Source organism: Prauserella flavalba, assembly GCF_003202235.1.
GTDB classification, from domain to species: domain Bacteria; phylum Actinomycetota; class Actinomycetes; order Mycobacteriales; family Pseudonocardiaceae; genus Prauserella_A; species Prauserella_A flavalba.
Genome location: NZ_MASU01000008.1, coordinates 113,227 through 170,570, shown reverse-complemented (window position 1 = coordinate 170,570; position 57,344 = coordinate 113,227). Strand labels below are relative to the sequence as shown.

Annotated in this window: 52 protein-coding genes and 1 pseudogene (2 of these 53 only partly in view); 14 read left to right on the top strand and 39 right to left on the bottom strand. The window is 72.6% G+C overall.

Annotated features, from left to right (window positions below; genetic code table 11):
- Both BA062_RS21180 and BA062_RS21175 read left to right on the top strand, forming a co-directional pair.
- A protein-coding gene (locus BA062_RS21180) for a COX15/CtaA family protein (RefSeq protein ID WP_110339392.1) crosses the window boundary here: on the top strand, positions 1-210 show its 3' portion. The gene continues 765 nt to the left of window position 1, outside the view; the window shows 210 of its 975 coding nt (coding positions 766-975); the start codon falls outside the window, past its left edge; it ends in the stop codon at positions 208-210.
- 155 nt (positions 211-365) lie between these two features.
- Positions 366-1,307 (top strand): acyl-CoA desaturase, encoded by a 942-nt coding sequence (locus BA062_RS21175; RefSeq protein WP_110339390.1) that lies wholly within the window; start codon positions 366-368, stop codon positions 1,305-1,307.
- A 64-nt stretch (positions 1,308-1,371) separates the two neighbouring features.
- Here BA062_RS21175 and BA062_RS21170 read toward each other — a convergent pair whose 3' ends face one another.
- The 6 genes from BA062_RS21170 to BA062_RS21145 all read right to left on the bottom strand — a co-directional run bounded on the left by BA062_RS21170 (position 1,372) and on the right by BA062_RS21145 (position 6,882).
- A complete protein-coding gene (locus BA062_RS21170; RefSeq protein WP_110339388.1) occupies positions 1,372-2,331 on the bottom strand; it encodes a DUF6528 family protein in 960 nt (319 codons plus the stop codon).
- Positions 2,332-2,396: 65 nt separating this feature from the next.
- Positions 2,397-3,272 (bottom strand): ATP-grasp domain-containing protein, encoded by an 876-nt coding sequence (locus BA062_RS21165; protein WP_110339386.1) that lies wholly within the window; start codon positions 3,270-3,272, stop codon positions 2,397-2,399.
- On the bottom strand, positions 3,269-3,589 hold the full coding sequence (locus tag BA062_RS21160; protein ID WP_110339384.1) for a hypothetical protein: 321 nt from the start codon (positions 3,587-3,589) through the stop codon (positions 3,269-3,271). The genes BA062_RS21165 and BA062_RS21160 overlap by 4 nt, the downstream gene beginning before the upstream one ends.
- Positions 3,582-5,132: a bifunctional phosphatase PAP2/O-acyltransferase family protein gene (locus BA062_RS39540; protein ID WP_245959927.1), complete on the bottom strand. Its 1,551-nt coding sequence runs from the start codon at positions 5,130-5,132 to the stop codon at positions 3,582-3,584. The genes BA062_RS21160 and BA062_RS39540 overlap by 8 nt, the downstream gene beginning before the upstream one ends.
- Before the next feature lie 45 nt (positions 5,133-5,177).
- Entirely contained in the window at positions 5,178-5,858 is a 681-nt protein-coding gene (locus BA062_RS21150) for a DUF3159 domain-containing protein (RefSeq protein ID WP_110339382.1), read from the bottom strand.
- Between the two features lie 40 nt (positions 5,859-5,898).
- Complete coding sequence (locus BA062_RS21145; RefSeq protein WP_110339380.1) at positions 5,899-6,882, bottom strand: DMT family transporter; 984 nt, start codon at positions 6,880-6,882, stop codon at positions 5,899-5,901.
- Between the two features lie 166 nt (positions 6,883-7,048).
- Here BA062_RS21145 and BA062_RS21140 point away from each other — a divergent pair, with 166 nt between their 5' ends.
- Entirely contained in the window at positions 7,049-8,020 is a 972-nt protein-coding gene (locus tag BA062_RS21140; RefSeq protein WP_110339378.1) for a quinone oxidoreductase family protein, read from the top strand.
- Between the two features lie 96 nt (positions 8,021-8,116).
- Here the strand turns inward: BA062_RS21140 and BA062_RS21135 are convergent, their stop codons facing one another.
- The 3 genes from BA062_RS21135 to BA062_RS21125 all read right to left on the bottom strand — a co-directional run bounded on the left by BA062_RS21135 (position 8,117) and on the right by BA062_RS21125 (position 12,156).
- Positions 8,117-8,713: an FKBP-type peptidyl-prolyl cis-trans isomerase gene (locus tag BA062_RS21135; RefSeq protein ID WP_110339376.1), complete on the bottom strand. Its 597-nt coding sequence runs from the start codon at positions 8,711-8,713 to the stop codon at positions 8,117-8,119.
- A gap of 21 nt (positions 8,714-8,734) precedes the next feature.
- Positions 8,735-11,083 (bottom strand): ATP-binding domain-containing protein, encoded by a 2,349-nt coding sequence (locus BA062_RS21130; protein WP_110339374.1) that lies wholly within the window; start codon positions 11,081-11,083, stop codon positions 8,735-8,737.
- Positions 11,084-11,175: 92 nt separating this feature from the next.
- Entirely contained in the window at positions 11,176-12,156 is a 981-nt protein-coding gene (locus BA062_RS21125; RefSeq protein WP_110339372.1) for a heme o synthase, read from the bottom strand.
- Between the two features lie 320 nt (positions 12,157-12,476).
- Here BA062_RS21125 and tkt point away from each other — a divergent pair, with 320 nt between their 5' ends.
- The 7 genes from tkt (at position 12,477) to BA062_RS21090 (ending at position 22,013) form a co-directional block, all read left to right on the top strand.
- Positions 12,477-14,576, top strand: a complete 2,100-nt coding sequence (tkt, locus tag BA062_RS21120; protein WP_110339370.1) for a transketolase — start codon at positions 12,477-12,479, stop codon at positions 14,574-14,576.
- Positions 14,577-14,610: 34 nt separating this feature from the next.
- Positions 14,611-15,726 carry a transaldolase gene (gene tal, locus BA062_RS21115; RefSeq protein ID WP_110339368.1) on the top strand — a complete coding sequence of 372 codons (1,116 nt, stop codon included), beginning with the start codon at positions 14,611-14,613 and terminating at the stop codon, positions 15,724-15,726.
- Positions 15,727-15,733: 7 nt separating this feature from the next.
- Complete coding sequence (locus BA062_RS21110) at positions 15,734-17,353, top strand: glucose-6-phosphate isomerase (RefSeq protein WP_110339366.1); 1,620 nt, start codon at positions 15,734-15,736, stop codon at positions 17,351-17,353.
- A complete protein-coding gene (gene zwf / locus BA062_RS21105) occupies positions 17,350-18,879 on the top strand; it encodes a glucose-6-phosphate dehydrogenase (RefSeq protein ID WP_110339364.1) in 1,530 nt (509 codons plus the stop codon). Before BA062_RS21110 ends, zwf begins: the two co-directional genes overlap by 4 nt.
- On the top strand, positions 18,876-19,850 hold the full coding sequence (gene opcA, locus BA062_RS21100) for a glucose-6-phosphate dehydrogenase assembly protein OpcA (protein WP_110339362.1): 975 nt from the start codon (positions 18,876-18,878) through the stop codon (positions 19,848-19,850). The genes zwf and opcA overlap by 4 nt, the downstream gene beginning before the upstream one ends.
- A complete protein-coding gene (gene pgl, locus BA062_RS21095) occupies positions 19,847-20,629 on the top strand; it encodes a 6-phosphogluconolactonase (protein WP_110339360.1) in 783 nt (260 codons plus the stop codon). The genes opcA and pgl overlap by 4 nt, the downstream gene beginning before the upstream one ends.
- Before the next feature lie 166 nt (positions 20,630-20,795).
- Positions 20,796-22,013 carry a sensor histidine kinase gene (locus BA062_RS21090; protein WP_110339358.1) on the top strand — a complete coding sequence of 406 codons (1,218 nt, stop codon included), beginning with the start codon at positions 20,796-20,798 and terminating at the stop codon, positions 22,011-22,013.
- Between the two features lie 58 nt (positions 22,014-22,071).
- Here the strand turns inward: BA062_RS21090 and BA062_RS21085 are convergent, their stop codons facing one another.
- From BA062_RS21085 to BA062_RS21060, 6 genes are all read right to left on the bottom strand, one after another.
- Positions 22,072-22,413, bottom strand: a complete 342-nt coding sequence (locus tag BA062_RS21085) for an RNA polymerase-binding protein RbpA (RefSeq protein WP_110339356.1) — start codon at positions 22,411-22,413, stop codon at positions 22,072-22,074.
- A 56-nt stretch (positions 22,414-22,469) separates the two neighbouring features.
- A complete protein-coding gene (secG, locus tag BA062_RS21080; protein WP_110339354.1) occupies positions 22,470-22,700 on the bottom strand; it encodes a preprotein translocase subunit SecG in 231 nt (76 codons plus the stop codon).
- A 59-nt stretch (positions 22,701-22,759) separates the two neighbouring features.
- Entirely contained in the window at positions 22,760-23,545 is a 786-nt protein-coding gene (tpiA, locus tag BA062_RS21075; protein WP_110339352.1) for a triose-phosphate isomerase, read from the bottom strand.
- A gap of 100 nt (positions 23,546-23,645) precedes the next feature.
- The gene (locus BA062_RS21070; RefSeq protein WP_110339350.1) at positions 23,646-24,851 is read right to left on the bottom strand and encodes a phosphoglycerate kinase; all 1,206 of its coding nucleotides are present in this window, start codon (positions 24,849-24,851) and stop codon (positions 23,646-23,648) included.
- 3 nt (positions 24,852-24,854) lie between these two features.
- Positions 24,855-25,859 (bottom strand): type I glyceraldehyde-3-phosphate dehydrogenase, encoded by a 1,005-nt coding sequence (gene gap, locus BA062_RS21065; RefSeq protein WP_110339348.1) that lies wholly within the window; start codon positions 25,857-25,859, stop codon positions 24,855-24,857.
- A gap of 144 nt (positions 25,860-26,003) precedes the next feature.
- Positions 26,004-27,179 (bottom strand): winged helix DNA-binding domain-containing protein, encoded by a 1,176-nt coding sequence (locus BA062_RS21060; protein WP_110339346.1) that lies wholly within the window; start codon positions 27,177-27,179, stop codon positions 26,004-26,006.
- A gap of 49 nt (positions 27,180-27,228) precedes the next feature.
- Here BA062_RS21060 and BA062_RS21055 point away from each other — a divergent pair, with 49 nt between their 5' ends.
- A complete protein-coding gene (locus BA062_RS21055; RefSeq protein WP_110339344.1) occupies positions 27,229-27,873 on the top strand; it encodes a LysE family translocator in 645 nt (214 codons plus the stop codon).
- 82 nt (positions 27,874-27,955) lie between these two features.
- On the opposite strand, the gene BA062_RS21050 is transcribed toward BA062_RS21055, so the two are convergent.
- The 3 genes from BA062_RS21050 to BA062_RS21040 form a co-directional block, all read right to left on the bottom strand.
- The gene (locus BA062_RS21050) at positions 27,956-32,401 is read right to left on the bottom strand and encodes a coiled-coil domain-containing protein (RefSeq protein WP_110339342.1); all 4,446 of its coding nucleotides are present in this window, start codon (positions 32,399-32,401) and stop codon (positions 27,956-27,958) included.
- Between the two features lie 182 nt (positions 32,402-32,583).
- Complete coding sequence (locus BA062_RS21045; protein ID WP_110339340.1) at positions 32,584-33,375, bottom strand: hypothetical protein; 792 nt, start codon at positions 33,373-33,375, stop codon at positions 32,584-32,586.
- Entirely contained in the window at positions 33,372-34,838 is a 1,467-nt protein-coding gene (locus tag BA062_RS21040; RefSeq protein WP_245959944.1) for a hypothetical protein, read from the bottom strand. The genes BA062_RS21045 and BA062_RS21040 overlap by 4 nt, the downstream gene beginning before the upstream one ends.
- Before the next feature lie 110 nt (positions 34,839-34,948).
- On the opposite strand from BA062_RS21040, the gene BA062_RS21035 reads away from it, so the two are divergent.
- Positions 34,949-35,386 carry a PPOX class F420-dependent oxidoreductase gene (locus BA062_RS21035; protein ID WP_110339338.1) on the top strand — a complete coding sequence of 146 codons (438 nt, stop codon included), beginning with the start codon at positions 34,949-34,951 and terminating at the stop codon, positions 35,384-35,386.
- 63 nt (positions 35,387-35,449) lie between these two features.
- Here the strand turns inward: BA062_RS21035 and BA062_RS21030 are convergent, their stop codons facing one another.
- The 6 genes from BA062_RS21030 to BA062_RS21005 all read right to left on the bottom strand — a co-directional run bounded on the left by BA062_RS21030 (position 35,450) and on the right by BA062_RS21005 (position 42,156).
- Positions 35,450-36,454: a glucosyl-3-phosphoglycerate synthase gene (locus BA062_RS21030; RefSeq protein WP_245959926.1), complete on the bottom strand. Its 1,005-nt coding sequence runs from the start codon at positions 36,452-36,454 to the stop codon at positions 35,450-35,452.
- A 163-nt stretch (positions 36,455-36,617) separates the two neighbouring features.
- A complete protein-coding gene (gene whiA / locus BA062_RS21025) occupies positions 36,618-37,604 on the bottom strand; it encodes a DNA-binding protein WhiA (protein ID WP_110339334.1) in 987 nt (328 codons plus the stop codon).
- On the bottom strand, positions 37,604-38,569 hold the full coding sequence (locus BA062_RS21020; RefSeq protein WP_110339674.1) for a gluconeogenesis factor YvcK family protein: 966 nt from the start codon (positions 38,567-38,569) through the stop codon (positions 37,604-37,606). The genes whiA and BA062_RS21020 overlap by 1 nt, the downstream gene beginning before the upstream one ends.
- Positions 38,570-38,577: 8 nt before the next feature.
- Positions 38,578-39,435, bottom strand: coding sequence for an RNase adapter RapZ (gene rapZ / locus BA062_RS21015; RefSeq protein WP_110339672.1), 858 nt, complete (start codon positions 39,433-39,435; stop codon positions 38,578-38,580).
- 22 nt (positions 39,436-39,457) lie between these two features.
- A complete protein-coding gene (gene uvrC, locus BA062_RS21010; protein ID WP_110339332.1) occupies positions 39,458-41,434 on the bottom strand; it encodes an excinuclease ABC subunit UvrC in 1,977 nt (658 codons plus the stop codon).
- 44 nt (positions 41,435-41,478) lie between these two features.
- The gene (locus BA062_RS21005; protein ID WP_110339330.1) at positions 41,479-42,156 is read right to left on the bottom strand and encodes an HAD family hydrolase; all 678 of its coding nucleotides are present in this window, start codon (positions 42,154-42,156) and stop codon (positions 41,479-41,481) included.
- A gap of 72 nt (positions 42,157-42,228) precedes the next feature.
- On the opposite strand from BA062_RS21005, the gene BA062_RS21000 reads away from it, so the two are divergent.
- Entirely contained in the window at positions 42,229-43,008 is a 780-nt protein-coding gene (locus BA062_RS21000; protein ID WP_110339328.1) for an exodeoxyribonuclease III, read from the top strand.
- Between the two features lie 68 nt (positions 43,009-43,076).
- On the opposite strand, the gene BA062_RS20995 is transcribed toward BA062_RS21000, so the two are convergent.
- From BA062_RS20995 to fmt, 9 genes are all read right to left on the bottom strand, one after another.
- Complete coding sequence (locus BA062_RS20995; protein ID WP_210406953.1) at positions 43,077-43,472, bottom strand: PH domain-containing protein; 396 nt, start codon at positions 43,470-43,472, stop codon at positions 43,077-43,079.
- A 59-nt stretch (positions 43,473-43,531) separates the two neighbouring features.
- On the bottom strand, positions 43,532-44,041 hold the full coding sequence (gene ribH / locus BA062_RS20990) for a 6,7-dimethyl-8-ribityllumazine synthase (protein ID WP_110339324.1): 510 nt from the start codon (positions 44,039-44,041) through the stop codon (positions 43,532-43,534).
- Positions 44,038-45,330 carry a bifunctional 3,4-dihydroxy-2-butanone-4-phosphate synthase/GTP cyclohydrolase II gene (locus BA062_RS20985; protein ID WP_110339322.1) on the bottom strand — a complete coding sequence of 431 codons (1,293 nt, stop codon included), beginning with the start codon at positions 45,328-45,330 and terminating at the stop codon, positions 44,038-44,040. Before BA062_RS20985 ends, ribH begins: the two co-directional genes overlap by 4 nt.
- Positions 45,331-45,332: 2 nt before the next feature.
- The gene (locus BA062_RS20980; protein WP_110339320.1) at positions 45,333-45,959 is read right to left on the bottom strand and encodes a riboflavin synthase; all 627 of its coding nucleotides are present in this window, start codon (positions 45,957-45,959) and stop codon (positions 45,333-45,335) included.
- On the bottom strand, positions 45,959-46,966 hold the full coding sequence (gene ribD / locus BA062_RS20975; RefSeq protein WP_110339670.1) for a bifunctional diaminohydroxyphosphoribosylaminopyrimidine deaminase/5-amino-6-(5-phosphoribosylamino)uracil reductase RibD: 1,008 nt from the start codon (positions 46,964-46,966) through the stop codon (positions 45,959-45,961). The genes BA062_RS20980 and ribD overlap by 1 nt, the downstream gene beginning before the upstream one ends.
- 31 nt (positions 46,967-46,997) lie before the next feature.
- The gene (gene rpe, locus BA062_RS20970) at positions 46,998-47,672 is read right to left on the bottom strand and encodes a ribulose-phosphate 3-epimerase (RefSeq protein WP_168214052.1); all 675 of its coding nucleotides are present in this window, start codon (positions 47,670-47,672) and stop codon (positions 46,998-47,000) included.
- 353 nt (positions 47,673-48,025) lie between these two features.
- Positions 48,026-48,526: a flavoprotein gene (locus tag BA062_RS20965; protein WP_110339316.1), complete on the bottom strand. Its 501-nt coding sequence runs from the start codon at positions 48,524-48,526 to the stop codon at positions 48,026-48,028.
- The gene (locus BA062_RS20960) at positions 48,523-49,941 is read right to left on the bottom strand and encodes an RsmB/NOP family class I SAM-dependent RNA methyltransferase (protein WP_110339314.1); all 1,419 of its coding nucleotides are present in this window, start codon (positions 49,939-49,941) and stop codon (positions 48,523-48,525) included. Before BA062_RS20960 ends, BA062_RS20965 begins: the two co-directional genes overlap by 4 nt.
- Entirely contained in the window at positions 49,938-50,864 is a 927-nt protein-coding gene (fmt, locus tag BA062_RS20955; protein ID WP_110339312.1) for a methionyl-tRNA formyltransferase, read from the bottom strand. The genes BA062_RS20960 and fmt overlap by 4 nt, the downstream gene beginning before the upstream one ends.
- 89 nt (positions 50,865-50,953) lie before the next feature.
- Here fmt and BA062_RS41350 point away from each other — a divergent pair.
- Positions 50,954-51,232 (top strand): annotated as a pseudogene (locus BA062_RS41350) (hypothetical protein); the annotation flags it as partial.
- 20 nt (positions 51,233-51,252) lie between these two features.
- On the opposite strand, the gene BA062_RS20945 reads toward BA062_RS41350, so the two are convergent.
- The 6 genes in view from BA062_RS20945 to gmk are tightly spaced (at most 57 nt apart) and all read right to left on the bottom strand, a layout consistent with a single transcriptional unit that may run on beyond the window.
- Positions 51,253-53,313 (bottom strand): primosomal protein N', encoded by a 2,061-nt coding sequence (locus BA062_RS20945; RefSeq protein WP_168214043.1) that lies wholly within the window; start codon positions 53,311-53,313, stop codon positions 51,253-51,255.
- A gap of 23 nt (positions 53,314-53,336) precedes the next feature.
- The gene (locus tag BA062_RS20940) at positions 53,337-54,446 is read right to left on the bottom strand and encodes an acyltransferase family protein (protein WP_425452938.1); all 1,110 of its coding nucleotides are present in this window, start codon (positions 54,444-54,446) and stop codon (positions 53,337-53,339) included.
- A gap of 57 nt (positions 54,447-54,503) precedes the next feature.
- The gene (gene metK / locus BA062_RS20935; protein WP_168214042.1) at positions 54,504-55,706 is read right to left on the bottom strand and encodes a methionine adenosyltransferase; all 1,203 of its coding nucleotides are present in this window, start codon (positions 55,704-55,706) and stop codon (positions 54,504-54,506) included.
- Between the two features lie 55 nt (positions 55,707-55,761).
- A complete protein-coding gene (coaBC, locus tag BA062_RS20930; RefSeq protein WP_110339308.1) occupies positions 55,762-57,000 on the bottom strand; it encodes a bifunctional phosphopantothenoylcysteine decarboxylase/phosphopantothenate--cysteine ligase CoaBC in 1,239 nt (412 codons plus the stop codon).
- Positions 57,001-57,007: 7 nt separating this feature from the next.
- Complete coding sequence (gene rpoZ / locus BA062_RS20925) at positions 57,008-57,283, bottom strand: DNA-directed RNA polymerase subunit omega (RefSeq protein WP_110339306.1); 276 nt, start codon at positions 57,281-57,283, stop codon at positions 57,008-57,010.
- On the bottom strand, positions 57,280-57,344 hold the final stretch of the coding sequence (gene gmk, locus BA062_RS20920; RefSeq protein ID WP_110339664.1) for a guanylate kinase. 553 nt of this gene lie beyond the right edge of the window; only the last 65 of its 618 coding nucleotides appear in the window; its start codon lies beyond the right edge, outside the window; the stop codon is at positions 57,280-57,282. Before gmk ends, rpoZ begins: the two co-directional genes overlap by 4 nt.

Below are 57,344 nucleotides of genomic sequence, written 5' to 3'. Positions count from 1 at the left end.
GTCGTCTGGGTGGTCGCACTCGCCCAGGGCGCGCTCGGCAGCGTCCAGTACGCGCTGGGCGTGCCGGAGGCACTCGTCTCGTTCCACGTCCTCGGCTCGGCCGCCGTCATCGTGACCACGGCGGCCCTGTGGTGCGCGGCCAGGGACCGCGGCCCCGTGACCAGCTTCTCCCCCGCCCCCGCCGAGGCCTCCCCCGCGGGCTCCCGCTAACGCGGGCGTCCTCGGCCCGTCACACGGTCGTCATCCCGACGGCGCGTGTGTGATGGTCCACGCCGTTACGCTCTAGCGTGACCGGGTATTTGTCCGAATGATCGAGTCCGCTCCCCACCAGAACCCTTTCATCCGATGCGAGGTCGCACCGAACCATGAGCACCGCAAGCGTGTCCGGAGCCAAATCCGAACCGAAGCCGATCATCGGCGACGAGCGAACGACCGGCCAGATGATCGTGCTGAAGGCATTCCTGCTGATTCCGTTCGTCGCTCTGGTCGCCGCGGTCCCCTTCGCGTGGGGCTGGGGACTGAGCTGGGTCGACCTGGTGCTGGCGGCCGTGTTCTACACGGTCGCGACGCTCGGCGTCACCGTCGGCTACCACCGCTACTTCACCCACGGCGCGTTCAAGACCAACCGTGCGCTGCGCGTGGCGCTCGCCATCGCGGGCAGCATGGCCGTGCAGGGCTCGGTGATCTTCTGGGTCGCCAGCCACCGCAGGCACCACGCGTTCGCCGACCGCGAGGGCGACCCGCACTCGCCGTGGCTGTTCGGCTCGTCGCCGATGGCGCTGGCCCGCGGCTTCTGGCACGCCCACATGGGCTGGATGTTCAAGCGTGAGGTCACCAACTACGAGCGCTTCGCGCCGGACCTGCTGGCCGACAACGACCTGCGCGTCGTCAACCGCTACTTCTGGCTGTGGATCACCCTGAGCCTCGCGCTGCCCGCCGTGCTCGGCGGCCTGCTCACCTGGTCGTGGTGGGGCGCCGTGACGGCGTTCTTCTGGGCCGGGCTCGTGCGCATCGCCTTCCTGCACCACGTGACCTGGTCGGTGAACTCGATCTGCCACATGTTCGGCGAGCGTCCCTTCATGAGCAGGGACAAGGCCGCGAACTTCTGGCCGCTCGCGATCCTGTCGATGGGCGAGTCGTGGCACAACTCCCACCACGCCGACCCGACGTGCGCCCGCCACGGCGTGCTGCGTGGCCAGATCGACGTGTCCGCGCGGCTGATCTGGATCTTCGAGAAGCTCGGCTGGGCCCACAACGTCCGCTGGCCCAAGCCGGAGCGCGTCGCGGCCAAGCGCGTCACCGCCTGAGCAACCGAGACGGCGAACGGCCCGGTCCCCGCACGGGGGGCCGGGCCGTTCGCACAGCGGGAGGTCAGTCGTTCCACCAGCGGGCCTTGTAGATCCAGGCGCCGTGCAGCGTGAGCTCGCCGTGCGGCAGGTCGAGGTCCACGGTGTCGCTGCACCACGTGCACAGGTGGCCCTCCTGCGGCGAGACCGTGAGCACCTGGCCCGTCTCCGGGTTGGTGGTCACGCTCTTGACGTGGTCCTCGCTGATCGCCCGTGCGCCCGGGTGGTGCTTCGAGAACCGGCCCGTGTGCTTGTCGAACCGCAGCACCTCGGATTCCGTGGTCACCCACAACTGCCCCGGCTCGCCCGGCACCGGCTGCAGGTCGTGCCCGCCCCTGCTGGGCAGCGGGTGGACGCGCTCGGGGGTCAGCACCGGCTCGGCGGGCGTGCCACCGACGCGCAGGGCCACCAGCTCGTGGGTGCCGAGCGCCCACAGCACCTTCGCCCGGTCGTCCCAGACGGCGCCGTGCCCGCCGACGAGCGGGTACTCGGCGTAGTGCGTGGACCTCGGCCCCTGCGAGGCGGTGTAGACGCGCAGCCAGCCGCCCGTGCTCGCGGCCACGGCGACGTTGCCGTCCGGCAGCAGCTCGATGCTGTGCGGGTTGCTCGGCGCGCCGACGTCGGCCGCCCAGTACGCCCCGGTGCCCTGCGGGTAGGGCACCACCGCGGCGAGCCCGCCGGACGCGGTCGTCATCAGGTACCGCTGCCCGTCGCGCTCGGTGAGCTTCGCCTCGTCGGGGTTGGTCCACGCCGAGACCAGGTCACCGAGCCCGTTGGCGGCGCTGGGCGCCCAGGACCACGTGAACTCCCTGGCGTTCCACGCGTCCTGGTCGGCGGGCAGCACCAGGATCCGCCGCGACGCCTGCTCGGTGATGACGATCGAGCCCGCGTCCCCGCCGCGCTCGGCGGCCGTCGCGGGCAGCGGTGCCGCCACGGTCAGGGCGGCGAGGAGCGGGACCAGCCATGCTTTCCGGAAACTTCGCATGATCGACAGCCAAGCGTGGCAGGCTGACCGTACGGTGACGTCCGGCTGAAGATCTTTCGCGAAGTTCAGCGGCGCAGGTCGCGGCGCACCGCGGACGCGAACCGCGCGGCCGCGCCCGGCCCCGCCTGACCGAAGCCGAGGCTCGGCTCGGCCAGCTCCACCTCCAGCACCGCGGGCGTGCCGTCCTCGGTGCGCACCAGGTCGATCCGCGCGTACAACAGCCCGGACCGGCCCGCGCCGAACCAGCCGCCCACGGCGTCGAGCACGTCCTCCGCCAGCGCCCGGTAGGCGGACTCCGGCCGGGTCACGCCGAGCTTCTCGGTCACGAACAGGCCGGACTCGTCCACCGCCGCGCCCGTCAGCATCGCGCCCTTGGTGAAGGCGTGCGAGTAGCCGCCGCCGAAGAACACGAGCGCCGTCTCACCCTCGGCGTCCACGGCGCGCTGGTACGGCTGCACGAGCACCGAGCGGCCCCCGGCGTGCAGCGAACGCAGGTGCGCCCGCGCCCGCTCCCGTTCCTCCGCCGCGAACCGTGCGGCGCCCCGCGAGCCCGCGCCGACCGAGGGCTTCACGACGAACTCGGTCTCGGGCCACTCCGGCTCCGCACCGGGCGCGACGAGCCGGGTCGGCACGATCGGGATCCCGGCGTTCTCCAGGTCGAGCAGGTAGGTCTTGTCGGTGTTCCACCGCACCACGTCGACGTCGTTGCGCAGCGAGGGCACCGACGCGCACCAGTCGAGGAACGCGTCCCGCCGCGCGGAGTAGTCCCAGGTGGCGCGCAGGATCACCAGATCGGCATCGGTGAAGTCCTCGGCGGGGTCGTCCCACACCGCCCACCGCGTACCGACCCCGACCTCCGCGAGCGCCCGCTGGGCGCCCGCCTCGTCGCCGTCGCCCTCGGGCAGGCCCGCGCAGCCGACGAGGATCGCCCGCGCCGTCACCGACGGAGGCGCGAAACCGCCATCCGGCGCCGGTGCGCCGGACCGATCACCGTGGCGTTGACCGTCTCGGCGTCCCACGCGGCGGGCTCGAGGTCCTCGACGGCCTCCACCAGCGCCTCGCCGGTCTCCGGGCTGGGCACCACCACGTCGCCGAGCGCGCCGTCCGCGCCGACGAGCACCACCCTGGCTCCCGCCCTGCCGATGCGCTCGACCACGGCCTTCGACGGCTTGCCGTGCTCCGCGACGAACGCGCGCGCGGCGGCCAGCTGGCGGCCCGTGGGGGCCTCGGTCTTCTCGGTGCTCTCCGTGTCAGCCACGCCGTGAGTCTAGGCGGAGCTCACCGAGCGCCGCGCGGATCTCGGCGCCGAAGCGGTCGATCTCACCGTCGGCCGCGACCACGCCGACGGTGGGCGCCGCGCCCCGGTCGAGCGCCACGGCCGACACGCCCTCGCCGGGCAGCGGCACCGGAACCACCGCCGTGACGGGCAGCTCGCCGAAACGCAGGTCACCCGCCGGGCCGGTCAGCACCGGCACGGGCCGCCCCAGCGCGCGGGACAGGGCCCGCGGGTCGCCCTCGCCGGGACACCACGCGGTGAACTCCAGGCCGCCGGGAGGAGGCGGCGCCGACGTGGACCGTCGTCCCTGCGCGCCCGGCACGGGCGTGCCGCCGAGCAGGTCGAACGTCAGCTCCAGCGCACCGGCCTCGCCGGCGAGCGCGGGATGCACGAGCATCACCAGGGCGGCGACGTCGTCGGCCACCCCGGTCACCACGGCGACGCGCCACAGCGGGCGGTCGCCGGGCAGCGGCTGGACGGCGAGGTCCGCGACGAGCCGGTACAGCGCGACGGTGCCCCCTGGCCGGGACACGTCGAACACGGGCACGTGCCACGCCCAGTCCGGCCGGGGATGTTCGAGCCAGCGCCGTCTCCTCCGGCCGGGGCGGGGCGGGCGCTGCCGCAGCCGGGGACGCCCGGCCAGCCGCGCCATCACCAGGGCCTTCACCTGCTCCGGCACGGGCGGCGACCCCCGCGAGGTGTCGAGCAGCACGAGCGCGCCGCACGACCCGTTCGCGGTGGCCAGCAGGCGGGCCTCGTCCGGGGTGAGGCGGTCCGCCCGCTTCCGGCCCGCGCCGGTGAGCGCGATGCCGAGCCACACCACCACGGCCCCGCCCACCGCGTCGAGCCAGTAGTGGTTGCCGGTGGCCACGATGACCACGAACGTCACCAGCACGTGCACGGCGCTGAGGACCTGCACGAACCACCCGCCCGCGATGCGCGCGAGCACCACCGACACCCACAGTGCCCAGCCGATGTGCAGCGACGGCATCGCCGCCAGCTGGTTGGCGTTGTCCACCATCGGCGAACCCCACGAGCCCCACGTGCGGCCGAGCCGGACGGTGTCGACGAACCCGGCGTCGGGCAGCATCCTCGGCGGCGCCACCGGGTAGAGCCAGAACACCCCGAGCGCGAGCAGGTTCATCCACAGGAACGAGTTGCGCACCCAGCGGTAGTGCTCGGGGCGCCGCGCGAACACCCACACGAGCAGGATCAGCGTGGTGACGATGTAGGTGTAGGCGTACTCGTAGTTCGCCACGACACGCAGCCAGCCCTGGTCGGCGAGCCACAGGTTGACGGGCAGCTCGAAGTCCAGGGACACCAGCCGCTCGAGCGCGAGGATGGCCTCGCCGTTGGCCTGCGCCCGCTCGACGTTGGCCGGCAGCGGCAGGAACTTGATGAGCAGGTAGACACCGAACAGGCCGAGGCCGAGGAGAAGCTCGGCCCACCAGCGGGCTCGCCGCAGCGAACCGGCGGCGCTACCGTCCGTCAGCCCCGTGCTGCTGGTCGAACCCGCAGTGAGCACAATCCCGTATATCACGCCCGACCAGGGGCGCGCGCGGGTCGAAGGTCACGCGACGGCGGGTTTCGCTCCGAGCCGCAGGGTGACTCCCGGTAGCCGCCGCAGCGCGCGCCAGCCGTGGCCGGCACAGATCGCGATGGTGAGCGCGGTCAGCAGGCCGCTGAGCACGCCGCGGGAGAACAGGCCGGCCTCGACGCTCCAGTGCAGGAACCCGACGGTCATGGCGGCGTCGATGAGCCGCGAACCGCCCCAGATGAGGGCGACGTTGACGAAGACGCGCCGCACGGCCTTGTGCGTGTACACCTCGGCGGGCAGCTGCACGAAATCCCGCGCGAGCCGTTCCGTGATGGGTTTGCCGAGCGCCGCGCTGCCCACGAAGAGCAGGAACATGAGCACCGAGCCGACCGCGGGCTGCAGCACATACACCACGGCGCTCGATGTGACCAGGGCGAAGGCGGCCTTGCCTGCGAGCATCCCGGCGCAGAGCAGCAGCGTGCGCGGCATCTCCTTGCCGAGCGCGCGCCGGGTGCCGAGCACGAAGGCGCACCAGCCGAGCACCGCGCACAGGCCGGCCACCAGTCCGACGTAGTGCAGCAGCAACATCAGCAACACGGTGGGGATGACCGCGGTCTCGAGCGCGATGACGAGTGCTCTGCCGACGGTGCTGCGCAAATGCGGGATCTCGATGACCAGATGATGTCGCTCCGGGTGCGACGATCGATGGTGCACGGGTTACGCCTCCAGGGGTGGTCCTGGCTCACTCCGGTGCTCACTCCTGCGGGCAGGTGTCGGAACCGTGATCGGGTGCCCGCGTGGCTACCGTTCTTGAGACCTTACCCCGCTCGGGGTAAATCCCGCGTGTCGTCGTGCGCGAGGTCTCCTCCCGTACGTTCGGCGAGTGGGCGAGTCCGATCACCCCGATGATCAGCAAGAACGCCGCTCCGGCCGCCGCGGCGAGGGCTTCCGGGGCGGTGGAGAGGTGCGCGTCGAAGGCCAGCAGGCCCAGCGCGTAGCTCGCGCCCGGGTTGACGATGGACATGACCGCGATCGCCGCGGACAGCGACCCCGAGCCGTAGGCCTGCTGCCCGAGCAGCAGCCCGCACAGGGTCGAGGCGGCCAGCACATAGCCCGGCCAGTCCGTGGCGGTGGCGAGCACGCCTTCGCCGAGGAGGCTGTCGGCGGTCAGCTTCATCATCGCGGCGCTGATCGCGTAGCAGATCCCGGCCGACGCGGCGATCAGCGCACCGTAGAGCAGGGGCCCGCCCCGCTGGGCGAGCTGCACCAGCGTCACGACGGTGGCCGCGGCGATGAGCACGGCGAGCAGCAGGCGCTCCCGGTCGGGCGTGCCCGCCAGTGGCGCGGCGCCCTCGGCCGTCAGGAAGAGCGCGACGCCGCCACTGACGGCGAGCGCGGCCAGCCAGTCTCGCAGCGGGGGCCACCGGCGGATCGCCGCCGACGCCATCGGCAGCGCGAACAGCAGCTGGGTCACCAGCAGCGGCTGAACGAGAGCGAGGGAGCCGAGGTGAAGTGCGGCGGCCTGACAGAGGAAGCCGAGAAGGTTGGTGAGCCAGCCGATGAGCCAGACCCGCTGCCGCAGCAACCTGCGCACGAGCCACACGACGGGGACCTGGTGCCTGCTGGCACGGTGTTCGGTGTCGCTGTCCGCGGCCCGCAGGACCGCGCGGCGTTGCAGCGCGGCCGACGCGGCGAAGAAGAACGCCGCGGCGAAACCGAGGAAGACAGGCACTAACACATCAGTTACCAGCGCTCCGCGCCGGGAAAGGATTCCGGCTGTATCGGTGAAATGCCCCCACGTGGTGGTTCCCGCAGAGTACACCGGACCCCGTGCAGGCCGGCTACCAGGCGTGAAAGAGTTCTTCAACGGCGAACACGATCGCGCTCGAGAAACGGAGACTGGCATGCCCACGGCGATTCGAATCCAGCAGATCGGCGGTCCAGAGGTGCTGGAGGTCGCCGAAGTCGAGATCGGCCCGCCCGGGCCGGGGGAGGTCGTCGTCGATGTGGCCGCCGCGGGGGTGAACTACATCGACACCTACCAGCGCAGCGGGATCTACCCGATGACGCTGCCGTACACGCCGGGGCTGGAGGGCGCGGGCACCGTGTCGGCGGTGGGCGCCGAGGTCACCGAGGTGTCGGTGGGTGACCGCGTCGCCTGGCAGGGGCATCCCGGCGGGTACGCCCAGCAGGCGGTGGTGCCCGCGCAGATCGCCGTCCGGGTTCCGGACGGCGTGTCCGACGAGACGGCCGCGGCCACGATGCTGCAGGGGATCACGGCGCACTACCTGCTGAACTCGACCCATGCGGTGGCCGAGGGCGAGACGGTGCTGATCCACGCCGCCGCGGGCGGGGTGGGGCTGCTGCTGGTCCAGCTCGCGAAGGCGAAGGGCGCGCGGGTGATCGGCACGGTCTCCACGGAGGAGAAGGAGCGGCTCGCGCGGGAGGCCGGCGCCGACGAGGTGATCCGCTACACGGAGGAGGACTTCGCCGAGGCGGCGAGGCGGCTGACCGGAGGCGAGGGGGTGGACGTGGTCTACGACGGCGTCGGCGCGTCGACTTACGAGGGCAGTCTCAAGAGCCTGCGCAGGCGCGGCCTGCTGGCCCTGTTCGGTGCCGCGAGCGGACCGGTGCCGCCGATCGACCCGCAGCGGCTCAACGCGGGCGGCTCGCTGTTCCTGACCCGGCCGAAGACCGACGACCACGTGGTCACCCGCGAGGAGCTGGAGTGGCGCACCCGCGAGCTGTTCGAGGCCGTCGCGGAGGGCTCGCTCGGCATCCGCGTCGGGGCGAGGTACCCGCTGGCGCAGGCCCGCGAGGCCCACGAAGACCTCCAGGGCCGCCGCACCACGGGCAAGGTACTCCTGCTCCCCTAGCGCCCCCGCCTGCAGTGAAGGCCACCATCACTGCGTTGAACGCAGTGATGGTGGCCTTCACTGCAGGGACGCTCCCTGAGGACGTCGGGCGGGGGCTCAGCTGCCGGTGGTCACCCGGACGGCCTCGGCGACCACCACGAGGGTCTCGCCGGCGAGCGGGTTGCCGCTCTGCTCCGCGTAGCCGAGGTCCGGGGGCAGCACGAACAGCCTGCTGCCGCCCTGCATGATGCCGGTGAGGCCCTCGGTGAGGCCCTCGATCTCCTGCGGCTCGCCCAGCTGGACCGACACGGGCTGCTCCTGGGCGAACGTGTTCTGCCCGACCTGCCCGTTCGACCAGCCGACGACCTGCAGGTTCACCTCGACGGTGTCGCCGGGCTCGGCGCCGGCCCCGGAGCCCTCCTCCAGGTCGCGGCTGAGCACGGTCGTCGGCGCCGCGCAGTCCCTCGGGACCTGCACGCGCGGCTGCTCACCGGCGGTGTCCACGGTGATGTCGGCGGCCGTGCACTCGAGGGCGTGGCCGTCGGCGGCGTGCTGCTCGGACGCGGACGCCGATGCGGACACGGACACCGGGGCGGGGGTGTGCGTCGGCTGCTCGCCCGGCTGCAGGTCAGTCGGCTCCTCACGAGACGGCGAGCACGCCGCGAGTGCCGTGGCGACGGCAGCCACGATCATGATCTTGCCAGCATTGCGCATGTGGACACCCTAGCTGGGCGTCTACCGGGCGCTTTGCGCGCCTGACAGTGCGGGGATCCGTGGTCCGGTGTGGACGATTCCGAGGCGTTTCGTGGCGCGTGTCAGGGCCACGTAGAGATCGTTGAGCCCGCGCCGGGACTCCGCGACCACCTCGTCGGGCGCCACCACCACGACGGCGTCGAACTCCAGGCCCTTGGCCCGGTCGACCGTGAGCACCGACACCCTCGGGTTGTCGTCCTCGGCCGTGGTGCCCCCGGCGCCGGCCAGCTCCGCCGACAAGGGTCCCTCCAGGTCGGCGGGCACCAGCACGGCCACGGTGCCACCCTCCACCTCGGCCAGCTCGTGGTCCACTATGGACCGCGCCTCCCCCGCGACGGCGTCGCGGGCCACCTCCCGCTGCCAGGGCTCCGTCCCGGTCTCCCGCACCGACGTCGGCGCGCGCAGCTCCGGGGCGATCTCGGCGAGCACGCCCGCGGCGAGGTTCATGATCTCGGCCGGTGTGCGGTAGTTCACGGTCAGCTCCCGCAGGCGCCACCGGTCGGCGACGTACGGCGTGAGCACGTCCGCCCACGACGACGTGCCCGCGGGCGAGCCGGTCTGGGACACGTCGCCCACGATCGTCATCGACCGGCTCGGGCACCGGCGCATGAGGATGCGCCAGTCCATCGCGGAGAGCTCCTGCGCCTCGTCCACGATCACGTGCCCGAACGTCCACGTCCGGTCCTGGGCTGCGCGCTGCGCGGCGGTCAGCACGCTCGCGGCGTCCTGCCGCTCGGCGAGCAACTCGGCGTCGAGCACGTCGGACACGCGGATGCGCTCCTCGTCGAAGATCTCCTCGTCCTGCTCGAGGATGTCGAGCACACCCTCGGCGTAGGCCTTCTCCTCGCGCTCGCGCCTGGCCCTCCGGGCGCGGGCCTCCGTATCGTCCTCGCCGAGCTGCTCGGCGAGCTCGTCGAGCAGCGGGACGTCGGCGGGGGTCCACAGCGAGCCGGGCAGGCGCAGCAGCACGTCGCGCTCGTCGTCGGTGAGGTGCCCGCTCGCGGCGGAGTCGAGCCGGTCGGGCGAGGTCAGCAGGTCGGCCAGCAGCTCCTGCGGCGTGAGCTTCGGCCACAGCCCGTGCAGTGCGGCCAGCACGGCCGGGTCCTCGGCCAGCTCCTGGCGGATGGTGGCGAGGTCGCGGGCGTCCAGCAGCTCGCCGTCGTCGGTCTCGTCCTCGGCGAGCGGGATGTCGGGCACGTTGTCGAGCACCACGGACTCCAGCCGCTGCGCCGACTGCGCGGCCAGCGCGTCGAGCAGCTCGTCGACGAAGCCGCGGCGCGCGACGTTGTGCGGCTTGAGGGTGCTCCTCGCCCGCTCCCTCGCCCGCGCGCACGTGGCCCTGTCGAGGGTGAATGTCTCGCCCTCGACCTCGATCTCCAGCACGTCCTCCGGCACGGTCTGCCGGTCGCGGACAGCCTGCGTGAGGACGTCGACCATCGTGAGCCTGCCCTTGACCTCGGCCGCCTCGGGCGAGTCGGTGCCCGTGGCCGCGAGGCCGGGGAACAGCTCGCCGACGGTCGAGAGCAGCACGCCCGTCTCGCCCAGTGACGGCAGCACCTGGCCGATGTAGCGCAGGAACGTGCTGTTCGGGCCCACGACGAGCACGCCGCGCGTGTCGAGCTGCCGCCGGTAGGTGTAGAGGAGGTACGCGGCGCGGTGCAGCGCGACGGCGGTCTTGCCGGTGCCGGGGCCGCCCTGCACGACCATGACGCCGCCCAGGTCGGCGCGGATGATGCGGTCCTGCTCGGCCTGGATGGTGGCGACGATGTCGGACATCGCGCCCGTGCGCCGCTTCTCCAGCGCCGCCAGCAGCGCGGCCTCCCCCGCGAGCCCCAGGTGGTCGCTGCTCTCGGCCGAGCCGAGGTCGAGGATCTCGTCGTCGACGCCCACGACGCGCCTGGTCAGCGTGCGGATGTGCCGCCTGCGCCGCACGCCGTCGGGCGAGGCGGCCGTCGCCAGGTAGAACGGGCGCGAGACGGGCGCGCGCCAGTCGATCAGCAGGGGCTGGTAGTCGTCGTCCTCGTCGAACAGCCCGAGCCTGCCGATGTAGATGGGCGAGTCGCCGTCGTGGCCCTCGGCGAAGTCGAGCCTGCCGAAGCACAGGCCCTGCTCCACGGAGCTCAGCTGGGCCAGCCGGTCGCTGTGCGTCGCCGTCGCCGCCTCCCGCTCGGCCTGCGCCTGCGGGCCGCTGCCGGCCGAGCGCAGCGCCTCGGTCAGCCTGCGGGACGCCAGGTCCCGCTCGGTGTCGAGCTTGGCGTAGAGCAGCGAGAGGTACTCCTGCTCAGCGGCGATGTCGGCGGACTTGCCGTCGTCGGACGGGGACACGGACAAGGGCAGCCTGCTTTCGAACGAGGGGAATCGGTGGCCGAGTCATAACGAACACCGGCTCGCGAGAATTCCCGCCCCGCCGAGCGTGGCAGGACTCAGAACGGCAGGCCCAGCACCGGCAGCCCGATCGCGGAGTCGACGGCCAGCGCGCAGAACACGATCATCAGGTACGTGTTGGACCGGTGGAACAGGGCCATCGGCTTGGTCTCCACCCCGCGCCGCACGGAGGAGTACAGGCGGTGGGCGTAGAACAGGAACCACGCGCCCGCCAGCGCCGCGAACGACGCGTAGAGCCAGCTCGTCGCGGGGGCCAGCAGCAGTGTCCAGCCGACCATCACCCACGAGTAGATGACGATCTGCTTGGCGACGTGCTGCGGCGTGGCCACCACGGGCAGCATCGGCACACCGGCCCGCTCGTAGTCCTCGCGGTACTTCATCGCGAGCGCCCACGTGTGCGGCGGCGTCCAGAAGAAGATCACGCCGAACATCACGAACGCGGGCCACTGGACGGTGCCCTCCACCGCGGCCCAGCCGATGACCACCGGCATGCAGCCCGCGGCGCCGCCCCACACGACGTTCTGCGGCGTGCGCCGCTTGAGCACGAGCGTGTAGACGAAGATGTAGAAGAGGATCGTGGCGATCGCGAGCAGCGCCGCCAGCAGGTTCACGGTGAGATACAGGACCGCGAACGAGGCCGCGCCGAGCGCGAGCCCGAAGATCAGCGCGCCGCGCCTCGGGACCGAGTCACGCACCAGCGGGCGCCGCTTGGTCCGGTTCATCACCTTGTCGATGTCGGCGTCGATCACGCAGTTGAGCGCGTTGGCGCTGCCCGCCGCCATCGTGCCGCCGACGAGCGTGGCCAGCACCAGCCACGGCGACGGGATCTCGCGTCCCGCGAGGAACATCGCGGGGATCGTGGTCACGAGCAGCAGCTCGATGACCCTCGGCTTGGCGAGCGCGGCGTACGCGCCGGCCACCTGGCGGAAACCTCGCCGGCCACCGGCTGGGGACTCACCGGTGGGATGCACGGCGCTGGTGTTGTCACTGCGACCGTGCGCAGCGTGCACCAACGACATTTCGCTCCCTGCGTCAGATCGGGTCGGCAGCGATACCACGGTTGGCGGCCGCTGCCTTGACAGATCGTAGTAGAAGGCGTTTCGGGGTCCCGTGGCGGCATCGCGCGGAAGAGACGTGCGTCGCACGTGGGGCCGCCCGTTGGTGCTCCCGCGGGCTCACGGGGTACCTACTAGGCTGGCCCTCGTCGATCGCGGATCCCGGGTCACCTCGCAAGAGTGCAGGGTAACGGGCTCCGGATCGATTAAGGTGGGTGGCGGCCGGGCGCCACCGGGTAACCACGAAGAGCTACTACGTGCAGACGACTCAGGAGCCGAGTTCAGTGTCGGAAAACGCCACGACCGCCGAGAACAACCCCCTACTGCGCCGGAACTACCCGGCCGACTGGACCGAGCTGGACACCCGCGCGGTGGACACCGTCCGCGTACTGGCCGCCGACGCGGTGGAGAACTGCGGCAGCGGTCACCCCGGCACGGCCATGAGCCTGGCGCCGGTGGCCTACTCGCTGTTCCAGCGCGTGATGCGGCACGACCCGAGCGACCCCGAGTGGCCCGCGCGTGACCGGTTCATCCTCTCGGCCGGGCACAGCAGCCTGACGCTCTACATCCAGCTCTTCCTCGCCGGCTACGGCCTGGAGATGGAGGACCTCGAGCAGCTGCGCAAGTGGGGCTCGAAGACCCCCGGCCACCCCGAGTACCGGCACACCCCCGGCATCGAGACCACTACCGGACCGCTCGGCCAGGGACTGGCCAACGCGGTCGGCATGGCGATGGCGGCCCGGCGCGAGCGCGGCCTGCTCGACCCCGACGCACCGCAGGGGGAGAGCCTGTTCGACCACCACATCTACGTGATCGCCTCCGACGGCGACATCGAGGAGGGGGTGACCTCCGAGGCCTCGTCGATCGCGGGCCGCCAGGAGCTCGGCAACCTCGTGGTGATCTACGACGACAACAAGATCTCCATCGAGGACGACACCAACATCGCGCTGTCGGAGGACACCGCCAAGCGCTACGAGTCCTACGGCTGGCACGTCCAGGTCGTCGACGGCGGCGAGGACGTCGTCGCGTTCGAGCAGGCCATCGAGGCCGCCAAGGCCGAGACCACGCGCCCGTCCTTCATCCTGCTGCGCACCGTGATCGGCTACCCGGCGCCGAAGAAGATGGGCACCGGCAAGGCCCACGGCGCCGCGCTCGGCGCCGACGAGGTCGCCGCCGTCAAGGAGATCCTGGGCTTCGACCCGGAGAAGAGCTTCCAGATCGAAGACGAGGTCCTCGCCCACACCCGCAAGGCGCTCGACCGCGGCAAGGCCGAGCACGCCAAGTGGCAGGAGTTGTGGGACTCCTGGGCCGAGGCGAACCCGGAGCGCAAGGAGCTGGCCGACCGGCTGGCCACCCGCTCGCTGCCCGCAGGCTGGGCCGCGAAGCTGCCCACCTGGGAGCCCGACGAGAAGGGCATCGCCACGCGCAAGGCCTCCGGTGAGGTGCTGTCGGCCGTCGCCGACGTGCTGCCCGAGCTGTGGGGCGGCTCCGCCGACCTCGCCGAGAGCAACAACACCACGATGAAGGGCGCCGACTCGTTCGGCCCCGAGAGCGCCTCCACCGACATGTGGAAGGCCAACCCGTACGGTCGCACGCTGCACTTCGGCGTCCGCGAGCACGCGATGGGCTCGATCCTCAACGGCATCGCGCTGCACGGCGGCACCCGGCCCTACGGCGCCACGTTCCTGATCTTCAGCGACTACATGCGCCCCGCGGTGCGGCTCGCCGCGCTGATGAAGGCCCCGGTCGTCTACGTGTGGACGCACGACTCGATCGGTCTCGGCGAGGACGGCCCCACCCACCAGCCGATCGAGCAGCTGGCCTCGCTGCGCGCCATCCCCGGCCTCAACGTCGTGCGCCCCGCCGACGCCAACGAGACCGCCGCCGCGTGGAAGGCCGTGCTGGAGGACACCGGCGCGCCGTCCGGCCTCGCGCTGACGCGGCAGAACGTGCCGGTGCTGGAGGGCACCAACGCCGAGGGCGTCGCCAAGGGCGGCTACGTGCTGGCCGAGGCATCCAACGGCAACCCCGAGGTGGTGCTCATCGCCACGGGCTCCGAGGTGCAGCTCGCCGTCGAGGCCAGGAAGACCCTGGAGGCCGAGGGCGTTGCCACCAGTGTGGTGTCCATGCCGTGTGTCGAGTGGTTCGACGCGCAGGAGCAGAGCTACCGCGACGCCGTGATCCCGCCGACCGTCAAGGCCCGCGTGGCCGTCGAGGCCGGCATCGCACAGCCGTGGCACCGGTTCGTCGGCGACGGTGGCGAGATCGTGTCCATCGAGCACTTCGGTGCCTCGGCGGACTTCAAGACCCTGTTCCGCGAGTTCGGCTTCACGGCGGAGGCCGTGGTCGCCGCGGCCCGCCGCTCGCTGGAGAAGAACTCCTGACAAACAACTCCCGACTATCAAAGGGGATCACGTCATGAGCAACACCGACCGGCTGGCCCAGCTCTCGCAGGCCGGCGTGTCGATCTGGCTCGACGACCTGTCGAGGGAGCGGCTCACCTCGGGCAACCTCGCCGAGCTCATCCGCGACAAGCACGTCGTGGGTGTGACCACCAACCCGACGATCTTCGCGGGCGCGCTGTCCAACGGCGAGGCCTACGACGAGCAGGTGCGCGAGCTCGCCGAGCGCGGCGCCGACCTGCACGCCGCGGTCCGCGAGCTGACCACCACCGACGTGCGCAACGCCGCGGACCTCTTCCGCGACGTCTACACCGCCACGGGCGGTGTCGACGGCCGCGTCTCGATCGAGGTCGATCCCGGCCTCGCGCGGGACACCGAGAAGACCGTCGCCGAGGCGCAGGACCTGTGGAAGACGGTCGACCGCCCGAACATCCTGGTGAAGATCCCGGCCACCGAGCAGGGGCTGCCGGCGATCACGCGGACCCTCGCCGAGGGCATCAGCGTCAACGTCACGCTGATCTTCTCCGTCGAGCGGTACCGCGCCGTGATCGAGGCGTTCTTCGCCGGGCTGGAGCAGGCCAAGGCCAACGGCCACGACCTCAAGGGCATCCAGTCCGTCGCGTCGTTCTTCGTGTCCCGGGTGGACAGCGAGGTCGACAAGCGGCTCGAGGCCATCGGCACCGACGAGGCGCTGGCCCTGCGCGGCGAGGCCGCGATCGCCAACGCCCGCCTCGCCTACGCGGCCTACGAGGAGCTGTTCGCCTCCGAGCGGTGGGCGGCGCTCAAGGCCGACGGCGCCAACCCGCAGCGCCCGCTGTGGGCCTCCACCGGCGTGAAGAACCCGGAGTACTCCGACACCCGCTACGTCGACGAGCTCGTGGTGGCGGGCACGGTCAACACGATGCCGGAGAAGACGCTGTTCGCGGCCGCCGACCACGCCGAGGTCGTCGGCGACAAGGTGAGCGGCACGGGCGCGCGGGCGCAGGAGGTGTTCGACAAGCTGTCGGCCGCCGGCATCGACATCGCCGACGTGTTCCTCACGCTGGAGAACGAGGGCGTCGAGAAGTTCGACAAGTCCTGGGCCGAGCTGCTGGACACCGTCACCGGCCAGCTCGACAAGGCGAAGGGCTGAGCCGGCGATGGCTGGAGAACGGACTTCAGTCACGATCGAAGACGCCGCGCTCGAGTCCGCCGCCGCGCCGCTGCTCGACAAGCTCGTCGCCGACGCGGTGGCGAGCAAGGTCGGCGCCCAGGACGCGACCCTCTGGGGCGCCGAGGCGGAGTCCGAGGCGTCCATCCGGCTGTCCTGGACCAGCCTGCACAAGAGCTCCCGCCCGCTGATCGGCGAGATCGAGGCCCTGCGCACGGAGCTGCGCTCCGAGGGCGTCGACCGCGTCGTGCTCGCCGGGATGGGCGGCTCGTCGCTGGCCCCGGAGGTGATCACCGGCACCGAGGGCGTCGCGCTCACGGTGCTGGACACCACCGACCCCGGCCAGGTCGCCGACGCGCTCGCCGGCGACCTGGACCGCACGGTGATCGTGGTGTCGTCCAAGTCCGGCACCACGGTGGAGACCGACAGCCACCGGCGGATCTTCGCGAAGGCGTTCGCCGACGCGGGCATCGACGCCGCGCGGCGCATCGTCGTGGTCACCGATCCCGGTTCGCCGCTGGCGGAGCTGGGCGAGGCCGAGGGCTACCGCAAGGTGTTCCTCGCCGACCCGCACGTCGGCGGCCGCTACTCGGCGCTCACCGCGTTCGGGCTCGTCCCGGCCGGGCTCGCCGGTGCCGACGTGGCGCGGCTGCTCGACCAGGCGGCGGGCGTCGCCGACACGCTGACGGCGGACTCGGCGGACAACCCGGCGCTGCGGCTGGCCGCCGCGCTCGGCGCCGCCCACGCCGACGGCGCCGAGAAGGTCGTGCTCGCCGACACCGGCTCCGGTATCACGGGCCTCGGCGACTGGGCCGAGCAGCTCATCGCCGAGTCCACCGGCAAGCAGGGCACCGGCCTGCTGCCCGTCGTGGTCGAGGGCCACACGGCCCCCGGTTTCGCCGGCGGGGGCTCCGACGCGACCCCGGTGGCCGTCGGCCCCGCCTCGGGCGAGGCGAAGGTCGCCGTCACGGGCCCGCTCGGCGCCCAGTTCCTGCTGTGGGAGTTCGCGGTGGCGATCGCGGGCAGGCTGCTCGGGATCAACCCGTTCGACCAGCCCGACGTGGAGGCCGCGAAGAAGGCCGCCCGGTCGCTGCTGGACGATCCGGCCGCGCTCACCGGCTCCGCCGAGCCGTCGGCGGTGCTCGGCTCCGTCGAGGTGTACGGCGGCGCGGGAACCACCGGAGAGGGTTCGCTGACCGACGTCCTGCGGGAGTTCCTCGACAGCGCGCCGGAGGGCGGCTACCTGGCCGTGCAGGCCTACCTGGACCGGCTCGACGACGCCTCGGCGTCGCTGCTGCGGCCCGAGCTGGCCAAGCGCACCGGGCTGCAGACGACGTTCGGCTGGGGACCGCGGTTCCTGCACTCCACGGGCCAGTACCACAAGGGCGGCCACCCGAACGGCGTCTTCCTGCAGCTCACCGGCACACCCGAGGAGGACCTCGACGTGCCGGACCGGCCGTACACGCTGGGACAGCTGCAGCGGGCGCAGGCGCTGGGCGACGGCCAGGTGCTCGCCGAGGGCGGCAGGCCCGTGCTGCGGCTGCACCTGACCGACCGGGCCGCGGGTCTCGCCGAACTGATGCGTGCCGTACAGGAGCTCGCTTCATGAAACGAGGGTGGACCAACCCCCTGCGGGATCCCCGCGACAAGCGGCTGCCGAGGATCGCCGGGCCTTCCGGCCTGGTGATCTTCGGCGTCACCGGGGACCTCTCGCGCAAGAAGCTCATGCCCGCCATCTACGACCTCGCCAACCGGGGCCTGCTGCCCGCGGGGTTCTCGCTCGTCGGGTTCGCGCGGCGGGACTGGGAGGACCAGGACTTCGGCGAGCTCGTCCACGACTCGGTGGCCGAGCACGCCAGGACGCCGTTCCGCGAGTCGGTGTGGAACCGGCTCGCCGAGGGCATCCGGTTCGTGCAGGGCACGTTCGACGACGACGACGCGTTCGACCGGCTCGCCCAGACCGTGCACGACCTCGACGAGGCGCGCGGCACGGGCGGCAACACCGCGTTCTACCTCTCCATCCCGCCGTGGGCGTTCCCCGTGGTCACCAAGCAGCTCGCGCGCTGCGGGCTCGCGGAGTCCAGCGAGGACGTGTGGCGCCGGGTCGTGATCGAGAAGCCGTTCGGCCACGACCTGACGAGCGCCAAGGAACTCAACGCCGTCGTCAACGACGTGTTCCCCGAGGAGTCGGTGTTCCGCATCGACCACTACCTCGGCAAGGAGACGGTGCAGAACATCCTGGCGCTGCGGTTCGCCAACCAGATGTTCGAGCCGATCTGGAACGCCAACTTCGTCGACCACGTGCAGATCACGATGGCCGAGGACATCGGCCTCGGCGGCCGCGCGGGGTACTACGACGGCATCGGCGCCGCGCGGGACGTGATCCAGAACCACCTGCTGCAGCTGCTGGCGCTCACGGCGATGGAGGAGCCCGTCTCCTTCCACCCGAGGGCGCTGCGCGCCGAGAAGGTCAAGGTGCTGAGCGCCACCAAGCCGGTCAGGCCGTTCGACGAGACCACGGCGCGGGGCCAGTACGCGGGCGGCTGGCAGGGCGGCAAGAAGGTGCCGGGCCTGCTGCAGGAGGCCGGCTTCTCGAAGGAGTCGACCACCGAGACCTACGCCGCGGTGACGCTGGAGGTGCAGAACCGGCGCTGGGCCGGGGTGCCCTTCTACCTGCGCACCGGCAAGCGCCTCGGCCGCAGGGTCACCGAGGTCGCCGTGGTGTTCAAGCGGGCGCCGCACCTGCCGTTCGACTACACCTCCACCGAGGAGCTGGGCGAGAACGCGCTGGTGATCCGGGTACAGCCGGACGAGGGCATCACGATGCGGTTCGGCTCCAAGGTCCCGGGCACCACGATGGAGGTCCGCGACGTCACGATGGACTTCGGCTACGGCCACGCGTTCACCGAGACCTCGCCGGAGGCCTACGAGCGGCTGATCCTGGACGTGCTGCTGGGCGAGCCGTCGTTGTTCCCGGTGAACGAGGAGGTCGAGCTGTCCTGGCAGATCCTGGACCCGATCCTGGAGCACTGGGCGAAGCGCGGGGCGCCCGAGCCGTACCAGCCGGGCTCGTGGGGGCCGCCGTCGGCGGAAGCGATGCTGGAACGCAGCGGTAGGCACTGGAGGCGGCCGTGATCATCGATCTGCCCTCGACCACGACGTCCCAGCTGAACAAGAAGCTGGTCGAGCTGCGCGAGCGCGGCGGCGCGATCGCGCTCGGCCGCGTGCTCACGCTCGTGATCGCCGCGGAGGACGACGAGCAGCTCGAGGACGCCATCGATGCGGCCAACGAGGCCAGCCGCGAGCACCCGTCGCGGGTGATCGTGGTCGCCAAGGGCGCCCGTACGGCGGCGCCGCGCATCGACGGCCAGATCCGTGTCGGCGGTGACGCGGGGGCCAGCGAGGTGATCGTGCTGCGGCTCTACGGCGCGCTGGCGAGCCAGGGCCAGAGCGCGGTGGTGCCGCTGCTGCTGCCCGACGCCCCGATCGTCACGTGGTGGCCGGGAGGCGGGCCGAAGGCTCCGGCGAAGGACCCGCTCGGCGAGCTCGCCCAGCGGCGGATCACCGACTCGGCCGCGGAGAAGAACCCGATCAGGGCGCTGCTGACGCGGGCGAAGTCCTATGTCGACGGTGACACGGACCTGGCCTGGACCAGGCTCACCAACTGGCGGGCGCAGCTCGTCTCGGCGCTGGACCTGCCGCCGTACGAGCGGGTCACCGCGGCGTCGGTGACGGGCGAGGCGGACTCTCCGTCCACCGAGCTGCTCGCGGGCTGGCTCGCCGAGTACCTGAGGGTGCCCGTGAAGCGGGTCAAGACCACGAGCGCGCAGGGCATCGTGGCGGTGTCGCTGGAGCGGCCCTCCGGGGCGATCGAGATCTACCGGCCCGACGGCCGCACGGGCACGCTGACCCAGCCGGGCCAGCCGACCCGGCGGATCTCACTGCACCGCAGGGACAACCGCGACTGCCTGATCGAGGAGCTGCGCAGGCTGGACCCGGACGAGATCTACGAGGCCGCGCTGCTGGGGCTCGCCAAGCTCTCGGCGGCCAGGAAGAAGCCGGCGGCGGGCAGGACCGCCGCGGCGAAGACGAAGGCGAAGGCATGAACCCGGCGTCGGAGGTGGTGGTCTACGCCAACCCGGGTCTGCTGGCGGCGGCGTGCGCGGCCCGGCTGGTGACGAAGCTGGTGGACCTGCAGGCCGCCAAGGGGTCGGCGTCGCTGGTGCTGACCGGAGGGGGCACCGGGATCGCGATCCTGGAGCAGCTGCGCCACTCCCCCGCGCGGGACGCGATCGACTGGTCGCGGCTGGACCTGTACTGGGGTGACGAGCGGTTCGTGCCCTCGGACGACCCGGAGCGCAACGAGAAGCAGGCACGGGAGGCGCTGCTGGACCACGTGCCGGTGGATCCGGCGCGGGTGCACGCGATGGCGCCGTCCGACGGCGAGTTCGGCGACGACCCGGAGGCCGCGGCGGCGGCCTACGCCGACGTGCTCGCGGCGAACGCGCTGCCGGAGGACCACGGCCCGGTGCCGACGTTCGACGTCCTGCTGCTCGGCCTCGGCGGCGAGGGTCACACGGCGTCGATCTTCCCCGAGTCGCCCGCCGCCTACGAGACGGAGCGGCCGGTGGTGGCGGTGCGCAACTGCCCCAAGCCGCCGCCCACCCGCGTCTCGCTGACGTTCCCGGCGATTCGCAGCGCGGCCGAGGTGTGGCTGGTGACCACGGGCGAGGCGAAGGCGGACGCCGTGGCGCTCGCGCTCTCGGGCGCGGGCGAGGTGCAGCTGCCGGTGGCCGGCGCGCGCGGCAGGCGCCGCACGCTGTGGCTGCTGGACAAGGCCGCCGCGGGCAAGCTCGGCGACGTGCCGGCGTCCCCGCGCGTGTAGGCGGTTTCCCCGGCGCACTCCGCTGTTTTCCCTGGCCCCGCACGCACGGACGAGTCACACCGTGTGTGCGGGGCGTTAACTTCCGCACACTTTTTCAGGTTTTCGCGTCCCAACCGGGTCCCGATGGCCTCTCATTGTCGAGTCCACAAGACGAGAGGTCCAAGCCATGACCACAGAGGGAATGACCATCCCCGGGGTTTCGGTCGGCGGCCCAGGCGCGGGGGCCGCCGACCGCGCGCGGTCGCGCCGGACGACCGTCCCGACAGCGACGACAGCACTGTGGAACCACCCTGGCGTGCGCAAGGCCGCGGTCGACGCGGCCGTCATCCTCATCGCCGTACTCGACGTCTGGCTGGTGATCCCTGAGGGCGCCGAGACGTACTCCGTCTGGCTCTCGGCGGCGAGCTGCGTGGCACTGGTCGCGCGCCGCTGGCTGCCGTTCACGGTGGTGCTGCTGACGTTCCCCGGGTTCATCGCCGGATGGGCGCAGCTGGCCGCGATGATCGCGCTGGGTTATCTGGCGACCCGCAAGCAGATGCACTGGCAGACCTGGGTCGGCGCGGGACTGGTGTGGCTGTCCAGGTTCGTGCTGTGGCCGCTGCCGGACTTCGTCGCGCTGACGTGGCGCGAGCACGCCCTGTCGGCCATCTACGGCGTGATCGTCGCCGGGATGCCGGTGGCGATCGGCCTGCTCATCGGCGCGCGGCAGGAGCTGGCCGCCCGGCTCGCCGAGCTGGCCGCCAGCCGGGACCGGGAGCGCAAGCTGTACGCCGAGACCGTGCGCGCCGACGAGCGGGCCCGGCTGGCGAGGGAGATGCACGACGTCGTCTCCCACGACATCACGCTCATCGCGATGCAGGCGGGCGCGCTGGCCGCGATCAGCCCGAGCGGTGACGCGGAGCGCACGGCCCGCACGATCCGCCAGCTCTCCACCCGCACACTGGAGGAGCTGCGTGCGCTCGTGGGGGTGCTGCGCTCCGGCACCGAGGACGACGGCCCGCAGCCCGACCTGGGGGACCTCTCGGAGCTCATCAGGGCCGCGGACGTGCCCGTGCAGCTGGCCGTCGAGCGGGTGCCGGAGGACCTGCCGCCGAAGGTGTCCGCGGCGGCCTACCGGACCGTGCAGGAGTGCCTCACGAACGTCCGGAAGCACGCACCGGGCGCGACGGCGTTCGTGCGCCTGTGCGGCGACCAGGACGGCCTCTCGGTGGAGGTGCGCAACGACCGGCCGGACGAGCCGCAGGACGGCGCCGAGTTCCCCTCTGGCGGCTACGGGCTCACGGGCCTCGCGGAGCGGGCCCGCCTGCTCGGCGGCACGTTCGAGACCACGCCGACGCCCGACGGTGGCTGGCGGGTGGCCGCGAGGTACCCCGTGGCGTTCTGACTCTGAACACGACGAGGGCCGCCGGGCGCGTGCCCGGCGGCCCTCGTCGTGCCGACTCTCAGATCTGGCGGCGCTGACGCAGCCGCTCCAGCGCCTCGGCGAGGATGGCCTCACCGTCGGCGTCGCTGCGCCGTTCCTTCACGTACGCCAGGTGAGTCTTGTACGGCTCCGTGCGCGGAGCCGCGGGCGGGTTCTGCTCGTCCTGCCCACCGGGCAGCCCGCACCGAGGGCAGTCCCACTCCTCCGGAACCTCGGCATCCATCGCGAACGACGGCCGGGATTCATGCCCGTTGGCACACCAGTAGGACACCCGGCGCCTCGGAGCGGCCTCCCCACGCTCCGACTCGCCGGAGGGACCCGCCCCGACTCTCGTGCCTCGAATCGCGTTACCGCCAACCATGCTTCCTCACACCCACCAGTGAAGTTGACGTACCCCGCCAGGCACGCCGATTCCGATCAGATCTTCAGCAGCAGACCGAGACCGATGATGGAGATGATCCATACGGCGCCGAGACCGAGCGTGATGCGGTCGAGGTTCTTCTCGGCCACGCTCGACCCGGCCAGGCTCGACTGCATACCACCACCGAACAGGGAGGACAGCCCGCCGCCGCGGCCACGGTGCAGCAACACCGCGATGATCAGCAGCACGCTGGTCGCGATCAACAGGATCTGCAGGAAAAGCTTCATGTCATCCTCTGTGTACTGCGGGTGGCGGGGGTACCCAGAGTAGCGGGTCCCCACTGAGATCAGGGTAGAGGCCCTCCGGCGGCGAGAGCGCACAGTTTCGTGAACTCGTCACCGTCGAGGCTGGCGCCGCCCACGAGCGCGCCGTCGACATTGTCGCACTTGACCAGGTCGGCGATGTTGCCCGACTTGACCGAACCGCCGTAGAGCACCCGGACCTGCTCGGCCACCTCGGCGCCGTACTTCTCGGCGAGCGCCGCCCGCAGGGCCGCGCACACCTCCTCGGCGTCCGCCGGGGTCGCCACGCGGCCCGTGCCGATCGCCCACACGGGTTCGTAGGCGATCACCGTGTTCTGCACCTGCTCGGCCTTGAGGCCCTTCAGCCCGGCGATGAGCTGCGCGGTCGTGTGCTCGATGTGCCCGCCGGCCTCACGCACCTCCAGCTGCTCGCCGACGCACAGGATCGGCGAGATCCCGTGCTTGTGGGCGGCGCGCACCTTCTTGTTCACGACCTCGTCGGTCTCGGCGTGGTACTCGCGGCGCTCGGAGTGGCCGACCACGACGTAGGTGCAGCCGAGCTTGGCGAGCATCGGGCCCGAGACGTCACCGGTGTAGGCCCCGGAGTCCTGCGGCGCCAGGTCCTGGGCGCCGTAGGTGAGCAGGAGCTTGTCGCCGTCCACCAGCGTCTGCACGCTGCGGATGTCGGTGAACGGCGGGATGACGGTGACGTCGACCTTGGCGTAGTACTTCTCGGGCAGCGAGAACGCGATCTTCTGCACCAGTGCGATGGCCTCGAGGTGGTTGAGGTTCATCTTCCAGTTGCCCGCGATCAACGGCTTGCGGCTCACGCGCGTACCTCCCGCTCGTCGAGGGGGGTCTGGGGTGGAGCGGAGCTCCCCCCAGGAATTGGACACGGCCAGTTGCCCGCGATCAACGGCTTGCGCGCCATCAGGCTCCTTCACTCAGGACCGCCACGCCGGGCAGTTCCTTGCCTTCGAGGTACTCCAGCGACGCGCCGCCGCCGGTGGAGATGTGCGAGAAGCCGTCCTCGGGCAGGCCCAGCAGGCGCACGGCGGCGGCGGAGTCACCACCGCCGACGACGCTGAACGCCCCGGAGTCGGCGATGGCCTGCGCGACGCCGCGGGTGCCCTCGGCGAAGGGCGCCATCTCGAACACGCCCATCGGGCCGTTCCAGAAGATCGTCTCCGCGTTGCCGATGGCGGCGGCGAACGCGGTGGTGCTCTCCGGGCCGATGTCGAGGCCCATCCAGCCGTCCTCGATCTCCGTGGCGGCGACCGTGCGGGTGGCGGCGTCGGCGGCGAAGGAGTCCGCCGCGACGACGTCGACGGGCAGCAGGAGCTTGCCGCCCGCCTCCCCCAGCAGCCGCTTGCAGGTGTCGACCATGTCGGTCTCCAGCAGCGAGCTGCCGACGCCGTGGCCCTGCGCGGCGAGGAACGTGAAGCACATGCCGCCGCCCACGAGCAGCCGGTCGACCTTCGGCAGCAGCGCCTCGATCACGGCCAGCTTGTCGGAGACCTTCGAGCCGCCGAGCACCACCGCGTAGGGGCGCTGCGGGTCGCCGGTGAGCTTGGCGAGCACGTCGAGCTCGGCGAGCACCAGGCCGCCCGCGTACGCGGGCAGCACCCGGGCCACGTCGTAGACGGAGGCCTGCTTGCGGTGCACCACGCCGAAGCCGTCGGAGACGAACGCGGCACCAGGCACGAGCGCCGCGAGGTCGCGGGCCAGCGCGGCGCGCTCGCCCTCGTCCTTGCTCGTCTCGCGCGGGTCGAAGCGCACGTTCTCCAGCAGGGCCACCTGGCCGTCGGCCAGCGAGCCGGTGACGGCCTTCGCCTGCTCACCGACCACGTCACCGGCCAGCGGCACCTCGCTGCCGAGCAGCTCACCGAGCCGCGCGGCGACGGGGCGCAGCGAGTACTTCTCGTCGGGCGTGCCCTTGGGCCTGCCGAGGTGGGCCGTGACGACCACCTTCGCGCCCGCGTCGGCGAGGCGCTCGATGGTCGGCAGCGCGGCCCGCACGCGGCCGTCATCGGTGATGGTGGCGCCGTCGAGCGGCACGTTCAGGTCCGAACGCACCAGCACGTACCGCCCGGAGACACCCTCGGACAGCAGGTCGTCGAGTGACTTGAGCGCCATCGGTCAGGACAGCTTGGAGCCGACGAGCTTCACCAGGTCCGCGAGGCGGTTGGAGTAGCCCCACTCGTTGTCGTACCAGCCGAAGACCTTGACCTGGTTGTCGATGACCTTGGTCAGCGGTGCGTCGAAGACGCACGAAGCCGGGTCGTTGACGATGTCGCTGGAGACGATCGGGTCCTCGTTGTAGCGCAGGATGCCCTGCAGCGGGCCCTCGGCGGCGGCCTTGTACGCGGCGTTGATCTCCTCGACGCTCGCCTTCTTCGTCAGGTCGACGGTGAGGTCGGTGATCGAGCCGGTGGGCACGGGCACGCGCAACGAGTAGCCGTCGAGCTTGCCGTTGAGCTCCGGCAGCACGAGGCCGATGGCCTTCGCGGCGCCGGTCGAGGTCGGCACCACGTTCAGCGCGGCGGCGCGGGCACGGCGCGGGTCCTTGTGCGGGCCGTCCTGCAGGTTCTGGTCCTGCGTGTAGGCGTGGGTGGTGGTCATGAGGCCCTTTTCGATGCCGAAGGCCTCGTGCAGGACCTTGGCGAGCGGGCCGAGGCAGTTGGTGGTGCAGGACGCGTTGGAGATGATCGTCTGCGAGCCGTCGTAGAGGTTGTCGTTGACGCCCAGCACGACGGTCAGGTCCTCGCCCTTGGCCGGCGCCGAGATGATGACCTTCTTCGCGCCGCCCGCGACGTGGGCCTTCGCGGCGTCGGCGTTGGTGAAGAAACCGGTGGACTCCACGACCACGTCCACACCGAGGTCGCCCCACGGCAGGTTGGCGGGGTCACGCTCGGCGAGCGCCTTGATGGTCTTGCCGCCGACGACGATGCCCTCGTCGGAGACGCTGACCTCCTCCGGGTAGCGGCCGAGGACGCTGTCGTACTTGAGCAGCTGGGCCATCGTGGCGACGTCACCGAGGTCGTTGAACGCGACGACCTCGATGTCGTGGCCGCTGGCCTGCACCGCACGGAAGAAGTTGCGGCCGATGCGGCCGAAGCCGTTGACGCCTACGCGAACCGTCACTGCTCTTCTCTCCTCAAGGGTTCGACCCGGCCGGAGCCGGGGTACACATCTTCGGGTTCAACCGCCACCCTAGCGTGCCTGGCCTGGGCGGACCCTCATCCCCCGAGCGAGACGTCCCCCACCTCGAAGCATTCAGGGAATCGATCAAGAAGACAGCTCCTTCTCGACCGGTGTGCGGAACCTGGGGACCACCACGGTGTCGCCGAGCCACGCCGTCAGCCGGGCCGCCTCGGCCTCGATCGCGGCGGCCGCCTCGGTGCCGGGGTCCTCCAGCAGCCGGACCACGACCTCGCCGTCCGGGCGTTGTGCCCAGCCGCCGACGACCCGCCCGTCGCTCCACACCGTGGGCCCGATGTTGCCGGTGCGGTCGAACAGCGCCGCCCGATGCGCGCCGACGAACCAGCCGCGCTCGGCCCAGCCCATCGCAGTGGGGTCGAGCGCGGGCAGCAGCGCGACCCACGGCTCCGGTTCCGGGACCGGGTCGGCGTCCCCGGCCAGCACGACGCCGGGAATGCCGTCCATCTCGACGGCGACGGTGCCGAGTGCGGCCAGCGCCTGCCTGGCCTGGCGCGCGGTCCAGCCCGTCCACCACACCAGGTCGCTCACCTGCGCGGGCCCGAACGTCCCGAGCCAGCGTCGCGCCAGCTCCACCCGCGCCGTGTCGGGGTCGAGGTCACCGAGCCCGCCGGGCAGCCACTTGTCCGCGGGCGCCCACTCGTACTGCGTCGACAGCCACGTGCCGCGCGGGCGGCCGCGCACGATCCGCCCGCTCACCGCGAGCAGGACCAGCACGCGGTTGGTGATGTACCCGCGCGACTCGTACGGCTTGCCGCGCGCCATGACGATCTCCGTGCGCAGCCTCGGCACGTCCTCGGCCAGCTGCGTGGCGTGCGCGGTGCCCCGCGCCTCGAGCGCCCGCACGGTGGCGTCCTCGACGTCGCGCAGCCACCGGTCGAGGCCGGGGATGCCGGTCTGCTCGAGGTGCTGCAGCAGCAGTCGCCGCTGTTTGCGCTCGATGTCGACGGCGCAGCCGGACTGCACCAGCGGCGCCACATCGGCGGGCACGACGAACATCGTGCGCCGCATCCCCAGCATCCGCACCAGCGAGCGCCGTTCGTAGAGCGCGTCCTCGACCGCGCCCACCTCCGGCCGCGCCATCCGCGCTGCCGCCGCGAGGTACACGCTCGCCGGGTCGGTCGCATGCAGGGCGAGCAGGCTCTCGGCGACGTCCTCGGGGCTGCTCGCGCGGGCCGGGGGCGCGAGCCGGTGCCGCACCCCCAGGCGCGCCCGCCGCTCGGCGACGCTCACGTTCCGGGTCACAACTTTTTTCCTACCACCGGCTCCCGACAATCGCCGTAGGCTCGGCGGCATGGTCTCCGCGAGCCAGCTGGCCGCCTTCGCCGCACTCACGTTCGTCATGGTCGTCGTCCCCGGGCCGAGCGTGTTGTTCACCATCAGCCGGGCGCTCACGGTCGGGCGCCGCGACGCGCTGCTGACCGTGCTCGGCAACGCCGCCGGCGTGTACGCGCAGGTCGTGGCCGTGGCCTTCGGGCTGGGCACGCTCGTGGAGCGCTCGGCGACGGTGTTCACGATCGTCAAGCTCGCCGGTGCCGCCTACCTGGTGTACCTGGGCGTGCAGGCGTGGCGGCACCGCCGCTCACTGGCCGACGTGTTCAGCGCCGGAATCGAGGCCACGCGGGGACGCACCCTGCGGGTGCTGCACGACGGGTTCGTGGTGGGCTTCCTCAACCCCAAGTCGATCGTGTTCCTGGCGGCCGTGCTGCCGCAGTTCGTGAACCAGCAGGCCGGGTCGGTGCCCCTGCAGATCCTGGTGCTGGGCGTCCTGCTGCCGGTGATCGCGGTGCTGTCGGACAGCGCGTGGGCGTTCGTCGCGGGCACGGCACGCGACTGGTTCGCCCGTTCGCCGCGCAGACTGGAGCTGGTCGGCGGCGCGGGCGGCCTCACGATGATCGGCCTCGGCGCCACCCTCGCCTTCACCGGCCGCAAGGACTGACCCCGGCTGTCCCCCAAGGCCACCTTTGTTGCGTTGAGTGCAACAAAGGTGGCCTTGGGGGACAGTTAGCGCACCTGTGTGGTCAGGCGGTGGCCGCGGGCTTCGCGTAGAGGCGGGTCGCCGAGAGGCGGGCCACGCCGTCCGGCTCCGCCAGCTCGTCGAGCTGCTGCCGCAGCGTCGCCTCCACGGACAGGTACTTGCGGCCAGCCCGCAGGTCGGCGTCGTTGCGCAGGCGGATGATCAACGGGAACTCGCTGAGCGCCCCGGCGTCGAACAGCCCCGTCGTGTAGATCAGCTGCACGCCGAGCGCCTTCGCCACCGCCCGCTGCAGCTCCAGCAGGTAGCCCGCCGAGGCGCGGCCGATCGGGTTGTCGAGGAACAGCACCCCCGAGTGCGGGTTGCGCATCTTGCCGCGGTTGTTGGCCCGCAGTGCCGCGAGCGTGCAGTAGAGGATGATCGCCGCGGTGAGCTGCTGACCACCCGAGAAGACGTCCCGGATCTCCGACACCCGCTGCCGCTCGGTCCGCAGCACCGAGTCCGGCTTGAGCATGTCGACGCGGTAGCCCTTCGGCACCGCGGCCTGCACACCGCGCAGCAGCAGGGACATCCCGTCCCGCTTGACGTCCCTGCCGTCGCTGGTCTTGCCCGCCGCGGCCTCGTCCACCACGTCGCCGAGCCGCTCGGCGAGCTCCGTGCCCTCCAGCTCCGTGAAGCGGATCCGCAGGAACTCCTGACCCGACCAGTCGCCGAGCCCGTCCGGCAGGCGGGACACCCGCTGCGCGGAACGCAGGGTGCGCAACGCGCCCTCGACCATGCTCTGCAACCGCGTGATGATCCCGGAGCGGTGCCGGTCGATCTGGGCGAGGTCGTCGGTCAGCGTGCGCAGCCGGGGCCGCAGCGCCTGCGCCCACTCCTCCGCGTGCTGCGGCAGGTTGTCCCGGCGCACGGAGATCACCTGCTGGCGCACCGGCGTGGTGAGCTTCTCGAACCGCTTCTCGGTCGCGTACTGCGCGAGCGTGTCGGCGGCCGCGCGCACGCGCTTCTCCGACTCGTCGACGGTCTCCTGTGCCCGCGTGAGGCTCGCGCTGAGCTCGCTGTAGCGGGCCCGCGCGGTGTCCACGTCGGCGTCGTAGACCTGGTCCGGCTCCCCGGAGGGCAGGTACGGGGCGAGCGATTCGGCGAGCAGCCGGAACCCGGACGCCGACTGGCGCGCCGAGTCCAGCGACGCCTGCGCGGCGGCCCGCTGCTCGCGCAGCTCCTCCCACGTACGGGCGGCGGCGGAGACCTCGGCGGCCGCGGCGTCGATCAGCTCCCGGCCGTGCTCGACGGCGCGGGGCTTGTCGAAGGAGTCGAGCGGCCCCTGCTGCCTGGGCAGCTGGTCGAGCTCGGCCCTGCGCGTGGCGAGCAGGCCAATCACCTCGGCGCGCTCGTCCTCCAGCGCCGACACGGTCCGTGCGGTCCTGGCCTGCGCCGCGGCCCTCGTGGAGGCGTCGGAGCCGTCCGGGGTCTCCAGCAGCTCCCCGGCCAGTGCCCGCACGGCCTCGGGCAGGTTCTCCAGCGCGGCCCTCGCCGAGGACTCCGCGCTCTCGGCCTGTTCCAGCTCAGCGCGCAGGTCGCTGCCCACCTCGACCTTCGCGTACGCCTCCGCCGCGGAGGCGAAGGCCCGGCGCAGCGCGTCCACCGGCTCCGAGGGCGCGGTGTCCGCTTCGGACACCGAGCCGCCGCCGGGCACCTCGGCGAGCTCCGCCCTCGCGGTGCTCGCGGTCCTGCGGTGGCCGTCGGCGGTGCGCTGGTGCTCCGCGGCACGTTCGCGCAGCCGTGCGGCCTTGGCGCCCGCCTCCAGCGCACTCGCCTCGGCGCGGTCGGCGATCTCCCGCGCGTGCGCCGCCTCTTCGGTCCACTGTGGAATGCGGGCGGCCCGGCCAGCGAGGTCCTCCAGCCGCCGGGCCTTCTCCTCAGCCTCCCGCAGGGTGGCGCGCAGAGCCGGAACGCGCTCGCGCGCGGTGTCGCGTGTGGACGTCAGCCGCTCCAGCCGCGCCTCGGCCTCGGCGACGGCCGCGTCCGCGGCGTCGCGCGCGGTGACGGCCGCCTGCGCCTGCTCCGCGAGCACGGCGATGCTGCCGGGCGGGTAGTCCTCGCGCCACGTGGTGAGCTTCCACGACAGCGCGGCGTCCGCGCCGATCGACTCCTCCAGCCGCGCGAGCCGCCGGTGCCGCTCGGCCTGCCTGCGCGCGATGGCCTCGCGCTCGCTGTCGGCGGCCTCCTCGTCGTACATCGCGGGGTTGGGCGGCACGAGGAACTCCACGCCCGGCGCGGCGTCCAGGTCCGCGTCCGCGAGCGAGGCCGTGACGCCGACCGCGATCGCGGCGCTCGGCAGCAGCCGCTGCTCGGCCAGCACCTCCCGCGCTCTCGGCAGGTGCGCGGCGTCGTTCAGCAGCACGCCCGACACCAGGTGTGGCGCGCGGCGCAGGGCCTCCGCCCGGCGCTCGGAGTCTAGTTTGGACAGATAGCGCCAGCCGGACCACGCCGTGATGCCCGCCGCCTCCAGTGCGTCGAGCGCGGCCTGCACCTCCTGCGGCGGTGGCAGCAGGCCGCCCGAACCGAGCGCGCCCAGCGCGCGCTCGTCGAGCGACTCCTCGATGCGCAGCGCGGTCTGCTCGTTCTCCGCGGTGCCGCGGGCCTCGCGCAGCCGGTCCAGCAGCGCCGGGGTGTCGGTCTCCAGCGCGACGTCGCCGGTGCCGAGCAGTTCCCCGAGCCGGGCCTCGGCGGCGAGGCTGTCGGTGCGCCGGTGCGCGCGCTCCAGCTCCTCGGCGGTGCGCTCCGCGCGGTCGCGGGCCGACCCGGCCGTGCGGTGGGCCTCGTTGACGGCGGACTGCGCGGCGCCGAACTCCTCGGCGACCCGCTCCAGCTCGGCCTCCCTGCGCGCGAGCTCCGCCGCGGCGGTCTCGGCGGCGGCGCTCGCGATCCTGGCCGCGTCGCCGACGTCGGCCCCCGAGGCCAGCAGTCCGTCCCTGCTCGCGCGGGCGATCTCGGCGCGCACCTCCTCGATGCGGGCGGTGAGCCCGTCGGCCTCGGCCCGCCGGTTGGCGGCCGTGCCGGTCGCCTCGTCCCGGTCGGCCTGCGCCTGCTCGGCCTCGGCTCGCGCCGCCTCGGCGGCGCTCTCGGCCTCGTCGGCCTGCGCCTGCGCCTCGCGCGCGAGCCCCAGCAGTCCCCTGGCGAGCGCGAGCGCGGCGGCGTTCTTGGCCTCCAGCGCAGGCTGGGCCTTCTGCTCGCGGGTGCCCACGAGCTCGCGGATGTCGCGGGCCCTGCGCGTGGCGTTGAGGTGGGTGAGCACGGTGCTGGTCTCGCGCCACGCCTCGGCGAGGGTCTTCGCCTCGGCCAGCTCGGCGTCGACGCGCTCCTTGCTCGCCTGCGCCTCGTCGAGCAGCAGGCTCGCGACCGTGCGGCGCAACTCGGTGACCACGGCGGAGAGGCGGCGATGGTCGCCCTCGGCGAGCTTCTCGGCGTCGGCGACCTCCTCGACGTGCGCCTCCAGGCCCGCGAGCCGCTCGTTCTCGATCCGGTCCCGCGCGGCGATCCGCCCGGCGAGCGTCTCCAGCTCGCCGCGCGCGGACGCGGCGAGCTTGCGGGACGCGGCGGCGAGCCGTTCCTCGTCGGTCAGCGGGGTGAGCAGGTCCAGCGCCCCTGCCACGAAGTCGCGTTCGGACATGAGGTCGCCGCGCTGGGCGAGGTTGTGCGCGTAGGTGGCCACCACCTCGGCGAGATCCTTCGGCTCGTCCTCGGTCACCACGGCCCGCAGGAGGAACTCGACGAACGCCTCGTCGGTGTTGAACGCGAACGCGTCGGCGGCCTCACCCTCGCCCGCGTTCATCGCCCGCTGGTAGCGGAACAGCTCGGTGTCGAGGCCCAGCAGGTCGAGCCGCTCGGTCCACTCGTGGTGCCTGCGCGTCCAGAACAGTTCCAGCTCGGGCACCTCGGCGTGGAGCTCGCCGAGCCGGTCGTGGAAGCCGGACATCGTGAGCAGCCTGCCGTCCTCCGTCAGCGGCAGCGTGTCGAGGCCGACGGAGGTGCTGGGCCGGAAGCAGTACCAGGAGTCGATGAGGTTCGCCGGGTCGGACGAGGCGACGTGCCCGCGCCACTCCGACGCCTTGCCGGTGATCACGCGCTCGCCGGTCTCGGTGTGCTGCCATTCGAGCACCACGTGGGCGACGTCCTTGGCACCGACGAACTTCTCCAGCACGCGCGTGTTGGTGGTCCCCACCACCTGCCGCCTGCCCGGCAACATCACGGAGAAGATCAGCTTGATCAGCACCGACTTGCCGCCGCCGTTCTCCAGGAACAGCACGCTGGCGGGCGACGGCCTGCGCGGCAGGCCCTGCTCGGCGCTGTGGATGCCCGCGCCGAAGAGCGCGTCCTGCTTCGGGGCGGTGATCACCTCGCCGACGCCGCTGAGGTCCAGCAGCACGTCCTGGTAGCGGGCACCGCTCGGCCCCACGGAGTGCAGCCGCACCCGCGACAGCTCGTACATGCGTTCTTCCCCCTACCTTCGGCGACCCTGCGCGCGACACGATCGCGTCGCCGGGGCTCCGCCCTGCCGCCTTCGTCCTGTGTGACCGTCCGGTCGCCCCGCCGCCACGATCGCGGGGCCTTCGGCCGTAGCGCGCTCGGTGGCCCGCTCGGGTGCCGCCTGGTCCCTCATCCCTCTCGTCCCTACAGCGTGTCGGAAGCGGTGGCCCGCAGGCTGCCCTCGCCGCCGGGCACCGACACGACTCCCAGTGTCAGCAGCTCGTCGAACGCGGCGTCGGCGGCCAGCTCGCGCACCTGCACCTGGTAGCGCGGCGTGGTGCGGTAGGTGCCGCCCTGCTCGCCGCTCACCTGTACCAGGAACCCGTGCTCGGACAGGAACCGTAGCGCCCTCGCCACCATCCCGCGCGTGGTGTCCGAGGCGAGCCTGCCGTCCTTGGTCGCGGCGGCGGCCGGCCTGCGCGCATACGCCCGCCACGCCTGCTCCAGCTCGGGCGCGTCGGCGAGCGGGTCCTTGTTGCCGCCGGCCCGCTCGTCGAGGATCCGGCACGCCTCGCGGACCACGCCGTCGACCTGTTCCACGCTCACGCGGCCGATGTAGGTGTCGTTGGCGAGGTCGTCGGGCCTCGGGTAGCCGAGCGCGGCCGTGGCGAGGTGGATCAGCCCGTGCAGCACCTTCTCGGTGTCACGCCGCTCGCGGATCTTGCTCTGCCGCGCGTAGGTGTCCATCTTGATCTCGAAGATCGACTCGTCGGTGGCGGCCAGCACCGCGCCCGCCTGCGTGCTGACCTCCAGCACCATGAGCCCGAGCCCCGCGGCGACCGCGTGCGTGAGCTGTTTGAAGGCACTGTCCTCGCCGTAGCGGCGCACCAGCTCGCCGTACACCACGTCACGGCCGGGCAGCAGCTTCGGCCGCATGCCGAACGACACCAGCCGCGCCGCGGCCTCCGCGTCCGCCGACGAATGTCCTGTGCTCACGCCACCTCCTCCGTTTCGGTGCCGTCCCTGCCGTCGACCCCGGCGGACATGAGCAGGAGGTCCGCACCACCGAACTCGGGATCGTCCAGCATCGTGCCGTCGTCGAACGCGAGCAGCACCCGCCGCTCCCCCTGCCTGATCGCGGCGCCCACCTCGGGACCGTAGGCGTGCAGTGCCCGCAGGGCCACCAGCCGCGCCACGCCCGCGTCGGTCTCCCGCGCCTCGGCGAGCAGCCCGGAGAGCCTGCGCGGCACCTCGGGCAGGTCGAGCAGCTCGTCGGCGAGGCGCCACTGCTCGTCGCTGTAGCTGTCGGTCACCTCGGCCGGCGCCAGCTCGGGTTCCGGGACCTCGCCGACGAGCTGTTCCCGTTCGGGCGCGGGCCGCAGGAGCAGCGACACCAGTGACGGCAGCGACGGCAGCGCGGGCACCGCGATGCCCGTGGCGGCGTGGAAGAACGCCTGCGTCGGGGCGACCGCGTCGGCCAGAGGCAGCTCCAGCGTCGGCGTGAGCAGCTGCCCGAACACGTCGATCGCGGCGCGCTGTGGCGGGCCGGAGAACTGCTGGCGGTCCTGCTCTGCCCGGAACACCGCGCCCGCGGCCTGCAGGCGCGACTGGAGCTGGGTGTGCCTGCGGATGCAGTCGCCGACGATCTCGACGAGCTCCGCCGCGCGCCGTTTGTGGCCTGGGTCCTCGGCCTCGTCGCGGGCGGCGGTGATGTTCTTGAGGATCGCGGTCTCGGCGCGGAACCGGGACTCGATGTGCGACAGCGCCGAGTCCAGCAGCTCCGGCACCTCGCGCTCCCAGTCGACCGACCGCACGTCGCGGCGGGTGGCGTCGAGCCTGGCGCGCAGGGTCTCGCCGTACTGCACGGTGCGGTAGCGCGCCTGCTCGGCGGCCAGCTTGGCGTCGGCGAGCCTGCCCCTGGTGATCAGGTTCTCCAGCTTCACCTCGGCGGCGATCTGCGCGGACTCCACATCGGTGTCCAGCGCGCCGACGAGCACGTTGATCGCCTCGTCCGTGGCCCGCAGGTACACCTCGCCGTCCGGGGCGGCCAGCTCGACGAGGAGCTTGAAGTCGAACGCGCGGCGCCGGTACCGCCCGTCGGCGTCGACCGAGCCGTAGACGCGCCGGAAGCCGCGGTCGGTGGTGCCGACGTTGATCAGGTTGTCCAGGACCCAGCGCGCGACGCGGGTGTGCTCGCCCGCGCCCCTGCCGGGCGCCTGCGCCGCGATGAACGGCAGCAGCCGGTTGACCACCTGCTGGTGGTCGGCCCCGGTGTCGAAGTCCATGGCGATGGTGACCTGGTCGATCGTGTGCAAGCCGATCTCGGCCATCTGGTAGACCGTCGCGTCGGCCCAGTCCAGCTTCGCCTTGCGCGCGTCGAGGTCGTGCAGGGGCGCGGTGCACGCGAGCGCCTTGAGCCTGCGGGCCAGCCCCTCGTCGGGATCCCCCAGCCCGGCCATGTCGTCAACACGCACAGCGCCAAAGACTAGGTGAGCCACGCGGAGCGTGTCCTCTTGGGCGGTGGTGGGAGACGGGCGGGCCCGCCTGCGCGGGAGGTAGCTTGCAGCTCATGCGCGAGATGACGAGAGACGAGTGGTGGAAGTTCGCGGGCTCCGGCACGCTCACCGGCAAGCTGGGCGTGGTGCGGGCCGACGGCTCCCCGCACGTCACGCCGATCTGGTTCGTGCTCAACGAGGGACCCGACGGCGACGAGCTGATCTTCAACACGGGCGCCGGCACGGTGAAGGGCAAGGCGCTGCGCCGGGACCCGCGCATCTCGGTGACCGTCGACGACCAGCGGCCGCCGTACCACTTCGTCCAGTTCACGGCCGAGGCGCGGATCTCGGAGGACCTCGACGAGATGCTCCCGTGGTCGACGATGATCGGCGGCCGGTACATGGGTGAGGATCAGGCGGAGGCGTTCGGCAAGCGCAACGCCGTCGAGGGCGAGCTCCTGGTCCGCGCGAAGATCACCAGGGTGATCGCCATCGCCGACATGGCCGACTGACCGCCCCCCAAGGCCACCTTTGTTGCGTTGAACGCAACAAAGGTGGCCTTGGGGGCAGTCGGGCTACGCCGATTCGCGGAGGGGTTCCCTCTGGCGGAAGGTGGAGAGCGGCGGGCGCTGGGTGAGCGCCAGGTCGGTGAGCACCAGTTCCCGCTCGACGCCGTGAGTGGGCTCGCCGCGCTGGAACTGGGCGAGCAGCGTGCTCGGGGACTCGGCCGACACGAGCCGCCCGTGCGCCTTCAGCCGGTCCATGATCGTCAGCATGATCTGGCCCGACATCCGCCCCAGCGCCTGCGTGCCCTGGTGCCGGTGGGTCCGGGTCCCGAGGTCCACCTGCGCGAGCGCGTCGAGGCCCCGCCACTCCACCAGGTCGATCAGGTGACCCACCTCGACGCCGTAGTGCGTCACGAACGGGATGCGCTCCAGCACCTCGCGCCTGCCCGCGTACTCGCCCGCGAGCGGCTGCACGAAACCCGCCAGCTGCGGCCAGTACATGTTCAGCAGCGGCCGCGCCACGAGCTCCGTGACGCGCCCGCCGCCGTCGGCGTCGGTGTGCCCGGCGCCGACGAGCGGCCGGTGGTAGAAGCCCTTCACGTAGTCCACGCCCCGGTCGGCGAGCAACGGGCCCAGCAGCCCGATGACGTACCCAGCCGTGAAGTCGTAGAGGTCGCCGTCGACGAACACCACGAGGTCGCCGGTGGTGGCCGCGAGGCCCTTCCACAGCGCCTCCCCCTTGCCGCGCAGGCCCGGCAGGGGGTACAGCACGGCGTCCTGCGCCACCACGGTCGCCCCGGCCGCGGCGGCGACCTCGGCCGTGGCGTCGGTGGAGTGCGAGTCGACCACCAGCACCTCGTCCACCAGCGGATGCTCGTCGACGAGCGCGGTGCGGATGGTCCGCACGATCTCGCCCACGGTCTCCTGCTCGTCCCTGGCCGGGATCACGACGCTCACGGTGCGCCCGCGCTTGGCGGCCACCAGCTCGGCCGCCGTCCAGTCGTCGGCGCGAGCGGAGCGCCGGCGCAGCCAGGTGCCGATCGCCGCCGGTACGGCGTTCTCGGCGGTGTCCACCCCAGTCCCTGTCGCGTGCACGAGGGCCCCTTTCCTCGAACCGGCTGTGCTGCCGTGATCGAGAGTTGGCCCGCCGCGTTTCGAGCCGGGGCGCGCGCGGGAAACCGCTGGGTTACGAGTTCGGCGGAGTGCCGGGCCCACGTAACGGGCCGCGTTCACACCCCTACGCCTCTTCCTCCAGCATGTCCGGCGTGACCGCCGACTCGGTGTCGGGGATGCCCAGCTCGCCCGCGCGCTTGTCGGCCATCGCCAGCAGCCGCCGGATGCGGCCCGCGACGGCGTCCTTCGTCATCGGCGGGTCGGAGAGCTGCCCGAGCTCCTCCAGCGACGCCTGCCGGTTGGTCAGCCGCAGCTTGCCGGCGGCGAGCAGGTGGTCCGGCGCGGTGTCGCCGAGGATCTCCATCGCCCGCTCGACCCTCGCGGCCGCGGCCACGGCGGCGCGGGCGGAGCGGCGCAGGTTCGCGTCGTCGAAGTTGGCGAGCCGGTTGGCGGTGGCGCGCACCTCACGGCGCATCCGGCGCTCCTCCCACGCCAGCACGCTCTCGTGGGCGCCGAGCCGGGTGAGCAGCGCGCCGATCGCGTCGCCGTCGCGCACCACCACGCGGTCGGCGCCTCGCACCTCCCGCGACTTCGCCTGGATGCCGAGCCTGCGCGCGGCGCCGACGAGCGCGAGCGCCGCCTCGGGGCCGGGGCAGGTCACCTCGAGCGACGACGACCGGCCCGGCTCGGTCAGCGAACCGTGCGCGAGGAACGCGCCCCGCCACGCGGCCTCCGCGTCGGCGATGCCGCCGGAGACCACGGCGGCCGGCAGCCCGCGCACCGGGCGCCCACGCTGGTCGATGAGCCCGGTCTGCCTGGCGAGACCCTCGCCGTCCTTCACCACCCGCACGACGTAGCGCGTCCCCTTGCGCAACCCGCCGGAGGTGATCATGTGCACGTCGGCCTGGTGGCCGTACAGGTCGTAGATCTCCTTGCGCAGCCGCCTTGCGACCGAGCCGGTGTCCAGCTCGGCCTCCACGACCACCCTGCCCGCGACGATGTGCAGACCGCCCGCGAACCGCAGCATCGAGGCGACCTCGGAGCGGCGCGGGGCGGTCTTGGTGATCTCCAGCCTGCTCAGTTCGTCCTTGACCGCAGCCGTCATGGCCATTACTGCCCCTCCCTCTCGCTCTCGGTCAGACCGAGAGCCTCTCGCACACAGCCAGCCAGGGCATCCGGATCATGGCGTCCCACCACGCTCGGGTCAGCCACCGACGCCAGATGCGCACGCCCGCCCAGCGCGGCCGCGGCGCCGCGGAGGCGCGCCGGCGTCGGCACGGAGTCACGGTCGGCGATCACCGCGTCGACCCGCAGCCGGGGAGCGTGTTCGAAGAGTACGTCCAAGTGCCGTTCGGGTGAGAAGCCAGCCGTCTCTCCCGGCTGCGGAACGAGGTTGAGTATGACGATCTTGGTGGCGGGGGTGCGCACGAGGGCGTCGTGCAGCTCGGGCACCAGCAGGTGCGGCAGCACGCTCGTGAACCACGAGCCGGGGCCGAGGAACACCGCGTCGGCGCCCAGCACGGCCTCGACCGCCTCCGGGCACGCCGCGGGCGGTTTGCCCGGCCTGCCCGCGGTGTGCAGGGTGATGCGCCGGACCTGACCGGGGGTGCTCGCGACGGCGACCTGGCCGCGGATGCGGCTGACCTCGCCGCCGGGTTCCAGGCCGGTGACCTCGGCCTCGATGTCGAGCGCGTCGGCCGACATCGGCAGCACCCGGCCCGACAGCCCGAGCAGCCTGCCCGCCTCGTCGAGCCCCGCGACGGGGTCGCCGAGCACCTCGAACAGCCCCGCCAGCAGGAGGTTGCCCACCGCGTGCCCGGTGAGCGCGCCGGTGCCGCCGAAGCGGTGCTGGAACACCTGCGCCCACAGCGCGCCGCCGTCCTCGGCCTCCGACAGCGCCGCCAGCGCCTGCCGCAGGTCGCCCGGCGGCAGCAGGCCCAGCTCGCGGCGCAACCGTCCCGACGAGCCCCCGTCGTCGGCGACGGTGACCACGGCGGTGACGTCCGTCGTGATGCGGCGCAACGCCGTCAGCGTCGCGTGCAGTCCGTGCCCACCACCGAGTGCGACGGCCCGCATGCCCGAGCTCACTCCCTGCCCAGGTCCCGGTGCACCACCTTCACGGCCATGCCATCCTCTTTGGACAGACGGGCGGCGAGCTCCTCGGAAATGGCGACGCTGCGGTGCTTTCCGCCCGTGCAGCCCACGGCGAGCGTCAGGTACCGCTTGCCCTCGCGCTTGTAGCCGGCGCCGATCAGCCGCAGCAGCTCGTGGTAGCGGTCGAGGAACTCCTCGGCGCCTTCCTGCGTGAGCACGTAGTTGCGCACGTCGCCGTCGAGCCCGCTGTGGTCGCGCAGTTCGGGGATCCAGAACGGGTTGGGCAGGAAGCGCACGTCCATCACGAGGTCGGAGTCCATCGGCAGACCGTACTTGTAGCCGAAGGACAGCACCGTGACCCGCGTCTGGCTGCTGGCCTCGGTACCGAACGCGTCCTCGATCTTCGCGCGCAGGTCGTGCACCGACAGCGCGGACGTGTCGAGCAGCAGGTCGGCCTCCTCGCGCAGGGGGGCCAGCAGGGCGCGCTCGGCGGCGATGCCGTCGATCAGCCTGCCGTCACCCTGCATCGGGTGTCCCCGGCGGACCTGCTCGAAGCGCCGGATCAGCACCGCGTCGGTCGCCTCGAGGAACAGCACCCTCGGCTTGTAGCCGCGCGCGTCGAGGTCCTTGATCACGGACGCGAGATCGTCGGTGAACGCCCGCGAGCGCACGTCCATCACCACGGCCACCTTGGTGATCGCGCCCCGCGCCTGCGCGCCGAGCTCCACCATGGTGGAGATCAGCTCCGGCGGCAGGTTGTCCACCACGAACCAGCCGAGATCCTCGAGGCACTTGGCCGCGGTACTGCGGCCGGCGCCGGACAGGCCGCTCACCACGGCGACCTCGATGCCCGAGGTCCTGGCTTCTTCGTCAGTCACGTCCGTGACTCCCCTCGTTCTTCACTGTTGCCCCCTCCGCGAGCGCGGCGTGCACGACCTCCGCCGTGCGCCTGCCGAACCCGGGCACGCCCGCGATGTCGTCCACACTGGCCTGCCTCAGTCTCTTGACGGAGCCGAAGTGCTTGATCAGCGCGGCCTTGCGCGCCTGACCGAGCCCCGGGACCCCGTCCAGTGCCGAGGCCTGCACGCGCTTCGACCGCTTCTCGCGGTGGTACCGGATGGCGAAGCGGTGCGCCTCGTCGCGTACCCGCTGGAGAAGGTACAGCGCGTCGGACGTCCTCGGGAGGATGACCGGATCCGGGTCGGCGGGCAGCCACACCTCCTCGAGGCGCTTGGCGAGCCCGACCACGGCGACGTCGGTGATCCCGAGCTCGGCGAGCACGTCGGCGGCGGCGGTCGCCTGCGGGCCCGCGCCGTCGACGACGAGCAGGTTCGGCGGGTAGGCGAACTTGCGCGGCCTGCCCGTCTCCGGGTCGATGCCGGGCGTGCTCTCGGGCTGTTCCTGCTCGCCGCTCTCCCCGGTCTCCTTGAGGTAGCGGGCGAACCGGCGCCGCACGACCTCCGCGATCGCGGCGACGTCGCCCTCGGTGGCGGCCTCGCGCAGCGCGAACCGGCGGTACTCGGACTTGCGGGGCACGCCGTCCTCGAACACCACGAGCGACGCCACGACGTCGCTGCCGGCGATGTGGCTGATGTCGACGCACTCGATGCGCAGCGGCGCCGTGTCGAGCCCGAGGTTCTCCTGCAGCTCCGACAACGCCGCCGAACGGGCGGTGAGGTCGCCGGACCTGCGCAGCTTGTGCTGGGCGAACGCCTCCTGCGCGTTGCGGGCCACGGTCTCGGCCAGCGCCCGCTTGTCGCCCCGCTGCGGAACGCGCAGCTGCACGCGGGCGCCGCGCAGCCCGCTCAGCCACTCGGCGAGCGCGTCGGCGTCGGCGGGCAGCTCCGGCACCAGCACCTCGCGCGGCACCACCGCGCCGCCGCCGTTCGGCGTGTCCTCCGCCAGCTCGGCCTGCTCGGCGTAGAACTGGCTGAGGAACTGCTCCACCAGCGCGGGGACGTCCATCTCCTCGACCTTGTCGATCACCCAGCCGCGCTGGCCGCGCACCCGGCCTCCCCGCACGTGGAACACCTGCACGGCGGCTTCCAGCTCGTCGTGGGCGAACGCGATCACGTCGGCGTCCGTGCCGTCGCCGAACACCACGGCCTGCTTCTCCATCGCTCTGCGCAGCGCGCCGAGGTCGTCGCGAAGGCGCGCGGCGCGCTCGAACTCGAGCGACTCCGCCGCCTGAGCCATCTCCTTCTCCAGCCTGCGGATCATGGTGTCGGTGCGGCCGGCGAGAAAATCACAGAAGTCCTCGACGATGTCGCGGTGCTCCTCTGCGGTCACCCGGCCGACGCACGGCGCCGAGCACTTGTCGATGTAGCCGAGCAGGCAGGGCCTGCCGATCTGGCCGTGCCTGCGGAACACGCCGTTGGAGCAGGTCCGCGCGGGGAACACGCGCAGCAGCAGGTCGAGCGTCTCGCGGATCGCCCAGGCGTGGGCGTACGGGCCGAAGTAGCGCACGCCCTTCTTGCGCGGGCCCCGGTAGACGTGCAGGCGCGGGAACTCCTCGTGCAGCGTGACCGCCAGCACGGGGTAGGACTTGTCGTCGCGGTAGCGGACGTTGAACCGCGGGTCGAACTCCTTGATCCAGTTGTACTCCAGCTGCAGCGCCTCGACCTCGGTGGACACGACGGTCCACTCGACGCTCGCCGCGGTGGTGACCATCTGCCGGGTGCGGGGGTGCAGGCCGGCGAGGTCGGCGAAGTAGGAGTTCAGCCTGCTGCGCAGGCTCTTGGCCTTGCCGACGTAGATGACCCGCCTGGTGGCGTCGCGGAACTTGTAGACGCCGGGGGCGTCCGGGATGCTGCCGGGCGAGGGCCGGTAGGTCGAGGGGTCAGCCACGCTTCAAGCCTATGGCGAGCCTCCGACATCCCGCCGGGGCCCCGTTAGAGCGCGAGCAGCCCGGCCACGACCTCGTCGACCCGCTCGGCCACCACGTGCGGGCGCTCGACCACCTCGGGCAGGCGGCCCTCCAGCCGCGTGGCGAACCCGGCGAGCAGGCCCGCGCGCACCGCGCCGTGGGTGTCCCACGAGTGCACGGCCACGAGCGCGGTCGCCTCCGGCCGCGAGCCGGCCCGCCCGCACGCCCACTCGTAGACCTTCGCGGGTGGTTTGAACGAATGGATCGCCTCGGCCGACAGGACCTCCCTGAACTTGTGCCGGATCCCATGTCTGTCCGCAATGGACTCCAGGACCGCGGCGGAGCCGTGCGTGAAGCCGTAGGCGGGCACCCCGGCGCCGGCCAGCAGGTCGAAGGCGGGCTCGGCGTCGGGCTGCAGCGGCAGCTCGGCGAACCCGTCCAGGATGTGGGTGAGCCACGCGTCGCTGAGGGTGTAGCCGGTGGTGGCGGCCAGCTGAGCCCGCGCGACCTCGCGGAACGGCGGCGCCTCCCCTGCGAGGGTGAACGCCATGCCGTCGCGCAGCGTGCGGGCGAAGAACAGCTCCAGCTCGTGGCCGGGTCTGCCCGCTTCCAGGAACCGTTCCCGCAGCGGGTCGAGGCGCACGAGCGTCTCGAACACGTCGAACAGGACCACCTCGGGCTTCCTCGCCGTCGCGCGCGCCATGATCCCAGGGTACGGCCCAGGGCCATGCTGTATAGGTCGTTATACGCAGAACATGTGTGCGAAGGTTGCCGCATGCGGATCGCCACGTGGAACGTCAACTCGGTCACCGCTCGCCTGCCCCGGCTGCTCGGCTGGCTGTCGTCCGCGCAGCCCGACGTGCTGTGCGTGCAGGAGCTGAAGTGCACCGACGAGGCGTTCCCCCGGGCCGAGATCGCCGAGCTCGGCTACGACGTCGCGTGCCACGGCACGGGCCGGTGGAACGGCGTCGCGATCCTGTCGAAGGCGGGCCTTGACGACGTCACCCGCGGGCTCACCGACCAGCCGGCGTACGAGGACGTCACCGAGCCCAGGGCGATCGGTGCCACGTGCGGCGGGGTGCGCGTGTGGTCGGTGTACGTGCCCAACGGACGCGAGCCCGGCCACGCGCACTACGCCTACAAGCTGCGCTGGCTGGAGGCCCTGCAGGCGACGGTGCTCGCCGAGTCCGGCGCCGGCCGCCCGTTCGCGGTGCTCGGCGACTTCAACATCGCGCCCACCGACGAGGACGTCTGGGACATCTCGTTGTTCACCGAGTCGACGCACGTCACCGAGCCGGAGCGCAAGGCACTCGCGATGCTGCGGGAGACCGGGCTGACCGACGTGGTCCCGAGGGCGCTCAAGTACGACCGCCCGTACACCTACTGGGATTACCGGCAGCTCGCGTTCCCGAAGAACAACGGCATGCGCATCGACCTGGTCTACGCCAACCCGGCGTTCGCGGGCGCCGTGAGCGACGCCTACGTCGACCGCGAGGAACGCAAGGGCAAAGGCGCCAGCGACCACGCCCCGGTGGTCGTCGACCTCACCGTCTGACGAAACCGCCCCCAAGGCCACCTTTGTTGCGTTGAACGCAACAAAGGTGGCCTTGGGGGCACGTGGGCCTACTCGCCGCGGGCGGCTTTGTGGAGCTTGCGGAGTGCGCGCACGGCCTCGACGGCGCGGTCCCGGTCAACGGCCTGGACGGCGAGCACCGAGTAGTACTCGTCGTCCGGCAGCTCCAGGCGGGCGAACGAGGCGCCGTCGGGGAAGCTCACCGACAGCACGTCACCCCACGCGAAGCGGCGGCTCACCAGCACGTTGCGCACGTCGATGCCCTCGGCGTCGGCCTTCACCCTGGGCGCGGCGAACAGCAGCGACGCCCCCGCCAGCAGCACGCCGACGCCGATCATCGCGACCTGGTCGCTCACCTGGAAGATCACGCCCGTGTCCGAGCCGCGCAGCAGCACGGCGACCACCGTGAACACCACGAGCAGCAGCACGGCGAGCGCGCTGGCCATCCAGGCGGCCCGCCTCGGCCGGATCAGTACGGTCGTCTGTTCGGTCACGGTGCCACTACTCACCCGAAGCCTCGTTCCGTCCAGGGCTGGCGCAGGCCGCGCAGGACGTGCGCCGCGGTGAGCGCCGCGACCGTCGCCTCCCTGCCTTTGTCCTCCGCGGAACCGGGCAGCCCGGCCCGGTCCAGCGCCTGTTCCTCGGTGTCACACGTCAGCACGCCGTTGCCCACCGGGGTGCTCTCGTCGAGCGCCACCCGCGTCAGCCCGGCCGTCACCGCGTCGCACACGTAGTCGAAGTGGGGTGTGCCGCCCCTGATCACCACGCCGAGGGCCACCACGGCGTCGTGCCTGCGCGCGAGCTCCTGCGCCACCACGGGCAGCTCCACCGCGCCCGCCACGCGCACCACCGTCGGCTCGTCGGCGAGCTTCACCTCACCGGCCGTCTTGACCGCGTTCTCCAGCAGGCTGTCGGTGATCTTCGCGTGCCAGCGCGTCGCGACGATCGCGAGGCGCAGATTCTCGCACTCGGCCAGCTCCAGCCCGGCGTCGTCGGGCCGTCCCTCTCCGCTCACGCCTGTCCTCCACCGTTGCGGACGTCCGCGACCTCCGCACCGACCTCGTCGAAATGCTCCAGCTGCGACAGGTCGTGGCCCATCCGGTCGCGCTTGGTGCGCAGGTAGCGCAGGTTCTCCGGGTTCGGCGAGATCGGCAGCGGCACGCGGCCGGTGACCCGCAGCCCGTAGCCCTCGAGGCCGACCCGCTTGGCCGGGTTGTTGGTGAGCAGCCGCATCGAGCGCACGCCGAGGTCGCTCAGGATCTGCGCGCCGGTGCCGTAGTCGCGGGCGTCGGCGGGCACGCCGAGCGCGAGGTTGGCGTCCACGGTGTCCGCCCCGGCGTCCTGCAGCTGGTACGCCTGCAGCTTGTGCAGCAGGCCGATGCCCCTGCCCTCGTGCCCGCGGATGTAGAGCACGACACCCCTGCCCTCCCCGGCCACGGTCTCCAGCGCGGCCTGCAGCTGCGGACCGCAGTCGCAGCGCAGCGAGCCGAAGACGTCGCCGGTGAGGCATTCGGAGTGCACGCGCACGAGGATGTCCTCGCCGTCGCCGATGTCGCCGTAGACGAAGGCGACGTGCTCGATGCCGTCGAGCAGGCTGTCGTAGCCGATCGCGCGGAACGTGCCCGCCGCGAGCGGGATGCGGGCCTCGGCGACGCGCTCGACCTGCTTCTCCTTGCGCCTGCGGTAGGCGATCAGGTCGGCGATCGTGATCAGCCGCAGGTCGTGGTCGGCGGCGAACACCTCGAGCTCGTCGCGCCGGGCCATGTCGCCCTCGTTCTTCTGCGACACGATCTCGCAGAGCACGCCCGCGGGGGCGAGCCCGGCCATCCGCGCCAGGTCCACGGCGGCCTCGGTGTGCCCCGGCCTGCGCAGCACGCCGCCCTCCTTGGCGCGCAGCGGCACCACGTGGCCGGGCCTGCGGAAGTCGCCCGGCTGGGACTTCGGGTCCGCGAGCAGGCGGATCGTGTGGGCGCGGTCGGCGGCCGAGATGCCGGTGCTCACGCCCTCCGAGGCGTCGACGGTCACCGTGTACGCGGTGCCACGCATGTCCTGGTTCGTGTGGTACATCGGCGGCAGGTCGAGCCGGTCGCAGTCCTGCTCGGTGAGCGGCACGCACACGTAGCCGGAGGTGTAGCGGACCATGAAGGCCAGCAGCTCCGGCGTGGCCTTCTCGGCGGCGAAGATGAGGTCGCCCTCGTTTTCCCTGTCCTCGTCGTCGACCACGACGACCGGCCTGCCGTCGGCGATGTCCTGGATCGCCTGCTCGATCGTCTCGATGTCCAGCGAGGGACGGGCATCTGTCATGGTCACGCGTCCTCCTTGCCCTTGCCATTGTCCACCCCGGTGCCGGGCAGGTGGACGGCAGCCAGCTTCTCGACGTACTTGGCGAGGACGTCGACCTCGATGTTCACCACGTCGCCCGGCTCGGTGCGGCCGAGCGTGGTCAGCTCCAGTGTCGTGGGGATGAGCGCGATCGAGAACTCCTCCTTGGCGACGCCGGCGACGGTGAGCGAGACGCCGTCGACCGCGATCGAGCCCTTCTCCACGATGTAGCGGCCCAGCGGGGCCGGGAAGGCGAAGTGCGTGAGCCCGTCCGGATCGCGCGAGAGGAAGGTCGCGGTGCCGTCGACGTGGCCCTGCATGACGTGGCCGCCGAACCGGCCGTTCGCGGGCATGGCGCGCTCGAGGTTCACCTGGCGGCCCGCCTCGGCCCTGCCGAGGCTCGACCGCTTGAGCGTCTCGTGCACCACGTCCACGGTGAACTCGTCGCCCGAGACCTCGACGACGGTCAGGCACACGCCGTTCACCGCGATCGAGTCACCATGCCGCGCGTCGCTGGTCACCAGCGGACCACGCACCGTGAGGCGCGCCGCGTCGGACAACGGCTCGACGCGCGCGATCTCGCCGAGCTCCTCGACAATCCCGGTGAACACTAGCTGCCTCCCTCGCCGGTGAGCGGGACGGCGGCGATCCGCACGTCGTCACCGCTCATGGTGACCCCTTCGACCCGCCAACGGTGTGCTTCGGTGATGGTTGACACTCCGGAAGGCCCGAGCGCCGCGGGCCCGGCCCCCAGGAGCATCGGCGCGACATAGGCCAGGATCCGGTCCACCCGGCCGGCCCGCACGAATGCGCCCGCGAGCGTCGGCCCGCCCTCCAGCAGCACGTCCACCACGCCGCGCTCCGCGAGTGCCGTGAGCACCTCGTCGGGCTCGTGGGTCCTGGCGAGCAGCGTCTCCGCCGACTCGTCCAGCACCCGCGCGCCCTCCGGTATGCCGCCGGTGCCCACCACCACGCGCAGCGGCTGCCGGGGCGCGAGCGCGCCGTCGGCGTCGCGCACGGTGAGCCACGCGTCGTCGGCGCGCACGGTGCCCGTGCCCACTACGATCGCGTCGGCCGCGGCCCGGATGGCGTGGACCTCCGCGCGCGAGACGGGGCCGGAGATCCACCGGCTCGTCCGGTCGGCGGCGGCGACCCTGCCGTCGAGCGTGGCGGCGTACTTCCACGTCACGTGCGGGCGGCCGGTGCGCACGAAGTGCAGCCACGCCCGCAGCGGACCACCAGCGGCCTCGGCGGCGAGCAGCCCGCCCTCGACGTCCACCCCGGCGGCCCTGAGCACCTCGGCGCCCCCGCCGCCCAGCGGATGCGGGTCGGCCACCGCGTAGCGCACGGTCGTGACCCCGGCGTCCAGCAGCGCTCCCGTGCACGGCGGCGTGCGGCCGTGGTGCGAGCACGGCTCCAGCGTCACGAACGCCGTGCCGCCCCTGGCGCGCTCCCCCGCCTCACGCAGGGCCATCACCTCGGCGTGCGGCCCGCCGGGCGGCTGGGTGGCGCCCCGGCCCGCGAGGTTGCCGTCCGCGTCGAGGATGACCGCCCCGACCGGAGGGTTCGGGCTCGTGGTGCCGCGCACGGTCTCGCTCAGCGCGAGCGCCACCGTCATGGTGTCGTGCTCGCGTGCGGGAAAGGTCACCTCAGTGCGCCGCCCTGGCCTTCGCGGCCTGCGCGCGCAGCGCGGCGACGGCCTGGCCGGGGTCCTGCGCGCCGTAGACGGCCGAGCCCGCGACGAAGCAGTCGACGCCGGCCTCGGCGGCCTGCTCGATGGTGTCGGCGTTGATGCCGCCGTCGATCTCCACCAGCACCTGCAGGTGGCCGGTGTCGACGAGGCGGCGGGCGGTGCGGACCTTCTCCAGCACCTCGGGGATGAACGACTGCCCGCCGAAGCCGGGCTCCACCGACATCACCAGCAGCGTGTCGTAGTGCTTGAGGGTGTCGAGGTGGTCCTCGAGCGGCGTGTTCGGCTTGATGGACAGGCCGGCCTTCGCCCCGGCCGCCCGCAGGTTCTTGGCGAGCATCACCGGGTCGTGCGCGGCCTCGACGTGCACGGTGACGTTGTACGCGCCGGCCTCGGCGTACCCGGGAGCCCAGCGGTCGGGGTCCTCGATCATCAGGTGACAGTCGAGCGGGATGTCGGTGGCCTTGAGCAGCGACTGCACCACGGGAAGGCCCAGCGTGAGGTTGGGGACGAAGTGGGCGTCCATCACGTCCACGTGTACCCAGTCGGCGCGGGTGTCCCCGGCTTTCGCGACGGCGTCGATCTCCTCGCCGAGACGGGCGAAGTCGGCGGACAGGATGCTTGGTGCGATCAGCGGTTGATGGGCCACGCGCGCGAGTGTAGAGGGGTGCGCACGCCACCGATGGGTGCGCACCCCTCCGCGGGGTTTTCGTCCCAGTTGCCCGGCCGCTGCCCGCTGCGGTCGACGGGAGCGGACCGTGCCCGCGCCGGGCAGCCATGGCGGGCAGGATCCATCCGATGTGGACAGAAGAGCAGCTGGTCGGGGCGCTCGGCGCGCTGGGCGCCGACGTGCGCACCGGGCCGCACCGCGTACGGCGTCGCCCTCGTGCCCAGGTGGCCGGAGACTCGACGATCGGAAACCAAGGTCCGCCGTGCGCGCCGTCAGGGTGTCTCGCACCCGGTAGTGCCCGCTGCGGCGCCCCGCGTTCACGGCAGCAGGTCGAGCACGTCCGTCCACGGTCCCGCCCAGTCCAGCCGGTGGGTGCGCACACCTGCGGACACGAGCGCGTCGAGGTGGCCCCGCCAGGCCGGATGGCCGGAGCGGGTGTCGCGCACCTGGTAGCCGACCACGATCGTCACGGCCGGGTCGCCCAGCGCGTCACCGAGCACGGTCAGCGCCTGGTTGTCGGCGATGCCCAGCGCGAGCTTCGCCACCGAGCCCGCCGTCGCCGGCGCGAACAGGAACACCTCCGGATCGGGGTGCGGGCGCGGCTCCCCCGGCAGCCGCGAGCGGCTGCGGACCTCCAGGTCGGTGAGCTCCCTGAGCCGGTCCAGCTCGCCGCTCGCGGCGAGCCAGCGCTCGGCCGTGGGCGTGAGCGTGACCGCCAGCCGCCAGCCCCGCTCGGCGGCGGGCCCGGCGAGCTCCGCGCACAGCCGGGTCTCCACGCCGCCGCACGAGGCGGCGACCAGCCCCAGTACCCGGCTCACCGTGCCCTGGCGAGCGCGCAGAACATGGCGTCGGTGCCGTGGCGGTGCGGCCACAACTGCACGTACGGCCCGTCGCCCAGGTCCGGGACGCCGGGGAAGAACTCCCGTGCGTCCAGCACCTCGGCCTTCGCCCTGCGCACGCCGTCGCCGAACACGCCCTCCGTCTCGGCGAGGTGCGGCGAGCACACCACGTACGCCACGATCCCGCCGGGCCGCACGAGCCGGAACGCCGAGGCGAGCAGCTCGCTCTGCAGCTTCGTCAGGCCCGGCACGTCGGAGGGCCGGCGGCGCCACCGCGACTCGGGCCGCCTGCGCAGCGAGCCGAGCCCGCTGCACGGCGCGTCGAGCAGCACGCGGTCGTAGCCGCCCTCCAGCCCGGGGTCGCGGCCGTCGACGGTGTGCACCGTCACGGGCAGGCCCTCGGCCGCCCGCTCGACCAGCTTCGCGCGGTGCGGCGTCACCTCCACGGCGTCGACCGTCGCACCGGAGATGGCCGCCAGCGAGCCCAGCAGCACGGCCTTGCCGCCGGGACCCGCGCACAGGTCGAGCCAGCGGACGTCCTCGCCCTCGACGGGCGCGTTGGCCGCGGCGAGCGCCACGAGCTGGCTGCCCTCGTCCTGCACCACCGCCAGGCGCTCGCGGATCGGCTCCGCTTCGGCGAGGTCACCGGTGCCGGTGGGCAGGTGCACGCCGTAGGGCGAGTAGGGTGCCTCGTCGCCGCCGGTGATGGCGGCCAGCTCCTCGGCGCTGATCTCGCCCGGCTTGGCGAGCAGATGCACGGCGGGCCTCGCGTCGTCGGCGCGCAGCGCGGCCTCCAGCTCGGGACCCTTGTCGCCCAAGGCCTCCGCGAACGAGCGCGCGACCCAGCGCGGGTGTGCCGTGTGCAGCGCGAGGTAGCCGATGGGGTCGCTCTCGCGGTCGGGCGAGAGCTGCTCGACCCAGGCCTGCTCATCCTGCTCGGACACCTTGCGCAGCACGGCGTTGACGAACCCGCCGACATGCGAGCCCGCGGCCTCACGCACCAGGTCCACTGTGGACGCGACGGCAGCGTGCGCGGGAATCCTGGTGCGCAGCAGCTGGTACGCGCCGAGCCGCAGCGCGTCGAGCACCACCGTGTCCACCTTGGACAGTTCGCGGTCGAGGCACGCGGTGATGACCTCGTCGAGCAGGCCCTGCGCCCGCGCGGTGCCGTAGGTCAGCTCCGTGGCGAGCGCGGCGTCGCGGCCGGTGATCCTGCGCTCGCGCAGCAGCTCGGGCAGGACCAGGTTCACGTAGGCGTCGCGCTCGCTGACCGCGCGCAGCGCGTCGAACGCGGCCTGCCGCGCCGGGTCCTCCGCGGGTGGTTTGCGCGGGCCGTGCTTGCGCGGCGCGGGCCGCCGGTTCCGGTCCGGCTTGCGGTGCCTGCCGGTGTTCATGTCAGGCGCTCCTCGTGGTCGATCCTCGTGCCGCGCGCCCAGTCGGCCGCCGCCATGCGTTTCTTGCCCTGTGCCTGGACCTCGCCCAGCCGCACCGGTGTCGTCGCGGTGCCGACGAGCACCCGCTTGCGCTCGGCCAGCAGCACCCCCGGCGCCAGCTCGGGTCCCTCGACCGGCGACACGGGGCCGAGCTTGAACCGCTCGCCGCGGAACAGCGCCCACGCGCCGGGGTCTGGTGTCACCGCGCGGATGTGCCGGTCGATCGCGGCGGCCGGGTCGGTGAAGGACACCTTCGCGTCGTCGACGGTCACCTTGGGCGCGTACGTGACCCCGTCCGAGGGCTGTTCGACGGCCCGCAGCGAGCCGTCCTCGATGCCGTCCATCGTGGAGGCCAGCAGCGCGGCGCCGGAGACGGCGAGCCTGCCGAGCAGCTCGCCCGCCGTGTCGGTGCGGCCGATCTTCTCGGTGACCACGCCGTAGACGGGTCCCGCGTCGAGCTCCCTGACGATGCGGAACGTCGACGCGCCGGTGATCTCGTCGCCCGCCCGGATGGCGGCCTGCACCGGCGCGGCGCCCCGCCACGCGGGCAGCAGCGAGAAGTGCAGGTTGACCCAGCCGTGGCGCGGGATGTCGAGCGTCCGCTGGGGCAGCAGCGCGCCATAGGCGACGACGGGGCACGCGTCGGGAGCAAGCTCGGCCAGGCGCGCGAGGAACTCCGGGTCGCCCGCCTTCGGCGGCGTGAGCACCTCGATGCCGTGCTCGTCGGCGAGCGCGCCCACGGGCGAGCGCACGAGCCTGCGGCCCCGGCCCGCGGGGGCATCGGGGCGCGTGACGACGGCGACCACCTCGTGGCGAGGGGATTCCAGCAGTGCCCGCAGCGACGGCACGGCGGGCTCGGGGGTGCCCGCGAACACGAGCCTCATCGGCGATCCGGGGCGGTGAGGGAGAACAACATCGCCGGCCAGTCTAAGCCGCGCACCCACACGTGCCCGCGCCCGACCGCTGTGAAGGCATGACCGTCACGCGCGAGTCGTACGCTCCCGCCCGCGAGTCGTGCACTCAGGACGCCGAGTCGTGCACTCAGGACTGCGAGTTGTGCGTTCCGGCGCGCGAGTCGAGCGCTCGGCGGTGCCGGAACGGGCAACTCGCGGTCAGGAACGGGGGACTCGCAGGCTGGAGCGCACGACTCGCGGTCGAGAGCGCACGACTCGCGAACGGGAGTGCACGACTCGCGAACGGGAGTGCACGACTCGCGAGCGGGAGTGCACGACTCGCGAGCGCGAGTGCACGACTCGCGAACGGCGGTCCCGATCAGATCAGGGTCAGCGGGTCGAGCTGGATGCGGACCGGATCGGTTTCCTTGCGGGCGTTGCGGAGCGCGTTCACGGCGTGCGCCGCCGCGGCCAGCGCCCGGCCCTGGGCGCGCGGCACCCGCACGAGCGCCCGTTCCCGCTCGGCGCGGCCGTCCTCGTCGACCTCCCCCACCGGCACCGGGCCCAGCACCTCCGCCTGTTCGGGCAGGCTGATCTCGTCGAGCAGCGCCGCGACGGCCTCCGGCGTGCCCTCGAAGCTCGCCATGCGCACGGCGGGCGGGAAGCCCAGCTCCTTGCGCTCGGCCAGCTCCAGCTCCGCGTGCCAGCCGGGGTCCCAGCGCACGAGCGCCTGCACCGGCGCGATCCCGGCGTCGGCGCCCACCACAACCCGGCCGCCCTCCTTCGCCGGGCGCACGAGCGCGGCCGCCGTCATCCACCGCCGCAGCGTCTCCTCGGCGGCACGCAGGTCCTGCCTGCCCAGCAGCGCCCACCCGTCGAGCAGCAGCGCCGCGCCGTAGCCGCCCTCGGCCACCGGCTCCGCGCCGGGCGTCGCGACCACGAGCGCGGGCGCGCCGGGCACCTCGGCGAGCACCTCACCGGCGCCCGAGGTCCGCACCGGCACACCGGGGAACGCCCTGCCCAGCTCCTCCGCGGTCCGCTTGGCGCCCACCACGACGGCCCGCAACCGGCCGGAGCCACAGGCCGCGCAGCGGAAGCTCGCGTCGGCGACCCCGCACCACCGGCACCGCGGCACCCCGGCCTCGCCACCGCCCGGCAGCATCAGCGGGCCCGCGCACCGGCGGCACCGGGCAGGCGAGCGGCAGTGCCCGCACGCCAGCCCCGGCACGTAGCCGCGCCGGGGCACCTGCACGAGCACGGGCGCGCCCGCCGCCAGCCCCGCGCGGGCCGCCTCGAACGCGACGGCCGGCAGGCGCGCGGCGCGGGCCGCCTCGTCGCGGGCGACGTCGAAGTCCTCACCCGTGGGTGTCACGCGCGGAGCGCACGCCCGCAGCTCCTCGCGCGCGGCGACGATCGGATGGGCCCACCCGGACTCCAGCAGCAGCTGCGCCTCCGCGGTCCTGGCGTACCCGGCGGCGAGGAACGACGCCCTGCTCGCGTGCGCCCGCAGGATCAGCACATCCCGCACCTGCGGATACGGCATGTGCGGGTCGGCGTGCAGGTCGTCGCCGTCGTCCCACACCACGAACAGTCCCGGGTCGGCGACCGGGGCGAACATCGCGGCCCGCGTGCCCACCACGATCCGCACCGCGCCGCGCAGCACCGCGAGCCAGCGGCGGTACCGCTCCGCCGGGCCGAGATCAGCCGACAGCGCGACGACCGCGTCCTCCCCGGCGAGCGCGGCACAGGCGGCCCGCAGCCGGGCGACATCGCGGTGGTCGGGCACCACCAGCACGGCGCCCCGGCCCCGCGCGGCGACGGTGGCCGCCAGCTCCGCGAGCCGCGCGGGCCAGTCCTCCCCCGGCAGCGCCTGCCACACGGCGTGCGCGGCCCGGCCCGCACTCAGCGCGTCGGTGAACCCCGGCCCCCAGGGGTACCGTCCCCAGCCCGCGACGTCGGGCGGCTCCGGCGCGGGCGCGGGTTCGCGCGGCGGTTCGGCCTCGGCCTTGGCGTGCCGGGGCGGCAGGGCCAGCCGCAGCACGTCGATGAGCGTGCCGCCGTAGCGCTCGGCGACCGTCCGGCACAGCGCCGCCAGCTCGGGCGGCAGCACGCGCTCGCTGGAGGTGACGCGCTCCAGGAACGCGAGCCTGCCCTGGTGCTCGGTGGTGTCGCCGCGCTCGAGCAGGAAGCCGTCGACGAGCTGGCCCGCGAACCGCACGCGCACGCGGCAGCCGGGCACGGCGGCCTCGTCGAGCTCCTTCGGCACGTGGTAGTCGAAGGTCCGGTCGAGGTGCGCGAGCGGGACGTCGACGATCACCCGCGCGACCGGCGCGGTCTCCGCGGGCTCCCGGCGGCCCTTGCGGGAGGCCGCCGCGCGCTTGCCCTTGCCGGGCTTGGGCTGCGGCAGCTCCCACAGCGGGGTGGTCTCGGGACGGCTCACGCCGTCTTCTCTACCAGAGCGGCTCAGCGGGGCTGCCTGGCGTCGAGCCGCCGGGTGAGGAAGGTGAACACGGGCTGTTCGACCCACCGCGTCAGCGCCCAGCCCAGCAGGATCGCGGTGACGACGAACGCCGGCACCCAGCCCCACCACGGCACGCCGAGGTCGGCGAGGTGCCTGGCGACGATCGTGCCGATCACGTAGTGCATGAGGTACACGCCGTAGGAGATCCCGGCGAGCCAGCTGATGGGCTTCGCGAGCCGGCTGAGCACGGGCAGCTCCCACGCGGGCTGGTAGGCGGCCACGCAGATCAGCACCAGCGCCACGGCGAACGCGATCACCGAGTCACCGTCCGGCGGGTGCTTGTCGTGCGCGAGGATCACCACGCCGAGCATGCAGTACAGCTGCGCGAAGCTCATCCGGCCCTTGGACCAGCGGTAGATCGCCACGCCGGCGATCAGCAGGTGAGCGCGGTTGAGCCCGGTGCCGTCCATCATCATGCTCGCCCACGGCGCGACCTCGCCGGGCCGCATGAACACGTACCGCACGGCGAGCGGGATAAGCAGCACCGCCCACATCACCAGTGTCGCGGTGCGGCCCCGCACCCTGCCCTTCCAGGCGAGCAGCGCGATCGCGCTGAACCCGCACACCTGCACGGGCACGGTCCAGTGCGACAGGTCGACATACTCCACCGACGGCAGCAGCGTGTGCACCAGCGCCAGGTTGCCGACCAGGTCACCGTAGGACGGCCGGGGGAAACCCTCGGGGTGCAGCACGATGCTGACCAGGAAGATCACCACGACGGCCACCCAGAACGCGGGCAGCAGCCGGGCGAGCCGCCGCAACCACCACCGCAGCGGGGTTCCCCTGCCGATGGTCATCGCGGCGAAGTAGCCGGAGATGACGATCAGGATGGACGCGCCGAACGGGAAGTCCATCTGCAGCGGCCCCGGCGGCATGTCGAAGCCCGGCAGGGTGTGCGGCGCGAGGAACGTCGCGTGGAAGGCCAGCACCGCCACGATGCCCAGGACGCGGATGGCGTCCCAGCTGATGTGCCGTGTGCTCGTGGGCTTCGCCGCCCCGGCGGCCTGCTCCCCGGCCCTGCGCGACGCCGCGACGTCCTGAGTGTCCACCACGAGATCGGGAGCCTAAGGGAAACCCGTCGGTAGCCCACCACCGGGGCGGGCACCGGGTCAGGCGCCCACCGCGCTCCTGAGCGCACCGGCGCGGTCGGTGCGCTCCCACGGCAGGTCCAGCTCGGGGCGGCCGAAGTGCCCGTACGCCGAGGTCTGGGCGTAGATCGGGCGCAGCAGGTCGAGGTCGCGGATGATCGCCGCAGGGCGGAGGTCGAACACCTCCGTGATGGCGGCCTGGATCTTCAGCGGGTCGACGTGCTCGGTGCCGAAGGTCTCCACGAACAGGCCCACCGGGGCCGCCTTGCCGATCGCGTAGGCCACCTGCACCTCGACGCGGCCCGCGAGGCCCGCGGCGACCACGTTCTTGGCGACCCAGCGCATCGCGTACGCCGCGGAGCGGTCCACCTTGGACGGGTCCTTGCCCGAGAACGCGCCACCACCGTGCCGCGCCATGCCGCCGTAGGTGTCCACGATGATCTTGCGGCCGGTCAGGCCCGCATCACCCATCGGACCGCCGACCACGAACCGGCCGGTGGGGTTCACCAGCAGCCGCACGTCCGCCGAGTCGAGCTCCACCCCGGCCAGCACCGGCGCCACCACGTGCTCGCGCACGTCGACGCCGAGCATCTTGTCCAGGTCGATCCCGTCGGCGTGCTGGCTCGACACCACCACGGTGTCCAGCCGCACCGCCTGCTCGCCCGCGTACTCGATCGTCACCTGCGTCTTGCCGTCCGGCCGCAGGTAGGGCAGCACGCCCTCCTTGCGCACCGCGGCCAGCCGCTGCGCGAGGCGGTGGGCCAGCGCGATCGGCAGCGGCATCAGCTCCGGTGTGTCCGAGCACGCGTAGCCGAACATCAGGCCCTGGTCGCCGGCGCCCTGCTTGTCGAGGTCGTCGAGGGCGTTCTCCAGCCGCGACTCGTAGGCCGTGTCCACGCCCTGCGCGATGTCCGGCGACTGCGAGCCGATCGCCACGTTCACGCCGCACGAGTTGCCGTCGAAGCCCTTGGCGGAGGAGTCGTAGCCGATGTCGAGGATGCGCTCCCGCACGATCGTCGGGATGTCCGCGTACGCCTCGGTGGTGACCTCGCCGGCCACGTGCACCTGGCCCGTCGTGATCAGGGTCTCCACGGCGACCCGGCTGCGCGGGTCCTTCGCCAGCAGGGCGTCCAGGATGGAGTCGCTGATCGCGTCGCAGATCTTGTCCGGGTGACCCTCGGTCACCGACTCCGACGTGAACAGCCTACGGTTCGACGCGGTCACGACGTCCTCACATCCTCGGTCGACAACAGCACGTGGGCGAACGCCCGGTGTGAGCCTACTGGCGATGGGCGCGGCGCCGCACCAGCTCGGTCACCGCGTCCCACACTGTGGCCGCCAGCAGGGACTTCGCCCCGAGCGGGATCCGCTGCTCGGTGCCGTCGGCGCCGAGCAGCCAGCCGGTGTTCTCCTCCATCTCGAAGGCCTTGCCCTCGCCGACGGCGTTGACCACCAGCAGGTCGCATCCCTTGCGCTTGAGCTTGGCCCGCGCGTGGTCGAGCACGCCGCCCTGCTCGTCGCCGGTCTCGGCGGCGAAGCCGACGATCACCTGGCCGGGCCTGCGGGCCTCGACGAGCCCGGCGAGGATGTCCGGGTTGCGGACCAGCGCGATCGTCGGGTCCGGGCTGTGCTCGGTCTTCTTGATCTTGTGGTCGGCGGTGTCCGCCGGCCGGAAGTCGGCGACGGCGGCGGCCATCACGACGACGTCGGCGGCGCTCGCCGCCTCCTCCACGGCGGCGCCGAGCTGGCGCGCCGTGGAGACGTGCACGACCTCGGCGCCGGCGGGCTCCGGCAGTGCCTCGGTGTGCGCCGCGACGAGCGTGACGTCGGCGCCGCGCTGGGCGGCGACCCGCGCGAGCGCGTAGCCCTGCTTTCCCGAGGAACGGTTGCCGAGGTGCCGGACGGGGTCGAGCGGCTCCCGGGTGCCGCCCGCGGACACGACGACGCGCAGGCCCTCGAGATCGCGGGGCAGCGCGTCGGAGCGGGCCAGCAGCAGACGGGCGACGTCGACGATCTCGCGCGGGTCGGCGAGCCTGCCCTTGCCGGTGTCGGCGCCGGTCAGCCGTCCCGAGTCGGGCTCGGTGACGACCGCGCCGCGTGAGCGCAGCAGCGCCACGTTGTCGCGCGTGGCGGGGTGCTCCCACATCTCCGTGTGCATCGCGGGGAAGAACGCGACGGGACAGCGGGCCGTGAGCAGGGTGTTGGTGAGGAGGTCGTCGGCGAGTCCGTGGGCCGCCCTGGCGAGCAGGTCGGCCGTGGCCGGCACGACGAGCACGAGGTCCGCGTCCTTGCCGACGCGGACGTGCTGAACCTCGGGCACCTCGGTGAACACCCCCGTGTGGACGGGGTGACCGGACAGCGCCTCGAACGTGGCCGCGCCGACGAAGTTCAGCGCGGCCTCGGTGGGCACGACGCGCACGTCGTGCCCGGACTCGGTGAGCCCGCGGAGCACCTCGCACGCCTTGTAGGCCGCGATACCGCCGCCGACGCCCAGGACGACCCGCGGTTTCGAGCTCACCGAGGTGTTACTCGCCTTCGGTGTGCTCGAGGAGACCGGCGTGGATCTCGCGGAGCGCGATCGACAGCGGCTTCTCGCGGGGACCCGGCTCGACGAGCGGGCCGACGTACTCAAGCAGGCCCTCACCGAGCTGCGCGTAGTAGTCGTTGATCTGACGGGCGCGCTTGGCCGAGTAGATCACCAGCGCGTACTTGGAGCTGACCTTTTCGAGCAGGTCGTCGATGGGCGGATTGGTGATGCCCTCGAGGTGCTCGCTCTGAGGACCCAGGGTAATCGAGGTCACTGACTGTGCTCCGAATCGTCGAAAGACTTGTTTTCGCCGGTTACCAAGTCTAGCAATCGGC

Excerpts from the sequence above, each read along its gene's own strand:
- pgl (WP_110339360.1), top strand. The coding sequence starts at position 19,847 with ATGAACCCGGCGTCGGAGGTGGTGGTCTACGCCAACCCGGGTCTGCTG.
- BA062_RS21000 (WP_110339328.1), top strand. The coding sequence starts at position 42,229 with ATGCGGATCGCCACGTGGAACGTCAACTCGGTCACCGCTCGCCTGCCC.
- BA062_RS21050 (WP_110339342.1), bottom strand. The coding sequence starts at position 32,401 with ATGTACGAGCTGTCGCGGGTGCGGCTGCACTCCGTGGGGCCGAGCGGT.
- BA062_RS21140 (WP_110339378.1), top strand. The coding sequence starts at position 7,049 with ATGCCCACGGCGATTCGAATCCAGCAGATCGGCGGTCCAGAGGTGCTG.
- BA062_RS20960 (WP_110339314.1), bottom strand. The coding sequence starts at position 49,941 with ATGAACACCGGCAGGCACCGCAAGCCGGACCGGAACCGGCGGCCCGCG.
- tal (WP_110339368.1), top strand. The coding sequence starts at position 14,611 with ATGAGCAACACCGACCGGCTGGCCCAGCTCTCGCAGGCCGGCGTGTCG.
- BA062_RS21085 (WP_110339356.1), bottom strand. The coding sequence starts at position 22,413 with ATGGTTGGCGGTAACGCGATTCGAGGCACGAGAGTCGGGGCGGGTCCC.
- BA062_RS21040 (WP_245959944.1), bottom strand. The coding sequence starts at position 34,838 with ATGGCCGGGCTGGGGGATCCCGACGAGGGGCTGGCCCGCAGGCTCAAG.
- whiA (WP_110339334.1), bottom strand. The coding sequence starts at position 37,604 with ATGGCCATGACGGCTGCGGTCAAGGACGAACTGAGCAGGCTGGAGATC.
- BA062_RS21090 (WP_110339358.1), top strand. The coding sequence starts at position 20,796 with ATGACCACAGAGGGAATGACCATCCCCGGGGTTTCGGTCGGCGGCCCA.
- zwf (WP_110339364.1), top strand. The coding sequence starts at position 17,350 with ATGAAACGAGGGTGGACCAACCCCCTGCGGGATCCCCGCGACAAGCGG.
- BA062_RS21125 (WP_110339372.1), bottom strand. The coding sequence starts at position 12,156 with ATGTCGTTGGTGCACGCTGCGCACGGTCGCAGTGACAACACCAGCGCC.
- BA062_RS21055 (WP_110339344.1), top strand. The coding sequence starts at position 27,229 with ATGGTCTCCGCGAGCCAGCTGGCCGCCTTCGCCGCACTCACGTTCGTC.
- BA062_RS21020 (WP_110339674.1), bottom strand. The coding sequence starts at position 38,569 with ATGCGGGCCGTCGCACTCGGTGGTGGGCACGGACTGCACGCGACGCTG.
- BA062_RS21175 (WP_110339390.1), top strand. The coding sequence starts at position 366 with ATGAGCACCGCAAGCGTGTCCGGAGCCAAATCCGAACCGAAGCCGATC.
- BA062_RS21035 (WP_110339338.1), top strand. The coding sequence starts at position 34,949 with ATGCGCGAGATGACGAGAGACGAGTGGTGGAAGTTCGCGGGCTCCGGC.
- ribD (WP_110339670.1), bottom strand. The coding sequence starts at position 46,966 with ATGACGGTGGCGCTCGCGCTGAGCGAGACCGTGCGCGGCACCACGAGC.
- BA062_RS21070 (WP_110339350.1), bottom strand. The coding sequence starts at position 24,851 with ATGGCGCTCAAGTCACTCGACGACCTGCTGTCCGAGGGTGTCTCCGGG.
- BA062_RS20995 (WP_210406953.1), bottom strand. The coding sequence starts at position 43,472 with ATGGCCAGCGCGCTCGCCGTGCTGCTGCTCGTGGTGTTCACGGTGGTC.
- fmt (WP_110339312.1), bottom strand. The coding sequence starts at position 50,864 with ATGAGGCTCGTGTTCGCGGGCACCCCCGAGCCCGCCGTGCCGTCGCTG.
- BA062_RS21005 (WP_110339330.1), bottom strand. The coding sequence starts at position 42,156 with ATGGCGCGCGCGACGGCGAGGAAGCCCGAGGTGGTCCTGTTCGACGTG.
- BA062_RS21170 (WP_110339388.1), bottom strand. The coding sequence starts at position 2,331 with ATGCGAAGTTTCCGGAAAGCATGGCTGGTCCCGCTCCTCGCCGCCCTG.
- BA062_RS20985 (WP_110339322.1), bottom strand. The coding sequence starts at position 45,330 with ATGACAGATGCCCGTCCCTCGCTGGACATCGAGACGATCGAGCAGGCG.
- secG (WP_110339354.1), bottom strand. The coding sequence starts at position 22,700 with ATGAAGCTTTTCCTGCAGATCCTGTTGATCGCGACCAGCGTGCTGCTG.
- BA062_RS21135 (WP_110339376.1), bottom strand. The coding sequence starts at position 8,713 with ATGCGCAATGCTGGCAAGATCATGATCGTGGCTGCCGTCGCCACGGCA.
- BA062_RS21110 (WP_110339366.1), top strand. The coding sequence starts at position 15,734 with ATGGCTGGAGAACGGACTTCAGTCACGATCGAAGACGCCGCGCTCGAG.